The organism is Vibrio lentus, from assembly GCF_030409755.1.
In the GTDB taxonomy this organism is placed as follows: Bacteria; Pseudomonadota; Gammaproteobacteria; order Enterobacterales; family Vibrionaceae; genus Vibrio; species Vibrio lentus.
On the sequence record NZ_JAUFQE010000002.1, the window covers coordinates 1,153,432 to 1,211,102 of the forward strand.

Annotated in this window: 55 protein-coding genes (1 of these 55 running past the window's edge); 20 read left to right on the forward strand and 35 right to left on the reverse strand. The window is 43.7% G+C overall.

Features of this window, described 5'->3' with window-relative positions:
- Together QWZ07_RS13695 and QWZ07_RS13700 are read right to left on the reverse strand one after the other, a co-directional pair.
- Positions 1-739 carry the 5' portion of a patatin-like phospholipase family protein gene (locus QWZ07_RS13695; RefSeq protein ID WP_192853603.1) on the reverse strand. The gene continues 635 nt to the left of window position 1, outside the view, so only the first 739 of its 1,374 coding nucleotides appear in the window; it begins with the start codon at positions 737-739; its stop codon lies off the left edge, out of view.
- A gap of 195 nt (positions 740-934) precedes the next feature.
- Positions 935-1,525 (reverse strand): glutathione S-transferase, encoded by a 591-nt coding sequence (locus tag QWZ07_RS13700; RefSeq protein ID WP_241907094.1) that lies wholly within the window; start codon positions 1,523-1,525, stop codon positions 935-937.
- Positions 1,526-1,698: 173 nt separating this feature from the next.
- Here QWZ07_RS13700 and QWZ07_RS13705 point away from each other — a divergent pair, with 173 nt between their 5' ends.
- Complete coding sequence (locus QWZ07_RS13705; protein ID WP_102314406.1) at positions 1,699-3,954, forward strand: peptidase U32 family protein; 2,256 nt, start codon at positions 1,699-1,701, stop codon at positions 3,952-3,954.
- Between the two features lie 127 nt (positions 3,955-4,081).
- On the opposite strand, the gene QWZ07_RS13710 is transcribed toward QWZ07_RS13705, so the two are convergent.
- Positions 4,082-4,546 carry an acyl-CoA thioesterase gene (locus tag QWZ07_RS13710; protein ID WP_017091416.1) on the reverse strand — a complete coding sequence of 155 codons (465 nt, stop codon included), beginning with the start codon at positions 4,544-4,546 and terminating at the stop codon, positions 4,082-4,084.
- Between the two features lie 149 nt (positions 4,547-4,695).
- Entirely contained in the window at positions 4,696-6,519 is a 1,824-nt protein-coding gene (locus QWZ07_RS13715) for an ABC transporter ATP-binding protein/permease (protein ID WP_192853604.1), read from the reverse strand.
- A 527-nt stretch (positions 6,520-7,046) separates the two neighbouring features.
- Between QWZ07_RS13715 and artP the strand changes: the two genes are divergently transcribed.
- The 5 genes from artP to QWZ07_RS13740 all read left to right on the forward strand — a co-directional run bounded on the left by artP (position 7,047) and on the right by QWZ07_RS13740 (position 11,057).
- Complete coding sequence (gene artP, locus QWZ07_RS13720) at positions 7,047-7,775, forward strand: arginine ABC transporter ATP-binding protein ArtP (RefSeq protein WP_065103468.1); 729 nt, start codon at positions 7,047-7,049, stop codon at positions 7,773-7,775.
- Between the two features lie 104 nt (positions 7,776-7,879).
- On the forward strand, positions 7,880-8,611 hold the full coding sequence (locus QWZ07_RS13725) for an arginine ABC transporter substrate-binding protein (protein WP_192853605.1): 732 nt from the start codon (positions 7,880-7,882) through the stop codon (positions 8,609-8,611).
- A gap of 1 nt (position 8,612) precedes the next feature.
- Positions 8,613-9,299, forward strand: coding sequence for an arginine ABC transporter permease ArtQ (gene artQ, locus QWZ07_RS13730; RefSeq protein WP_192853606.1), 687 nt, complete (start codon positions 8,613-8,615; stop codon positions 9,297-9,299).
- A complete protein-coding gene (artM, locus tag QWZ07_RS13735) occupies positions 9,296-9,964 on the forward strand; it encodes an arginine ABC transporter permease ArtM (protein ID WP_102280798.1) in 669 nt (222 codons plus the stop codon). Before artQ ends, artM begins: the two co-directional genes overlap by 4 nt.
- Positions 9,965-10,277: 313 nt before the next feature.
- The gene (locus QWZ07_RS13740; RefSeq protein ID WP_192853607.1) at positions 10,278-11,057 is read left to right on the forward strand and encodes a tRNA(His) guanylyltransferase Thg1 family protein; all 780 of its coding nucleotides are present in this window, start codon (positions 10,278-10,280) and stop codon (positions 11,055-11,057) included.
- 99 nt (positions 11,058-11,156) lie between these two features.
- On the opposite strand, the gene QWZ07_RS13745 is transcribed toward QWZ07_RS13740, so the two are convergent.
- A complete protein-coding gene (locus QWZ07_RS13745) occupies positions 11,157-12,356 on the reverse strand; it encodes an IS4 family transposase (protein WP_132982278.1) in 1,200 nt (399 codons plus the stop codon).
- A 138-nt stretch (positions 12,357-12,494) separates the two neighbouring features.
- Between QWZ07_RS13745 and QWZ07_RS13750 the strand changes: the two genes are divergently transcribed.
- The 6 genes from QWZ07_RS13750 (at position 12,495) to QWZ07_RS13775 (ending at position 15,619) form a co-directional block, all read left to right on the forward strand.
- Positions 12,495-13,256, forward strand: coding sequence for a hypothetical protein (locus QWZ07_RS13750; RefSeq protein ID WP_192853742.1), 762 nt, complete (start codon positions 12,495-12,497; stop codon positions 13,254-13,256).
- A 156-nt stretch (positions 13,257-13,412) separates the two neighbouring features.
- On the forward strand, positions 13,413-13,766 hold the full coding sequence (locus QWZ07_RS13755; RefSeq protein WP_192853741.1) for a DUF6404 family protein: 354 nt from the start codon (positions 13,413-13,415) through the stop codon (positions 13,764-13,766).
- Between the two features lie 151 nt (positions 13,767-13,917).
- A complete protein-coding gene (locus QWZ07_RS13760; protein ID WP_192853740.1) occupies positions 13,918-14,535 on the forward strand; it encodes an RraA family protein in 618 nt (205 codons plus the stop codon).
- A gap of 99 nt (positions 14,536-14,634) precedes the next feature.
- A complete protein-coding gene (locus QWZ07_RS13765; protein WP_192853739.1) occupies positions 14,635-15,192 on the forward strand; it encodes a nucleotidyltransferase family protein in 558 nt (185 codons plus the stop codon).
- Between the two features lie 32 nt (positions 15,193-15,224).
- Positions 15,225-15,359: a hypothetical protein gene (locus QWZ07_RS13770; RefSeq protein ID WP_261890900.1), complete on the forward strand. Its 135-nt coding sequence runs from the start codon at positions 15,225-15,227 to the stop codon at positions 15,357-15,359.
- Positions 15,360-15,403: 44 nt separating this feature from the next.
- The gene (locus tag QWZ07_RS13775) at positions 15,404-15,619 is read left to right on the forward strand and encodes a DUF6434 domain-containing protein (RefSeq protein ID WP_065103458.1); all 216 of its coding nucleotides are present in this window, start codon (positions 15,404-15,406) and stop codon (positions 15,617-15,619) included.
- 88 nt (positions 15,620-15,707) lie between these two features.
- Here the strand turns inward: QWZ07_RS13775 and QWZ07_RS13780 are convergent, their stop codons facing one another.
- From QWZ07_RS13780 to QWZ07_RS13890, 23 genes are all read right to left on the reverse strand, one after another.
- Positions 15,708-17,210 (reverse strand): efflux transporter outer membrane subunit, encoded by a 1,503-nt coding sequence (locus QWZ07_RS13780; RefSeq protein WP_192853738.1) that lies wholly within the window; start codon positions 17,208-17,210, stop codon positions 15,708-15,710.
- A gap of 12 nt (positions 17,211-17,222) precedes the next feature.
- Positions 17,223-20,339, reverse strand: a complete 3,117-nt coding sequence (locus QWZ07_RS13785) for an efflux RND transporter permease subunit (protein ID WP_192853737.1) — start codon at positions 20,337-20,339, stop codon at positions 17,223-17,225.
- A gap of 9 nt (positions 20,340-20,348) precedes the next feature.
- Positions 20,349-21,476: an efflux RND transporter periplasmic adaptor subunit gene (locus QWZ07_RS13790; protein WP_192853736.1), complete on the reverse strand. Its 1,128-nt coding sequence runs from the start codon at positions 21,474-21,476 to the stop codon at positions 20,349-20,351.
- Between the two features lie 99 nt (positions 21,477-21,575).
- On the reverse strand, positions 21,576-22,454 hold the full coding sequence (locus tag QWZ07_RS13795) for a LysR family transcriptional regulator (protein ID WP_017110861.1): 879 nt from the start codon (positions 22,452-22,454) through the stop codon (positions 21,576-21,578).
- Between the two features lie 189 nt (positions 22,455-22,643).
- Positions 22,644-23,303, reverse strand: a complete 660-nt coding sequence (locus tag QWZ07_RS13800; protein WP_017110860.1) for a sugar transferase — start codon at positions 23,301-23,303, stop codon at positions 22,644-22,646.
- Positions 23,304-23,312: 9 nt separating this feature from the next.
- Positions 23,313-24,500, reverse strand: a complete 1,188-nt coding sequence (locus QWZ07_RS13805; protein ID WP_102518834.1) for a glycosyltransferase family 2 protein — start codon at positions 24,498-24,500, stop codon at positions 23,313-23,315.
- On the reverse strand, positions 24,497-25,597 hold the full coding sequence (locus tag QWZ07_RS13810) for a glycosyltransferase (protein WP_192853735.1): 1,101 nt from the start codon (positions 25,595-25,597) through the stop codon (positions 24,497-24,499). Before QWZ07_RS13810 ends, QWZ07_RS13805 begins: the two co-directional genes overlap by 4 nt.
- A 318-nt stretch (positions 25,598-25,915) precedes the next feature.
- On the reverse strand, positions 25,916-27,340 hold the full coding sequence (locus tag QWZ07_RS13815) for a GumC family protein (RefSeq protein WP_192853734.1): 1,425 nt from the start codon (positions 27,338-27,340) through the stop codon (positions 25,916-25,918).
- The gene (locus QWZ07_RS13820) at positions 27,337-28,455 is read right to left on the reverse strand and encodes a glycosyltransferase (protein WP_192853733.1); all 1,119 of its coding nucleotides are present in this window, start codon (positions 28,453-28,455) and stop codon (positions 27,337-27,339) included. Before QWZ07_RS13820 ends, QWZ07_RS13815 begins: the two co-directional genes overlap by 4 nt.
- On the reverse strand, positions 28,448-29,239 hold the full coding sequence (locus QWZ07_RS13825; protein ID WP_192853732.1) for an acyltransferase: 792 nt from the start codon (positions 29,237-29,239) through the stop codon (positions 28,448-28,450). Before QWZ07_RS13825 ends, QWZ07_RS13820 begins: the two co-directional genes overlap by 8 nt.
- 80 nt (positions 29,240-29,319) lie before the next feature.
- The gene (locus QWZ07_RS13830; RefSeq protein WP_192853731.1) at positions 29,320-30,708 is read right to left on the reverse strand and encodes an O-antigen ligase family protein; all 1,389 of its coding nucleotides are present in this window, start codon (positions 30,706-30,708) and stop codon (positions 29,320-29,322) included.
- A gap of 93 nt (positions 30,709-30,801) precedes the next feature.
- Positions 30,802-31,416, reverse strand: a complete 615-nt coding sequence (locus tag QWZ07_RS13835) for a glycosyltransferase (RefSeq protein ID WP_192853745.1) — start codon at positions 31,414-31,416, stop codon at positions 30,802-30,804.
- Positions 31,413-31,943 (reverse strand): glycosyltransferase, encoded by a 531-nt coding sequence (locus QWZ07_RS13840; protein ID WP_192853730.1) that lies wholly within the window; start codon positions 31,941-31,943, stop codon positions 31,413-31,415. Before QWZ07_RS13840 ends, QWZ07_RS13835 begins: the two co-directional genes overlap by 4 nt.
- Positions 31,944-32,211: 268 nt before the next feature.
- On the reverse strand, positions 32,212-33,351 hold the full coding sequence (locus QWZ07_RS13845; RefSeq protein WP_225998514.1) for a glycosyltransferase family 4 protein: 1,140 nt from the start codon (positions 33,349-33,351) through the stop codon (positions 32,212-32,214).
- Positions 33,332-34,846 carry a sigma-54-dependent transcriptional regulator gene (locus QWZ07_RS13850; protein ID WP_065112576.1) on the reverse strand — a complete coding sequence of 505 codons (1,515 nt, stop codon included), beginning with the start codon at positions 34,844-34,846 and terminating at the stop codon, positions 33,332-33,334. The genes QWZ07_RS13845 and QWZ07_RS13850 overlap by 20 nt, the downstream gene beginning before the upstream one ends.
- A 209-nt stretch (positions 34,847-35,055) precedes the next feature.
- Positions 35,056-35,478 (reverse strand): Hpt domain-containing protein, encoded by a 423-nt coding sequence (locus tag QWZ07_RS13855; RefSeq protein WP_099167290.1) that lies wholly within the window; start codon positions 35,476-35,478, stop codon positions 35,056-35,058.
- Positions 35,479-35,834: 356 nt separating this feature from the next.
- The gene (locus tag QWZ07_RS13860) at positions 35,835-37,067 is read right to left on the reverse strand and encodes a quaternary amine ABC transporter ATP-binding protein (RefSeq protein WP_065103444.1); all 1,233 of its coding nucleotides are present in this window, start codon (positions 37,065-37,067) and stop codon (positions 35,835-35,837) included.
- Positions 37,060-37,959, reverse strand: coding sequence for an ABC transporter permease (locus tag QWZ07_RS13865; protein ID WP_017110849.1), 900 nt, complete (start codon positions 37,957-37,959; stop codon positions 37,060-37,062). Before QWZ07_RS13865 ends, QWZ07_RS13860 begins: the two co-directional genes overlap by 8 nt.
- A 192-nt stretch (positions 37,960-38,151) precedes the next feature.
- On the reverse strand, positions 38,152-39,144 hold the full coding sequence (locus QWZ07_RS13870) for an ABC transporter substrate-binding protein (protein WP_192853729.1): 993 nt from the start codon (positions 39,142-39,144) through the stop codon (positions 38,152-38,154).
- A gap of 543 nt (positions 39,145-39,687) precedes the next feature.
- Positions 39,688-40,377 carry a P-loop NTPase family protein gene (locus QWZ07_RS13875; RefSeq protein WP_102352921.1) on the reverse strand — a complete coding sequence of 230 codons (690 nt, stop codon included), beginning with the start codon at positions 40,375-40,377 and terminating at the stop codon, positions 39,688-39,690.
- Positions 40,377-42,476, reverse strand: a complete 2,100-nt coding sequence (locus tag QWZ07_RS13880) for an SLBB domain-containing protein (protein WP_102300338.1) — start codon at positions 42,474-42,476, stop codon at positions 40,377-40,379. Before QWZ07_RS13880 ends, QWZ07_RS13875 begins: the two co-directional genes overlap by 1 nt.
- Complete coding sequence (locus QWZ07_RS13885) at positions 42,473-43,306, reverse strand: OmpA family protein (protein ID WP_192853728.1); 834 nt, start codon at positions 43,304-43,306, stop codon at positions 42,473-42,475. Before QWZ07_RS13885 ends, QWZ07_RS13880 begins: the two co-directional genes overlap by 4 nt.
- A 69-nt stretch (positions 43,307-43,375) precedes the next feature.
- Positions 43,376-43,702 (reverse strand): STAS domain-containing protein, encoded by a 327-nt coding sequence (locus QWZ07_RS13890; protein ID WP_017105482.1) that lies wholly within the window; start codon positions 43,700-43,702, stop codon positions 43,376-43,378.
- 294 nt (positions 43,703-43,996) lie between these two features.
- Between QWZ07_RS13890 and QWZ07_RS13895 the strand changes: the two genes are divergently transcribed.
- Complete coding sequence (locus tag QWZ07_RS13895; RefSeq protein WP_192853727.1) at positions 43,997-44,839, forward strand: DNA ligase; 843 nt, start codon at positions 43,997-43,999, stop codon at positions 44,837-44,839.
- A gap of 129 nt (positions 44,840-44,968) precedes the next feature.
- Here the strand turns inward: QWZ07_RS13895 and QWZ07_RS13900 are convergent, their stop codons facing one another.
- Positions 44,969-46,339, reverse strand: a complete 1,371-nt coding sequence (locus QWZ07_RS13900; protein WP_192853726.1) for an MATE family efflux transporter — start codon at positions 46,337-46,339, stop codon at positions 44,969-44,971.
- Between the two features lie 161 nt (positions 46,340-46,500).
- Here QWZ07_RS13900 and QWZ07_RS13905 point away from each other — a divergent pair, with 161 nt between their 5' ends.
- Positions 46,501-47,109, forward strand: a complete 609-nt coding sequence (locus QWZ07_RS13905) for a riboflavin synthase subunit alpha (protein ID WP_102280837.1) — start codon at positions 46,501-46,503, stop codon at positions 47,107-47,109.
- A gap of 108 nt (positions 47,110-47,217) precedes the next feature.
- On the opposite strand, the gene QWZ07_RS13910 is transcribed toward QWZ07_RS13905, so the two are convergent.
- Together QWZ07_RS13910 and QWZ07_RS13915 are read right to left on the reverse strand one after the other, a co-directional pair.
- On the reverse strand, positions 47,218-47,421 hold the full coding sequence (locus tag QWZ07_RS13910) for a CPXCG motif-containing cysteine-rich protein (RefSeq protein WP_004733789.1): 204 nt from the start codon (positions 47,419-47,421) through the stop codon (positions 47,218-47,220).
- A 168-nt stretch (positions 47,422-47,589) separates the two neighbouring features.
- Positions 47,590-48,456 carry a fructosamine kinase family protein gene (locus tag QWZ07_RS13915; protein ID WP_192853725.1) on the reverse strand — a complete coding sequence of 289 codons (867 nt, stop codon included), beginning with the start codon at positions 48,454-48,456 and terminating at the stop codon, positions 47,590-47,592.
- A 569-nt stretch (positions 48,457-49,025) separates the two neighbouring features.
- On the opposite strand from QWZ07_RS13915, the gene QWZ07_RS13920 reads away from it, so the two are divergent.
- Positions 49,026-49,370: a DUF3802 family protein gene (locus tag QWZ07_RS13920; protein ID WP_017112048.1), complete on the forward strand. Its 345-nt coding sequence runs from the start codon at positions 49,026-49,028 to the stop codon at positions 49,368-49,370.
- A gap of 54 nt (positions 49,371-49,424) precedes the next feature.
- Here QWZ07_RS13920 and QWZ07_RS13925 read toward each other — a convergent pair whose 3' ends face one another.
- Positions 49,425-49,910, reverse strand: coding sequence for a C40 family peptidase (locus tag QWZ07_RS13925; RefSeq protein WP_065103438.1), 486 nt, complete (start codon positions 49,908-49,910; stop codon positions 49,425-49,427).
- A 104-nt stretch (positions 49,911-50,014) separates the two neighbouring features.
- Here QWZ07_RS13925 and QWZ07_RS13930 point away from each other — a divergent pair, with 104 nt between their 5' ends.
- Positions 50,015-52,069, forward strand: a complete 2,055-nt coding sequence (locus QWZ07_RS13930) for a methyl-accepting chemotaxis protein (protein ID WP_192853724.1) — start codon at positions 50,015-50,017, stop codon at positions 52,067-52,069.
- A gap of 128 nt (positions 52,070-52,197) precedes the next feature.
- On the opposite strand, the gene QWZ07_RS13935 is transcribed toward QWZ07_RS13930, so the two are convergent.
- Both QWZ07_RS13935 and QWZ07_RS13940 read right to left on the reverse strand, forming a co-directional pair.
- Entirely contained in the window at positions 52,198-52,533 is a 336-nt protein-coding gene (locus QWZ07_RS13935; protein WP_017112051.1) for an AzlD domain-containing protein, read from the reverse strand.
- A gap of 2 nt (positions 52,534-52,535) precedes the next feature.
- Positions 52,536-53,273, reverse strand: a complete 738-nt coding sequence (locus QWZ07_RS13940) for an AzlC family ABC transporter permease (protein ID WP_029223694.1) — start codon at positions 53,271-53,273, stop codon at positions 52,536-52,538.
- Positions 53,274-53,575: 302 nt separating this feature from the next.
- On the opposite strand from QWZ07_RS13940, the gene QWZ07_RS13945 reads away from it, so the two are divergent.
- From QWZ07_RS13945 to QWZ07_RS13955, 3 genes are all read left to right on the forward strand, one after another.
- Positions 53,576-53,956 carry a RidA family protein gene (locus QWZ07_RS13945; protein ID WP_017112053.1) on the forward strand — a complete coding sequence of 127 codons (381 nt, stop codon included), beginning with the start codon at positions 53,576-53,578 and terminating at the stop codon, positions 53,954-53,956.
- Between the two features lie 26 nt (positions 53,957-53,982).
- A complete protein-coding gene (locus QWZ07_RS13950; protein WP_192853723.1) occupies positions 53,983-55,254 on the forward strand; it encodes an L-cysteine desulfidase family protein in 1,272 nt (423 codons plus the stop codon).
- A gap of 75 nt (positions 55,255-55,329) precedes the next feature.
- Entirely contained in the window at positions 55,330-55,977 is a 648-nt protein-coding gene (locus QWZ07_RS13955; RefSeq protein WP_017112055.1) for a helix-turn-helix transcriptional regulator, read from the forward strand.
- 21 nt (positions 55,978-55,998) lie between these two features.
- On the opposite strand, the gene QWZ07_RS13960 is transcribed toward QWZ07_RS13955, so the two are convergent.
- On the reverse strand, positions 55,999-56,802 hold the full coding sequence (locus QWZ07_RS13960) for a sterol desaturase family protein (RefSeq protein ID WP_192853722.1): 804 nt from the start codon (positions 56,800-56,802) through the stop codon (positions 55,999-56,001).
- A gap of 68 nt (positions 56,803-56,870) precedes the next feature.
- On the opposite strand from QWZ07_RS13960, the gene QWZ07_RS13965 reads away from it, so the two are divergent.
- The gene (locus QWZ07_RS13965; protein ID WP_076672039.1) at positions 56,871-57,617 is read left to right on the forward strand and encodes a tRNA-uridine aminocarboxypropyltransferase; all 747 of its coding nucleotides are present in this window, start codon (positions 56,871-56,873) and stop codon (positions 57,615-57,617) included.
- Positions 57,618-57,671 lie beyond the last annotated feature (54 nt).

A 57,671-nucleotide genomic window follows, 5' to 3' on the forward strand; every position in this document is an offset into this window, starting at 1 on the left:
TTTCTAGTACCACAGGTGTGAAAACGAAAGGCACAGCAGAAGAAGCCGTCACTGAACTAGATACAGAATAGCTATTCAAGTCTGAACAAATGAGGTCAAAATACTCTTGTGTGAATGAAAAACGCGAACCCGTTGAAATGTCGGTCGCGTTAATAACAATGTAGGGTGCATCTTCTCGGTGCATGTCGGCAAATGTACTTTCACCGAAGATGTTGGCTTTGTAATAGTCGGTGGCTTTGTCTGTTCTGGTGGCGTACGAGAACCAATAAGTTGGAGATAAAAGGATGGAGAACAGATCTTTCGAGACTTCGTGATAAAGGAACGTTTCTTCGTAATCTTCGAATATCTGGTCACCATACAAACCATAATACGCGGCGGTAAAGCTGCCACCGGATACCGAACTGATCATATCAACTTCTTCTAACAGATTGACCGTTTCACCATTAACTTCGATGTTGGTGTCGCGCAATGCTTGCAACACACCATATGAGAGCGCTGCCGCACGTGTGCCGCCACCAGAAAAAGAAAGGATCAACGTGACTTTGCTATTGGGTTTAATGAAGCTTTTCGCCGTGTAGGCTTGATTCTGCTGCGCAGCAGATGGACTTGTGTTGGTTGCTTTGTTTTTCGCGCTACAGCCTGAAAGGGCGAGCGAGAAGGCCACTAACAGTGAAGCTTTCGCGAACCCTTTAAAATCGGGACTAAGTGTGTTGAACGTGTTTACTTGGTTTTTTGGCATAGCGCATTTCAAACTAACGTTGTGATTGAGTGAAAGACGATTTTCGTTGATATCTAATATGCCATCAATGGCAGTACTTGTAATTCAGTGTCACGATTTTCATAACAATAGAGAGTTGGCTATGCTTATTTAGAACTGTTTACAGTCATCTTCGGTAATCTAGGGATTTCTCCAGCAATTCATAGCGACTTAATGCTACCCAAAAAGACAATCTTGTTTAGTTTCATTCCACAAAGGGTATTGCTTCATAACTTGGGTGTAGAGCTTACTCTCGAGGTGCGCTCTTAACCAACGTCCTACGTTCTGATATTCAGATTGCACAAACCACTTCTTCTCGACTCTTACGAACTGGCTAACAAAAGGCATCACGGCAAAATCGGCTAAGCTTGGGGTTTCTCCAAAAAAGTAGGGCTGATCGGTGAGTAACGCTTCTAACTTACTGATGAATCCTTCACAGGCTTGTCGACGTTGTTCCGTATCTATGTTTCGGTAACGAACAGACGCACGATACTTTTCTAAGTGACCAATAAACTCATCATCGTTAACTTTAATGAGCTGGTGGACTTGTTGGCTAAGTGTTGGGTTACTTGAACGCAGAAGATCTTGAGGATCGTTTTGTTGAAGCGCCCAGTTCATCACATCTAAGCTCTGCTCGATGATTTGACCATCTGGCAATACCAATACTGGAACAGTGCCTTTTGGTGAACTAGCCAATAGTTCGCTAGGCTTATCTTTGGTGACAATCTCACGGAGCAACACTTGCTGTTTTGATAAGGCAATGCCCATTCTTCCACGCATAGCGTAAGGACAGCGTCTTAAAGAATAAAGGATAGGTAAATCGGATTCGTTTGGCATTATTGAGGTCATTTAGTTTGAAAAGTGTTGTTAGGTGGTAAAGAGATCGTGATGTAGGTAGAATACGCGGCTTAAAAATTATAAGTAAGTGAGCGACTTCAAAAATGAGCAGAAAGATTGAGTTATTAGCCCCAGGTGGCGATGTAGAGGCGATTAAAGCAGCTATCGTAGCGGGTGCTAATGCGGTTTATTGCGGTTTAGACACCTTCAACGCTCGTAACAGAGCCTCTAACCTGTCGTTAGATGAGTTGAATGGTGTGATTCGCCTTGCTCATGAATATGGCTGTGAAGTGTTTCTAACTCTTAACGTTGTGCTGCTGGAGCATGAAATTAAGAGCATCACTAAACTGTTAAACCAACTAGTGAACACCAAACTAGACGGCATCATTGTCCAAGATCTTGGTTTGTTTGATTTGGTGAAAAAGCATTTCCCATCATTAGATGTTCACGCATCGACTCAGCTGACTACGCACAACGAAGGCCAGATTAAGTTCTTGTCTAAGATTGGCGCGACGCGCGTTAACTTGTCTCGTGAATTGAACCTGCCAGAAATCAAAATGCTGACGGAAGTGGCACACGATCACGATGTTCTAACCGAAGTGTTTGTACATGGCGCTTTGTGTATCGCATTCTCTGGCCAATGTTACTCAAGCTCTGTAAGTGTGGGCAACTCAGGTAACCGTGGTCGTTGTAGCCAAGCGTGTCGTGATGAATACGAAATCACCGATGCAGGAAACAAGTTCCCACTGAACTTGAAAGATAACTCTGCTTACTATGACCTACCTGAACTGGTTGACGCAAAAGTTGACTCGCTGAAAGTAGAAGGCCGTATCAAAGGCGCACACTACGTATACACAGTGGTAGACACGTGGCGCAAACAGATTGATAGCTTTGTAGAAAGTGGTTTGTTGATCGAAGACGATTCGAACCTACACAAAGTATTCAACCGTGATTTCACCAACTCTTTCCTTAAGGGTAACCTAACGAAAGACATGTTTATCGATAACCCTCGCGACAACAGCATGAATTACGCTGTAGATAAAGCGACGAAAGAGAACAATGAAATCTCTGTTGTGCAAATTCAAGAAGTGACCAGCGATCTTTACGAAGCTAAGAATGCGCTAGGCAGCGAAATGCGCGATAAGATCGAGTTCCTTGATATTCGTAAAACACCGGTGTCATTGTCGTTTGGCGCGAAATTGGGTCAACCATTCACAGTGACAGTGAACACAGCAAAAGAGAACTTTACGGTTCAATCTAAATCGCTACTGATAGCGGCAGGTGAGAAGGCGATCGATCAAGAGTTACTTGAGAAGCGTTTCAAAGCTGTTAAGAGTGCAGTTCATACATTAGAGAGCTACAACTACGATAACCTTGATGCTGGCCTGATTATTCCTTTGAAAGAAGTGTCTAATCTTAAAGATGAAATCGACTTCGTTCTTAATGGCTCTGTAGATGTGATTAAGCACGTTGACGTGCCAGCACTACCGCAACACCCTAAGGTGAATGAGAAGCCAACCATGTCGATGCTGATCGCGGATGTGGAAGACTTGCACCTGTGTGATGTGACTGAAGCGGATGTTTACTTCAAACTGCCTGAAAGCTTCAAGAAGCGTTGCAACAAGTACATCGATATCTTAGCTGCAAACCCACGCTTGATTCCTTGGTTCCCTGCAGTATTGATCGGCAAAGACTACGACGAAGCGGTTCGTATTCTGGAAGAGGTCAAGCCAGCTCGCATCGTAACCAACAACACGGGTATTGCTTACAAAGCTTACGAAATGGGTATCGAGTGGGTTGCGGGTCCGTTCATGAACACGACCAACTCTCATGCGTTAGTGACTCTGCAAGAAGAGCTTAACTGTGCCGGTGCTTTCATTTCGAACGAGATCAACAAAGGTCAGATTCGTCATATTCGTCGCCCAGAGAACTTCAAACTGTTCTACAGCATCTACCACCCAATCTTGATGATGACTAGCCGCCAGTGTTTCTTCCAAAGAACCGTCGGTTGTAACAAGCCAAGCATCGAAGCGGGCTGTATGTTGAAGTGTGAGAAAGCGACCACGATTACCAACGTGAAAGGCATCTCTTTCGCGGTTGATAAACAGAAGGGTGGCTACCCAAGCATTTACAACCACGAGCAGTTCTTAAACCATGACGCTGTAACGGATTTCTCGGGTCTGTTCGATGAGTTCTTCATCGACCTAACCAACATCGGTGCAGGTTCGAAAGAAGTACAAGACAAAGTAGAGCTTATCAAACACTTCCAAGGTTTGATTGACGGCGTTGATGGTTCACAACAGAACCTAGAGCAGCTAGTCGAAGTTCGTACTAACGCTCAATACGTGCAAGGTCTATAGGGTTCAAGGTCTATAAGTTGCAAGGTCTATAAGGCTTAACGGCTTGTAAGCACTGTGAAGTAATAAACAAAAGGCCACTCGATCGAGTGGCCTTTTTGTATCTGAGTATTCTGAATCAGCGTATACGTTATTCCGTCACAGCTTCCTGTTTGAAGCATGGGCTTTTCAACGTGTTCATCTTTTCGATTTCACTGGTTAAACGCAGTGAAAGCAGCGCTTTTTGGTTTGAAGCAAAATCGAACATAACGATGGTCGCAGTACCGATTGTGGTCAGCTTCTGTTGAGTCTTACTGACGATCGCGTATTCCATGGTGAAGCGGTCGTCTTGAATGTCGGTGACACGAGAACCAATCATCAGCGTGTCTGGATATGTGACTGGGCGGAAATACTTACAGTAAGTGTCACCAAGAACAGGGCCAACTTTGGTAATCGCCATCTCTTCCATCAGCTCAACGTGCTTGAAAAAATCTAAGCGAGCAGTTTCGAAATAACGAAAATATACGGCGTTGTTAACGTGATTAAGCGCGTCCATTTCTCCCCAAGCGACTGGGATTTCTGTTACTACCGGGTAGTCAGATAATAATGCTTCCATGCGAACTCTCTTATTGTTATCTGCGGATAAGTTGTTATTGGAATAAAAACCCTACCGTTAAATTAACAAAACTGCAACACGTGTGATTTAAGTTTTTGAAGCTTGAAACCACACAATGTCAGTGACTTAGTTGCACATCCACTCAATGTTTACACATTAAGGTGTTTGAATTGCAGTTCAACTAGGCGTTGGTACAGTTCACAGCTATTGATGAGCGACTGGTGGTCGCCGATGTCTACTAGCTGTCCTTTATCGAGCACCGCAATCTGGTCGGCGTGTTTAATTGTTGATAATCGATGGGCGATAATGATGGTCGTTCTGCCACGCATTAACTCTTCTAAAGCTTGTTGAACGTGATGCTCACTTTCGCTGTCTAGCGCACTGGTTGCTTCATCCAACAATAGAATATTCGGATCTTTTAAGATGGCACGAGCGATTGCGATACGCTGACGCTGACCGCCAGACAATCTCACGCCACGTTCACCAAGAAAGCTGTGATAACCTTCAGGTAAGTTCTGAATGAACTCGTGCGCGTGCGCTTTTTTCGCCGCCTCGATAACTTGCTCGTCCGTTGCTTCTGGGTTCCCGTATCGAATGTTATGGAACACATCGTTACTGAACAGAGCGGGTTGCTGAGGAACCAATGCCATCTGCTTTCTTAGTTCATTCGGATCAAACTGATTCAGTTCAACACCACCTAACGTCACTTTGCCCACTTGTGGGTCGTAGAAACGTTGCAGCAGTTCGAATAGGGTGGTTTTACCTGCGCCAGACGGGCCAACCAATGCCAACACTTTACCTTCATGGGCCGTTAGCGTGAGGTTGCTTGTTGCGGGCTGGTCTGGTCTTGATGGGTAACAGAAAGTCACATCATCAAAAGCGACTTCTGGTGTCACGTTATCCAGTGATGTTGGGTTTTCTACAGGCGCAACAATGTGGCTTTCAACTTGTAGAATTTCAATCAATCGCTCTGTCGCACCTGCCGCGCGTTGCAATTCACCCATCACTTCAGAAATCGTACCTAGCGATGAAGCGACCATGATCGCATAGAAGACAAATGCAGCCAGATCACCCGCCGACATAGTGCCGTTGATAACATCACTGCCGCCAACCCAAAGCATGCCTGCAATCGCACTGAACACGATAACAATCACACCAGAGATTAGAATCGCACGCTGTTTAACGCGTTGGCGACCAATCTCATAAGCCTTTTCTACTTCAATTGCGAATGACGCTTTCTCTTGTTCTTCTCGGCTGTAGCTTTGCACCGTCTTGATGTGCTCAATCGCTTCGCCGGCATAAGAGCCCACATCGGACATCGAATCTTGGCTTTGACGGGATAGGGCTCTTACTCGTCGACCGTATACCAAAATCGGAATCAGGATAAACGGCACCGAGGCCAACACAATCAGCGTTAGCTTAATGTTGGTCGCGAACAGCATGATGATTGCGCCAATACACATTAATGCACTGCGCATCGCCATAGAAAACGACGAACCAATAATGCTTTGAAGCAGAGTTGTGTCGGTTGTGATGCGCGACATGATGTCGCCACTGCCATTGCTTTCAAAGTAACTCGGATGAAGTGTCACCACGTGATTGAAAACCGACAGGCGTATATCCGCACTTACTCGCTCACCAACAGAAGAGACTAAATAGAAGCGGAAAAAGGTGCCAATCGAGATCAACACGACCACCACCATGATGAATTGAATCGCACTGCCTAGGTCTGACAACGATTGTTGGCTGAAGCCTTGGTCGATAAGAAGGCGAATACCGTGTCCGACCGAAAGAGTTAAGCTCGCCGTGAAGATCAACGCGATCAACGCTGCAATCACACGACCTTTATACGGCTGAATAAATTTGCTGAGCTCGAACAGAATACTGAGGCTTTTCTTCTCAGGTTTGGGTTCTGGCGCTTTTTGATTCGATCGCTGAGTAGAGTCGAGCGTAGAAGAGACATCGTTTTGCATATGACTGCCTTAATGTGTTGTCGCTTTGAGAATAGATGGCTTATTGCTTGTAATACGTGTTGTTCGCTGCTGAAAACTTGTTATTGAGAATCGATGCCATTAAAGCATTTATTGCCGCGCGACGCTTCCTAGGAAACTCAATTTCCAAAATTTTCTTAGCACTGAGTGAATCAACAGGAACTGTTTAAAGGGAAAATTAAGCATTTGGTGTGCGCCAAGATGGTTTCAAAACTGTCTTTATAACCCTCATTTTTATGCAAGTAATTCTAAATCAATAGGGAAGTGTGTTCATAGATTTACAACCCAACAACGATTTATAAATTAATAGCAAAACGTTTGCCTTTTATCTCTAAATCAACCTTATCAATAACTTGTGATTTATAGATGTAAGACCAGTCATTGAGACTGTTTTTTATGCAATATCTGTTACAAAAATTCAACAAATTAGTTTTTTATACATTTATCTTGCATAAAAATTTAGTTTGAATAGAATAACCAACAAATGACAATTAATGCAGTAATCCGGCATGAGTATTCAAGTAAAGAGCATCAACAAATCATATGGCGATATCCAAGTTCTTCACGACATCAGTTTTAACTGTGAGAGTGGCGAAACCTTGGTACTGCTTGGCCCAAGCGGCGCTGGTAAGAGTTCACTACTGCGTGTTTTGAACCTGCTAGAAATTGCGGACAACGGCGAATTAGACATTGCTAACGAGCAATTCGACTTTGCTAGTCAGATCCAAGAGAAGCAGGGGCTTAAACTTCGTCGTAAAGTCGGCATGGTTTTCCAACAATACAACTTGTGGCCGCACATGACGGTAATGGAAAACTTGATTGAAGCGCCAACCAAAGTTGCAGGCTTAGATAAGCAAGAAGCCATCAAACAAGCAAAGGCGGTATTAACCACCTTACAGCTTGCAGACAAAGCAGACGCTTGGCCATTACAACTGTCTGGCGGTCAGCAACAACGTGTTGCGATTGCACGTGCTCTTATGATGAAGCCAGATGTATTGCTGTTTGATGAGCCAACGGCAGCACTCGACCCAGAGATCACCAACCAAGTTGTTAGCATCATTAAAGAGCTAAGCGGCACAGGCATCACTCAGGTTGTTGTGACTCACGAAGTTGATTTCGCCAAGAAGATTGCAAGCCATGTTCTTTATCTTGAGAAAGGTTACATCGTTGAACACGGCACCAACGACGCATTTATTAATCCGCAGACTCCAGAGTTTGCCGAGTACTTAACTCACTAAACCTGAGTTGACTCACTAGATTTAGCTAAACACAACATCGATTAAAACAATCAAATTATAAGAATGGCCACAGGCCACTATCACAATGTATTCGGAGTAACAAAATGAAAAAGATTCTACTAGCTTCACTTATCGGCCTTGCTTCTTTCAATGCAGCGGCTCAAGAAGAAATCAAATTCGCAATGGAAGCAACTTACGCACCGTTCGAATACATGGACGAGAACAACCAAATCCAAGGTTTTGACGTAGACCTAGCAAACGCACTTTGTGAAGAGATGAAAGCGACATGTACTTTCCACAATCAAGCATTCGATAGCCTGATCCCAGCTCTTAAATTCAAACGTTACGATGCGGCTATCTCGGCAATGGACATCACTGAAGCACGTCTTCAACAAGTGAACTTCTCTGATGCTTACTACGACAACTCTGCAGCATTTATCTCTATTGAAGGTAAAGTAGCAGACCAAGCAGATCTTGAAGGCAAGCGTATCGGTGTTCAAAACGGTTCTACTCACCAAAGCTTCCTACTTGAGCAAATGACTGGCGTAACCGCTGTTCCTTACTCAAGCTACCAAGATGCATTCATCGACATGAAAAACGGTCGTATTGATTCTGTATTTGGTGACACAGCGGTAGTAGCGGAATGGTTTAAGAAGCAAGACAACCTAACTTACGTTGGCGAGCAAGTAACGAACCAAGAATACTTCGGTAACGGTTTCGGCATCGCAGTAAACAAGAGCAACCCAGAGCTAGTTGCACAGCTAAACACAGCACTTGCAGCGGTTAAAGCGAACGGCGAATACGACAAGATCTTCAACAAGTACTTCGGTAAGTAATATGCAGTTAACGGGTTACTCTTTAGGGCTCGTCGAAGCAAGCTGGATGACAGTTCAGCTTGCGTTCGTAAGTCTATTGGTTGGATTAGTTTTAGCTGTATTGTTTGCTGGCGGTGAAATGTCTCGTCGTATTGCAATCAAATGGCCGACAACCGCGTTCGTGACTATCGTTCGTGGGCTACCAGAAATCTTGGTGGTTTTGTTTATCTACTTTGGTTCAACACAAGTGCTCTTCATGATCACTGGTGACTTTATTGAAGTTAGCCCGTTCTTATCTGGTGTTGTTGCGTTGTCACTTATCTTCGCTTCTTATGCTTCACAAACCATTCGTGGTGCATTGAAAGCAGTAAGTAAAGGGCAGAGAGAAGCGGCGAGTGCATTGGGCATCCCTCAATCTCGCGCTTTCTTCAGAGTTGTATTGCCACAAGCAGTAAGACACGCACTACCAGGTTTAACGAACCAATGGTTGGTTCTCTTGAAAGACACTGCACTGGTTTCACTGATTGGCGTAACCGATCTATTGAAGCAAGCGCAATTAACATCAGCAGCAACGCACGAAGCATTCACTTGGTACGCAACAGCAGCGACTATCTACTTAATCATCACTTTAATCACGCAAAGATTGGTAAAAGTGATTGATGGTAAGTTCTCTATTCAAGGTTTGGGTAATAAAGGGGCAATGGCATGAATCAACAATACCTCTCTCAAATGCTTGAAGGTTTAGTGACCAGCCTTCAACTGACAGGCGCTTCACTGCTTGTTGGTTGTATCTTGTCACTGTTGATGACAGTAACGCTGATTCTAAGATTACCAGTAATACATTGGTTCACTCGTGGCCTTATTACGCTGTTCACGGGCACACCATTATTGGTACAGATCTTCTTGGTGTATTACGGCCCAGGTCAATTCGATTGGATTCGTGAAAGCTTCCTATGGACATGGTTAAGCCAACCTTGGTTCTGCGCGATGTTAGCATTAGCTTTGAACACCGCTGCATACAGCACGCTACTGTTCAGAGGCGCATTCAACGCCATTCCAGCAGGGCAGTGGGAAGCATGTCGCGCACTAGGCATGGACAAAATCGCAACGCTTAAAGTGTTGTTGCCATACGCACTACGCCGCGCTGTTCCAGCTTATTCGAACGAAGTGATTCTAGTATTCAAAGGCACGTCACTGGCAAGCACCATCACCATCATGGATTTAATGGGCTACGCTCAGCGTATTAACGGCCAAACCTACGACACACTTACTGTGTTCGGCATTGCTGGCGCATTCTACCTAGCAGTAAACGGCATTTTAACACTGATCTTCCGTCAGGTTGAGAAGAAGGCCCTCGCATTCGAAGCCGCGTAATCTAGCTACTCACAAGCTTAACTAACGTATAAAGCCTGCCATTTATGTTCGCATAGATGGCAGGCTTTTTTGTGTTTAGGGTCTGTGTAGGTGCGCTGTGCTTATATACAGTTCGACGAGGCTTTTGCGAAAATTATACTGTGTGGAAATATTCTGCACTTTATCATTCAATGAGTCTATCTATGTTTTAAGTCACTGAATTGCTGTGATTAATCGTGGTACATTTTCGTGAATATGAAACTAGATAGATTGATTCTGTATTTAAATGCAAAATTATTCTATTTAATAGCTGTTATACGAATAGGGATAGTTCATGAAACTAGTTGAAAAATATACGGGTATGGATGAACGCTTTAAGGAAGTGGAGAAGCAGACTGAAACGCTTTCAACCTACCCAGATGATGGATACCTGATAATACGTTTAGATGGTATTGGTCTAAGTAAAAAATACCTTAAAAACAGCATCAGGAATAAACGTTTTGAGGGGCTAATGTGGGAGGCTATGGACGAAACATTTGAAGCTCTACATCGTAAGTGCCCCCATGATGCTCAAAACATTATTTTGGGTGCCATTATTTGTTCTGATGAAGTATCAATAGTTTTGAACAAAGTTCCAAACTATTATGAAAATCGAATCATGAAAGTGCTGACCACCTTCGTGTCGACATTTACTCATTTCTTTACACTTCGCGGCGTGGCACGAGCATCGAAAAAAGGAAAGCAATATATTGCAGGTTCATTCGATGGACGAGCACTTTTCTTAACTGACCTAAGTGAAGTGTCGGACTACATTACACATAGGTACGCAGTCGGGATACGAAACACATTAACGAAGCTGGTTCGTTTAAGTGGAACAGCAGAAGATGCTGAGATCTATAGTGAGAGAAACTTAAATAATCTTAACTATATTTCTGATAAATTGGCTAGCTTTGATTCTTCAAATGATGTCAATGAGGCTTTCCTTGCACCAATAGTTTTTGTTTCAAATGAGAGAGAATTACTCAATAAGAAATTTGAGTCCATTGAGCAACTGGAGCAATGGGTTGATTCAGGCTTTAAATCTCAACAGGTTTGGTTGGAACAATTCGTATAACAAATTGCTTAAGTCTGATTCGTAAACGCGCGCCGAACTCGCTTCGCTCAGACATGGCACACGTTCACTCACAGCTTAGCAAGGCGCTGACGGATCCCCTCATAATTTCCCTAGTCCTGCGTTGTGTGTGAGCCTTTGATATTCGAACATTCCCCATTGATATTGGGATTCATTAATTTGATATCGCCGATGATTTCGTACCTCTCTCCCTAGACGAGGTATGGATAGAACTCGGCGGTGTTTAATGCTGTTGGCTTGGAAGTCAAAATGCCATTTGGCTTGTACTGCAATTAGGCCATTCCACCACATCAAGATTTCAGCGAGCAACGCAATAAGAAGCAGGATATCTAATCGCTTAGTACAGCGAGTTCTGTTGTGACGAAGTGCGATCCCATAGGCGGTACTCTTTAGATCGCGGAAGGCTTCTTCTATCTGCATACGCTTGGCGTACAGATTGGTAATTTGTACTTCATTTAAGATATGTCGAGGGACATTAGTCGCGAGTAGCCACGGCTCCTTTGCACTGCGTTGATAGAGATGTGTAGCGGAGTGTTTTTGGCTGGTTCTACTATGGCGCTGGGCTTTTCGGCCTTTTTCTAATCCCTTATAAACATAGGCTTCACAAGATATCGGTGATCTCTTTGCTAATAAGCAGTTGCCAAGATATTTGGGTTTATGGACAGCGTTTGGATAAAAGGTTTTATTTGAGACCCAAGGTTTTTGAGGTTGTTTGATTGATACTTCACCTCGGACACGACCTAACCAAAACCAACCTTTCTCCTGAACTTGGCGGAACCAAGTATTTCTAAAACCCGCATCAGAAACGATGATCGGACTGATTTTATTCGGCAAAATACTCTGCAATTTATCGAGGAATGTTTGGTGACTTTTCGGTGAATTGTATTGGCCATACTCAAAAACTTGTTCAAAGATTGTGACGGCTCGACCATCAAGTGCAACGGATGCTCTTAACGTCATATAACGAAGTTGTTCACGAACATCAGACCAATCCACAAGGATCACAGGGCATGGGTTAGCGCCCGTTATTAAGTAGGCATGCCATTTATAAATAAGGTCTTTTTCACGATGTAGTTGGCGATTTCCAAGCAGTCTATCAACGCGTTTGATCGCATGTTTTACCGTGGTATTAGTTTCTAGTTTGCGACCTAGTTTAGTCAGCGTTAAGTCTGAGCCGTCAAGTACACTTTTTGTAGCAAGTATCAGAGAACTAACGCGTTTTTTGTGAATGGAGGGGCATTGGTTTTGTATGGTTTGTTGTAGAATCTGAATGTCGCGCATTATTAACCCACTTGTTCGAAATGTGTGTTCAGCGATATTCATTAGATCAAAGACGGCGATGCACGTCTACCTCATTGTTTTTAAGCCTGATTATGAGGGGATTCGCAAGAGCAAGGCGTTATATTCAAATGAGGTAGTATGAACATTTACGTTAACGAAAGTGTGTTCGATTGGGACGTAAAAAAGTGCACAATTGAACCTCAAGGGAGTGAGTGGGAAAAGAGCTACATATACGTAAATCACGCTCAGTCTTTGTTAGCTATTGCCGATAATGGTAACTTTTATATTGATATTATATCCAATTTAAAACGCTCAATAGATCATCGTCTAAAGTTGCTATCTAAGTATTACGACATTAAACACATATCGAAGCTATTTGGTGTCAAAGGTTCATTTGATACATTGTCAAAGTTGTCACTTGTCCGCAGGTTGATGGTGAACAAACTTATTGAATTAAGGAACAATATAGAGCATCAGTTCAGTGAGGCACCGTCACATGACCGATGTGAAGAATATATCGAGTTCACTTGGTATTTCTTACGTTCTACGGATAGTTGGGCTAAAGAGGTACACAGTGATATCTATTTTGAACACCCTAATATTTCTCACTACTTCATTGAACTTGATTTGAATATCGAGAATGGATGGAATATTGAGTTTTCGGCTTGGCTTCCGAAAGAAATGTATTCAGAGGGTGAAAGAAATAAGTTCTATGAACTCGAAGTTAAAAAATTAGAGTTCGGGCATCAATTTAGCAGTAAATTGGAAAGTGACCCGGATCTAAATTCTGACGGGCACTGGATTGCCTTAAAACAGGATGACTTGCACATTAATAGTGTACTAGTCCAATCTCATGAACTTAAAAGACGCATAATCAAAGAGTATTTTGCGAAAATATGAATATAACAAAAAATTTATCAGATTCGTAACGCTCGGCGTTTTCGGTTTGAATCAGATTTAGTGTTTACGACACAATAGTTAGGTTTAGTGGTAGCGTTGCTCACTACTTAATTGGGTGTTAGGTTTTTCCGCAGTCAAATGGAATTGAGGGGTATTATGGATTATCAAACGAAGCTCCAATTTGCACATAAAGAGCTCAATGATAAAGGTGTTTGGAAGTCGAATTACAATCCACCAATCGCAAAGTTACTATGTAAAATGGGACTTAACTTCCCGCCGCCTTATTATCAGATCTTCATGAACAACTGGATTATTTCAGCCATCATGTTCGCTCCTGTTTGGGGTGTTTTAAATTGGTTTATGGTTTGGAGTAAAGCAGATAAGCCAGTTCTCGAAGCTGTCTATATGTCTTTGAACGGGGGTGTTTTGTTTGGGTTAATCATGGCGACATTTTATTTTGTTAGACGAAAGCAGTTAAACCTGTCGGAGTGGAGTTCTTTGGGAGAATAGCCCCAAAACCTATCAAAGTATTTAAAAATGATTCGCAACACATGGTATTTTTACTATACGGTTTTTTGTGATTAGGCTTATGCCGAAGCATCGTCTTGAGTGCCTCACACCTTAGTCCGCGTCAAGCTTAGTGTAAACATGGAGTATAAATATGAAGCAAGATTTTTCTGAATTAGCGACCACCGATTACGGAAACATATTAAGTAACGACCACTTTATTGATTTCAACATTGGTCCTCTTTGGCAGGGTATGCCGAGAATTTTTGGTGAAGCATTTACGGTTCAGTTAACTTCGGGCGATAACCTAATGCTTCACGCTGCAATATACGAAGCACCCGAGGGGTCTATCATTGTTGTCGATGGCGTTGATAGTAAATATGCGGTAGCTGGCGGTAATGTGTGCGCAGTCGCTAAGAGTCGAGGAATAAAAGGCTTTATCATTGACGGCGCAATTCGGGACTTGAGTGAAATTTCAGACATGAAATTTCCAGTATTTGCGAAAGGCGTCCACCCTATACCGGGAAAAAAGAAAGTCTATTCTGAATTGGGTGTTTCAATCACTTGTGGGGGAGCAAGCGTCTCTACGGGGGATGTCATTGTTGCTGATGTAGAGGGTATTGTCGTTATTCCTAAATCAAGAAAAGATGAAGTGTTTGTCATGGCTTCAAAGAAAGCACGTGAAGAAGCTTCATTAACACTAGCTGAGTGGGAAATGAATCATAGGGCTAAAATAGCTCAAGCCATAATCTCTGCGAAACAAAAAGCTTAACTAATGTTTCGAGTTGATTCGCTGTCGGCGTCATTTCTAATTAGAGCTTGCTGTGCAGGGTTCGTTGCTCACGACTTAACGCAGCATCATTAGGTTAAGATGAACAAACAAAAACTTGAATCCCTAATTCAGCAAGTTCCTGAGTTAATCGAAACCGCTAAAGTGTGTCGTGAAGTAGGCTTGCCAAACTCCTACATCGCAGGCGGTGCTATTACTCAAGTTATCTGGAATAGCATCGAACGAAAACCGCTTCTCGATAAGGTTAAAGATTTTGATATCGTTTATTTCGACAACTTTAATCTTGCCACCGAAGACGAATTCAAAAGTCGTATTAGTTCACGATTGAGCCATTGCGTAGACGTGGATGTGAAAAACCAAGCAACCATACATGAGCGCTATGCTAAGAAGTTCGGTTGTTCGATTCAGCCATACGAGAGTGTTGAGCAAGGTATTGAATCTTGGCTTTCTGCGTTTGCCATTGGGTTTACTCTCGATAATTCAGAAAACATCAAACTGTTCGCGCCTTATGGGTTAGATGACGCATTCAACATGTTGATCAAGCCAAATAAACAAGCAATGACCGAAGCGAACTACAACAAAATGACGGCTGGTTATAAGGCTAGGTGGCAGCAAGTACAAGTGCTATCTTGGAGTTGACCTACTAATAAACTGTTCATGGAGGAATTATAATGGGAACTATAATTGGTTTAGTCGTTCTTGCTGCAATAGATTGGTATCTGGTTCGTAAAACAGGGTTCCATATTCATCAATGGATTTCTAGGAAGTACGCAGAGCATCTACAAGGCAAGGAAAACAGTAAATAGTGTTGACGTGGTTCGATTGTGCGTTTTAAGGAAGATGAGAGATCATGGAAAAGGTTGATTGGCACAAAAATCACATTGATGAGAATACGTTGATCACGGATAGCTACAAAACGACTCAGAATGTTCGTCGATATTTCAAATCCCAATTTGGTGAGCAGTTCAAGTTCGACCGCGATTTCATGCTTTGGATGAAGAGAGCAACAGGATTGACGATGGGTGATGCCGCGCAAGAGTGGGCGAAGCGTCATCAAGTTAAGTAATAGCGTTTTATATGATTACAAAAATACCGCTGAACGATTCAGCGGTATTTTTTTGAGCTTATCACTTGATAAGTAACGTGTAGGTTTTCTAGTTCAAAGAGGCTACTTCAACGCTTTGTGTCTCGTTTGCGACTTTCCAATCACCGCCTAGCGCTTTGTATACCGCAATGGTGGTATTGGCGGTTTGTAGTTTGGCGGCGACTTGGCGGTCTTGCATCATCTTCTGTTGTCGTTGTGCATCGAGCACCGATAAGTAATCCACTAGGCCAGCTTTGTACAAGGATTTGGCTTTGCTGACTGCGTTATCGACCGCGTCTGTTGCTTCATCAATGCGCTTTTGGTTCTCTTGGCTACGACCGTAAGCAAACAAGCTTGAATCGACTTCTGCGAATGCGCTGTCTACCGAATGTTGGTAGTTGAGTGCTGCCGAGCGAAATCTTGCTTCGTTCATCTCAACCATGGCTTCACCTCGGCCACCATCAAACACGTTCCAACTGATACCCGCAGACGCTGCCCAACCAAATGAGTCACTGCTGAACAAGTCATCAAAGCTTCCTGCCGTAACACCTGGTGTGCCCGTTAGGAAGAACTTTGGATAACGATTGGCGATGCTTGCGCCAAGTTCTTCGTTAATGGCCGCCATTTCACGTTCTGCGATTCGGATGTCTGGGCGTTGCTCCAACAAGTCAGAAGGTAAGCCCGTTGGGATAACATCGTTCATGCGTGGCAAGGTAAATTCACCCGCTAAACGTTGGTTGATGTTCGCTAGCGATTCTCCCAACAACACGGCCATACGCTGCTTGTGAACTTGTTCTGCAATTTCTAGCTGTGGAACAATTGACTCTGTGGCTGCGAGCATTGCTTTGGCTTGAGCGAGATCTAACTCTGAACCATAACCGCTGCGAACGACTTTGGTCACCAATTCAAGTGTGCGTTGTTGGTCTTGAATGTTTTCCATTGCTATCGCTTTGCGTTCTTGCGCGCCTCGATATTGCAGGTAGTTGTGAATCACGTCTGCGGTGATTAGCGTGTTCAAGCCTGATTGGAATATCTCGGCTTGTTCAACTCGAATCGTTGCCGCATTAGATTGCCTGTTGATACGCCCAAACAAATCCATTTCCCATGCAATGCTTGCGCCTAAGAAACCGCCATCGTGTTGAGCATCAAGCAATGACATACCAGTTGCTGATTGAACGGCATCAGACGCGCCAAATACAGGGCCGAGTAGGGAGTCGTTTTCACTCAATTGATAGTTGTAGTAACCACCGCCGACATTGACGGTCGGTACTTTGAAAGATTCAACGACACTCTTGTATGAGTTGGCCATGTTGATTCGTTCGGCTGCGAGTTTGAGTGGGATGTTCTGGCTTTGAACATCGGCCACCAACTGGTTAAGCGTTGGATCATTGAACTGCGTCCACCAATGATTGTGTTGTTGGTTTGCCTTGCTTTGGCTTTGACTTTCTTCGCTGTACAAGAAGGTTTCTGCCATAGTGGTTTGCGGCTCTTCGTAATCAGGGCCAACCGCACAGCCTGTCAGTAACAAGGCTAGGGCAATAGGAGCCACTTTAAATCTAGGTAATAGATACATGTTTATTGCTCCTTATTGAGTGATGTTTGATTGTTGAGTCTGTGCGCTGCCATTCGGCGTTGCATCAAGGACGACAATCGCGTCTTGGATTGCTTCGTTTACCGTGATGCCATTCTCTTCTGAACGATAGAAGAGTTTGTACAACGCAGGCATCACGAAGAGAGACAACACGGTAGCTGCTGCCAAGCCACCTATGATAGTTGCGGCCATTTGGTCGAACAGAAGATCAGTAAGTAGTGGGATCATGCCGAGTGCGGTGGTTAGTGCACCCATTGAGATCGCCATAGTGCGGTTTACCGTCGCTTCCTTGATTGCGTCCGACAGTGAGCGACCACCTTTACGTTCAAGCTCAATTTGGTCCATTAATACAATGCCGTTTTTGATGATCATACCCGTGAGAGTTACCGCACCAATCAACGCCATAAAGCCGAAAGGTTTATCCAGTAACAACAAGCTGAATGTGGCACCTGTTGCTGCCAGCGGCAAGGTAGTAAATATGATGACGGGTTGTTTGAAACCGTTAAACATCGCCACCAAGATGATCACCATTAACAAGATCGCTTTTGGCAGTTGCTTAAGAATATCGCTGACGGCTTTGTGTTCATCATAGTATTCGCCACCCCATTCAAGGCTGTAACCTGGCGGAAGTGCGATAGCTTCAATATCATCAATCACTGAGTTTCTTACCGCAGCTGGCGTGGTGTAACGACCAACACCGGCTTGTGCTGTGATGGTTTTCACGCGGTCACGACGCCAAATCATGGTCTCTTCACTGGTCAGTTCAAACCCATCGACAACTTGACCCAGTGGCACGCTGTGTAAGCCAAGTAACGATCGAACGGGTAACGTTTCTAGCGATTCGATTGAGTTTTCAGTACCACGTAATTGAATGGTGACCAATTCATCGTTTAGGTTCATACGACCTAAAGGCATGCCTTCAGACGCACGTTTCATCGCAAAGGCAATGTCGGCACGGTTAATACCTGCAAGGCGAACCTTATCTTGATTGATGACCGGCTCTAGCACTTTGCTCTTTTGACGCCAGTCATCACGCACGTACTTGGTATCTGGATGTGCTTGGAAAATGGCTTTCGCTTGGTTCGATAAGTCATGTAAAACGTCTACATCCGGGCCTGAGAAACGCACTTCGACGCTGAACTTGTCTGAGGTCGCCAGTTTCAAACTTCTAAAGCGCGGGTCGGCGTTTGGAAATTCTTGAGTTAACCATTTGTCACCACGAGCAATTAGTGGGCTCAATGATGGGAAATCAGTCGCGTTTATTAGGATCTGCCCATAAGCTGGGTCGAACGGTTCTGGCTCAATCGTTACAGAGAAGCGGGGCGCACCTGCACCGACATAAGTCGAGATACTTTCCACTTCAGGCTGTTCAAGTAACCATGCTTCGATGCGTTTCATGTCTTCCGACGTTTGTTCAACCTTGGCACCATTTGGTAGCCAGTAATCAAGGAACAAGATCGGTCTGTCTGCTTGAGGAATGAAATTAATTGCGACATTTGGGATAGCAAAAGCCGTCACTAAGATAAGTGGAATTAAGCCACTCAGCGCTTTTAATGGGTTATCGACTGTCCAGTTAACGCTCTTGCGGTATAAGCTGACTTTGGTGTCTGTTTTCTGTTTGGTTGGTTTAATGAACATCCAACACATCAGGGCAGTGAACGTCATTGCCACGAACCAAGACAACAGCAGTGAAGAAGCGATGATTAAGAATACCGAACTCGCAAATTCAGCGGCATCTGTCTGAGAGAAGATAACCGGGCTCGCCCCCATGATTGCGATAACGGTAGCGCCAAACAGTGGAGTTACTGTCTCTTTCACTGAATCGATAGCCGCAATAGTACGGTCGATACCTTTGTTGATCTTTACGATCATCATGTCGGTAATCACAATTGCATTATCAACCAACATGCCAAGTGCGAGTATAAATGTACCGAGAGACACACGGTGCAAATCAATTGCAGTAATGTTCATGTAGATCAGCGTTAGTAGAATTGTCAGCAATAAGCTTGAACCAACGATCGTTGCACTCTTTAAGCCCATGAAAATAGACAGCACGACAAACACAATCGCGACACTTTCAAGTAGGTTACTAACAAAGTTATCTATGGATTTTTGAACCTCTTCAGGTTGGTTCGCAACGGTTGCGACTTCAACACCCAGTGGCAGCGATGCTTGGAACTCGTTAACGATACGGTTGATGTCATCGCCCAGAGATACCACATTCACGCCAGAGACAGGACTCATTGCGAGTGTTACTGCTGGGACACCGTTGTAGCGGTTTTCCGTCATCATCGGTTCTTGATAACCCATGGTCACTTCAGCAATATCACCAAGTCGTAACAGGCCCGTTCCTAACTCGCTCACGCCACCTTTGATCATCAGATTTTTAATATCAGCGAGCGAAGTGAATTGGCTCGACTGTTGAACACGAATACGCTCGCCACCGGCAGAGAATTTACCCGCATCAAATGTGGTGTTCTGTGTGTTCAGTTGGCTCCAAACTTGAGCCATGGACAAACCATATTGAGCCAAGCGTTCGTCTGGAATATCGATATGAACCACGCGTGGCTGAACGCCGTGCAATTCGACTTTTTTAATGCCGTCTACGGTTTTAATGCGACGTTGTAACTCTTCTGCGTAGCTACGAAGTTCTGATGGAGAAGCTTCTTCGCCGTACACAGAGAAAAGCATACCGTACACTTCTGAAAACTCATCTTGTACGATGCTGATCTGCGCCGTGCTCGGTAGCAACATTTTCATGTCTGACACTTTACGACGAAGTAAGTCCCACTCTTGTGGTAGTTCTTTTGAGTTCAGCGATTCTTTTAAGTCAACAAACACCATCGACATGCCCGGACGAGAAAGCGAGCGTAGTCGGTTTAGGTTAGCCATTTCTTGGAGCTTGGTTTCAACTGTGTCTGTGACTTGTTGTTCTACTTCTTCGGCCGATGCGCCTGGGTAGAGTGTTACCACGACGGCCGTTTTAATGGTGAAGCTTGGGTCTTCAAGTTTACCGAGGTCGAAGTAAGAGTAGAGTCCGGCAATCACGCTCAATGCGGTGAAGAACAAGACGAAGGTTCGTTGTTTTATGGCAAAGTCAGCTAAGTTCATGGTACTCACCTACAAATCTTTAACTTGGATTGATGAAAAATGTTGGCCCTCTTGAACGTATTGCGCGCCGTTCACAACGACATAATCACCATCGTTGAGTTCTGATTCGACACACGCTGTGTTTTCAGCGAGTGACGCAACATGTACGGAAACCGATATTGCTTGCGAGTCCTTGATGGTGAACACTTGTTCGTTGCCTGATTGGTTAACGATGGAAGAGTAAGGTAGGCAAAAATTGTTGCTTTTTTCACCCAGTTGAGTGGTGAGGGTGACGGCTTTACCAGGCAGTAAACGGAGCGTGTCGCTCTTTGCTAAGTCATCTAAGCGATAAGTGACTGAATAAGTTTGTTTGATTGGGTGAGGGAGTGTTGAGATCTCAGTTGCTTGGCCTGTGATAGAGTTTTTTGCGTTATACCAACTGATGGTTGCTTGTTGATCGGCTTTGAATTGATGAATTAAGTTTTCAGGTACATCAATGGTGACTTCAAGCTTTTCTGGTTTGTGAATGGTGAAAACCGAGATTCCCGGAAGTACTTGTTCGTATTGATCGAAATTTGAAGATGCAACCACGCCATCGAATGGCGCAAGCAGGCGAGTGTAGCGAACCGAGTCTTTGGCTCGACGAATGTTTTGCTCAACCACTTTAACGGCGGCTTCGCTGCGTTCGTAACCGCTGATCGCACGGTCTAAATTGACATTGGCAATCGCGTTGTCAGCAATCGCTTGTCTTACTCGAGCTAATTCTGCTTTTGCTAATTTGTGAGCCGATTTTGCTTCTAACGCACGAGCTTGTAGCTCCTCTAGCGCAACTTGGTAATCGTGCGGGTCTAGCTGAGCTATCGCTTGGCCTTTCTTAACGCTGTCGCCAGTTTTTACTAACAATTCTTGAATGGTACCGGGAACGCGAAAAGCCACGCCTGCTGTTTCAACCGATTGGAGCTTACCCGTAAAGGTTTTGCTGGTTTGTTGAGATTTCGATTCAAGTTGGATGACTTGAATTGGGCGCGCTTCCGTTGTTTTGATCGAAGCTGCTGACGCTTCCAGAGAAACAGATGGCTCCGTGACAACAGACTGATTGCAACCGATAAGAGGCAAAAGAGTGGCGGCGAGTAGAGAGTAGCGATAGATAGACATCATGAATTGCTCCGAAATATTGATGGGGCAATTCTATCGAGATGACGCGCAGAGATAATCAGTGCTAACGGTATAACACTGTCACATTATTTGTGACAATTATTAGAGTTTTGGTAATTCTTGTAATAAGAAATCAATCAATAACTGGCTGGCATGACTCAATGCTTTTCGCTGTGGATACAGCAACCACGCTTCTTCTTTTTCCAAAGTCTCCGTCGGGAACAGGTTGACCAACGAGCCTTCTTTCAGCTCTTGTCGAACCATCAATTGGGGTAATAAGGCAATGCCTCGGTGACGGGTAGAGGCACCTTTCACAAAGCCAATACTGTCACTGACGATAGACGGTTCAACTTTCACAACTTGATTCGAGATTTCCCACTCTTTATCTATATCACCACTTGGCCAGCGGAAACACACAAACGGAAATTTAGACAATTCTTCAAGCTTTGTGGGTTTGCCTGACTTAGCGAGGTATTCAGGGCTAGCAACAAAAATACGCTGTAAATCCATTACCTTACGAGCGACGACATTCGAATCGCTTAGTCGTCCTCCATGCATAGCAAGGTCTAACCCTTGACGATACATGTCGATAAAGCCATTGCTGATGCTGCGAATATCAAGCTCAACCTCTGGGTAGAGATCTTGGAACTTAAATAGGGTGGCTTGAACAATATCGCCAGTTTCTGGAAGCAAACCTATCTTCACGCGACCATGCGGTACTTCCAATAAGTTAGACGCCATGTGATTGGCCTTTTCAAGCGCGCTCAGTGCTTTCAACAATTCGTTGTAATAGAGTTCCCCCGACTTAGTCACCGATAAACTGCGTGTTGTACGAAAGAAAAGCTGCATGTTGAGTGCTTTCTCTAGATCGTTAATACGTCTACTCACGTTCGCTCGAGGCACGTCCAGTGCGTTGGCGGCAGCGGTAAAGCTTCCGAGTTCAACAACAGTAGTGAATAGTTTGAGATCTTCGATTTTCATAGGAAATACGCTTTGAATACAGGCTGAATGTCTGTTCGGTATCGTATACCAAATAGTATATAAAATCGAAAAAACCAATGAGTAATCAGCTACTCATTGGTTTTAATAGGACTTGAATCAAAAAGAGAGGGACTAGTACAAACTGATACTGACAGCTGTTAACAGTTAGTTGTTAGTAAAGTCTACTTTTTAACGCCCTCGGCCATCGACCATCACAACAATCGTTTTCGTGATAATGCTCAAGTCAGCAGCAATCCAAGATTTTACAGAACATAGACTCAGTGCGTAACTATGGTCAAAACCGACTTTGCGGCGAACATCATCAATGCAAGTGTCATAGCCTTGATTGACCTGAGCAAGCCCCGTAATACCAGGCATCACGCCATAAGTGCGGTCTGCAAAGTATGGGATTTCATTCTCTAACTTGTTGTAGAAGGTTGGGCGTTCAGGGCGCGGACCAATCAACGACATTTCACCTTTAAGCACATTGAATAACTGGGGGAGTTCATCAAGTCGTGTCTTTCTCAAAAAGCGACCCACAGGTGTTATACGTGGGTCATTCTGTGTTGCCCAAACCGCACCAGAACGAGTTTCTGCATCTTGATACATGCTACGAAACTTCATGATTTCAAAAATCTCCATTTTTTCTGGTGTCGATTTTCCCACGCGAAGTTGGCGATAGAAGATAGGACCGCGAGAAGTCAGTGCAATGGCCAGTGCGATAAAAGGGAATACCGGAGATAAGATGACTAACGCGAGTAAAGAGCTAACAAAATCAAAAGTTCGTTTCGCGCGAGAAATCTTGCTTTGGTATAGGTTTTGGTTTGATAGTTGGTCAATATTCATCATAGTCAGTCCTTAACGATTAGCTCTAGTCCAAGGGGAGTTTTCAAGTCCTAATAGGTAACGTACGCCACCAATGAAGTTGGCATAATGACCAACGATTAAATAGGAAATTAAAGAAACAGGTTTGTTGATGAGTCTGCTAGGCAAGATGCAACCAAGTACACCAATGCTGTAAACAAACACTTGTGCCCAAAGAAGTACTTCAAACAATAGATATTCGTTGAGTAATATTGAGCATATTAAGCACACAATCATTAGATATGGGGTTAACAGTCGTAGCCCTTTTCCTGAAAAGAACGCAAAAGCGATGCCCTTAAATTTAGGGCTGAACAGGCCAAATAATCGTATGGCTTGTTGCATGTTGCCTGCAGAGATTCGCAGCCGTCTATTGAAGTCAGTCTTAAGATTTGACTCTTCCAGCTCCAGTGCAACCATCTGTGTTTCGTATTCTGCAATGTAGCCTTGTTTGACTATCTGCATTGGTAAAATGAAATCGTCGTTAATGGTATTAAGTGGTAGTGGAGTGAACAATGCCGTTCTGAACAGATAAAAAGCACCGTGCGAACCTAAACTTGAACCAAATGACGCTTCGCACTCTTTCACTGATGTTTGATACTGCCAATATGCATCTTCGCCTACATTACCTGTTGGACATAATTGATAGGTTGCGTTTACCACACCAACCGCGTCACTTTCAAAGTGAGCAGCAGCAATCAACAGTGCATCTAATGAAATCAGGGCAGACACGTCACTGAGCGCTGTAATATTGCTGGTAATATTAGTCACTTCTTCATTGAGTACCGCCACTTTACCTCTGTTTTGAACATGGTCGTGTATCTCAAAGTGAATGTCGCTACACATTGCTTCTTGGATGGTCATTTGGGCGATGTTTACTGTGTCGTCGGTACAGCCATCGCAAGCAATCACGACACGCAGTTTCGTTCTTGGGTAATCTAACGCCGCTAAGTTACGAATCTTATCGGCAATCCATTGTTCTTCGTTAAACGCAGGAACAAGGACGGTGACGGTTGGAAGTGTGCAATCCTGTTGTTCATCTTTGTAACAACGAGAGCTTTCGCTCACAGTACGCGCTGGATGATGTCTTGCATACCAACGCAGCAGTATTGGATACGCCGCGTGATGATAAACAATCAAGGCTCCAGAAAATAAACATAGGCTCGCAAGCAAAAGGTCAATCATGCGCATACTCCCTTTGAAATATCGTCGTAAGATTCAACCATCTTCACTATGTCAAAATTATCTAACACATAAGTACGAGGCGATAAGAATCGTTCGTGTTGGTTGTCTAGTAGCGCGCTAGCTAATCCCGTAATACTCCCTTTATTCACAAGCGTTCCACTGACTGGACATAAGGTTTCATCAACGGCACCTACATTCATCGCAACGGTAGGGACGTTACATGCCTGTGCCTCAAGAGTTGAAAGCGGTAACCCTTCATGACGTGAAGGTAAGCAGAAAGTATCCAGAGCGCCGTAAAAAGTAGTCATGTCTTCAACTAGACCAAGAAAGATAACGCGATCATTAAGGTTTAGTCTGTTGGTCAGTTGCGCTAATTTTTTTTGTTTGGAACCGCCACCTGCAAATACGACAACCATATTTTGGGGCAGTAGTGCGAGGGCTTTGATGAGTTGGTCTTGGCCTTTAACGTGTTCCAATCGGCCTGCACAACCAATCATGTGCTTGTCTTGTGGTAGATTTAACGCTGTTCTCGCATCTATCTTAGACATCGGCTTGAATTTGTTGCAATCAACGCCGTTCTTGATGGTAATGATGTTCTCGTATGAGAAAGCAGAACGGAGTTGTTTGTAAACACGAGTTGCGTCAGCGACCAATGTTGGTTGAGCGGCTTTAAGCGCTAATGCCTGTAAGCGTCGGCGCTTGTCATCTTGAAGGTGCCAAGCGTCATGCTCAGTATGAATTCGCGTTGGAACACCTGATACACGAGCAGCGTAACCCGCATAGAGTAGAGGGCCTATGTGATGAGTGTGAACAACATCAGGGCGAATGCCTCTAAACGCTTTGATGAGTTTTATGATGATGTTGAATTGAACACCGGGCTCTTTGTCTAAAAACACAATTTGATTGTGGTAAGGCTGAAGCTTCGGCCAGTTCTTGATGGATTCGTCTTTGGTACCTTCAATACTGACGATCAACACTTGATCAACTGGCTTAGCAAGGCGCAGAAGATCCAGAGTTAACGTCTCCAAACCGCCAGGAGCAAGGTGCTGAACAACATGTATTATCTTTTTGCCATTCTTTGTGTTTTGCTTTCCCATAATATTGCTCCCTTCAGTAACGCTCTAATGTTGCAACCTAGCTTTCTGTTTCGTTCTGTTGTTACCATTGCACGTGCCGTGCCAGTTAATTATTTGATGATTTTCAAGCGGTTATGGATGATTGAAGTTGAGGGTAAGGCAATTCTCAAAATAGGAATCAAAACAGAATCTGTGGTTGAAAGAATGATAAGAAAATCGGAGAGTTAATGGTCAAAGTGAAACTGGCTATTAGAACCAACACAATTAAAAACACCAGCGCGAGGCTGGCGTTTTCATTTGTGTTTAGTTATTTCTGGTGATGGCGAGAGTGCTTTGTGGCTAACTCATTCGAGGAATAACAGTAATAACGGGCACCCCCATGATGTCTTCAATTTCATCTTTTCGTTTGATTGATGAATCAAAGAGTTCGAACAATATCGCCAAACCTGTTCCTAAGCCGATCCCAGCAACTAGACCTGCAAGAATGAAGATGAATGCCGGCATGTTAGACTTGATGCTGGGTGTAAAGGGTAAATCGATAATCTTCACACGTTTGTTTTGTTCAAAAACACCTAATGATCCGGTTAATTGCGCCATCTCGTAACGTTCGGTGAGTTCATCGTAAAGCTGACGTTTAATATTCACATCACGTTGCAAGCGATACATCTCTTTTGCGTTCTCACCAAAGTTATTCGCTTTGTTTTCCAATTCAAAAATCATTGTACGAAGGCTTTTGGTTTCTTCGGTTAAAGACTCATAACGAGCTCGAACCAATTGCAAGCTGTGGAGCTGTGTCACTAACAAAGGTTGAATGTCGGAAAGCTTGTTTAATGTCGTGCTACTCGCGATGTCCCACAATTGATCGCTGTTCATGCCAGGTTGTTTTTGTTCCAACAGCGCTTTTCGTTCATTCTCAAGTCTTTCTAGTTCACGAACTTTGGCTTGCACTGCACTGTGCTGGTTCGTGTATTTGGCTTGTAGCAGGGTAAGCGCACTTCGAATATCGATGATCTGATCTTCTAAACGTCCGATAACTGGGTTTGTTTTTGAGAGTTGTTGGTCAATTGACCCCAAGCTTTTTTGTACACCTGATAGCTCTGCTTCTTTCTCTGCAAGTGTTTGTTTTAACGACGCTAATCGGTTTAAACTTTGGCTCTGAACTTCAGGTGTCGAATGTACGTTCTCGTTCACGTACAGCGCCAGCGCTTCTTCCGCTTGTCTAAGCTCGGCGCTTCGTTCATCGATGTGGATTTTAAGGAAACTACTGGAGTCTTGAATCGAAGAACGTTCTGGTGCCAATAACTGCTCGATAAAATGTTCACTGACAGAGCGAAGTGTGTCCTCCATACCTATAGGCGTATCCGAGCTTAGGCTTATCTTTAGAAAATCTTTCCCTAATTGTGTGACTGATAAACGTTGTGATAGGTCGGTAATGATTTCTTGTTTCTCTACATTCGACATTTCTGGGCTCGTCAGTTCAAGCTCTTGTGCTACTGAGTAAAGGACATGTCGACTGTGAAGCAAGGTGCGAAGTGCACTCATACGGTCTTTGAGCATGGTGGATACCGCAATATCTTCAAGAAAGGGGTTCATCTTAGCCGTTTCCTGAATCAACATGCTGGTATGAGCATCGTATTTTGTTGGCGCCAGCTTACTTACTCCGAAACCAACGAAAGGCAGAATGAGAATAGGCACCAAAATCACGTAGCGTTGACGCCACGCTGCATTCAATAAAACCAATAGGCGCAATTTTAGATTATTCATAATAGCTCCAACATCCAGTGCACGAAGTTACCGCGGTTTTGCCAACTGTCTTTTGAGACAACAGAGACAGGGGTATCTTGTAGGTTACGAGCTCGGTTTAGAGCCTCCACCATTTGATCCGCGCTCTCTACGGTTGATACATGCTCTTTGTAAGGAAGAAGAGCCGGAAACGGTGTTGCGATGATTGGCGTTCCGGCTGCAAGGTATTCCATGAGTTTTAAAGGGCTGCATGCGCGGATTTGTTCATTATCAACAAAAGGAAGTAAGCTCACATCCCAATGTTGAGAGTAGCTTGGCAGGGTATGATGAGGACGAGGCCCAAGGTAATGCACGTTATCAAGTTCAGGCAACGACAGGGTATCTAACTCGTTTGGCCCAATGAAGACGAAATCCCATTCAGGCATAGCTTGAGCAACATGTTCGAGTAACGAATAATCTAGCCACTTTGATAGGCTTCCATAAAAACCAGCGATAGGGCGGTGTTCACTTGGTAGGTCATGTGCTCTTGGTGCTGGGGTCGAAAATAAACTGACATCGACTCCGTGAGGCAGCAGTTGAGCTTTGTCTTTAGGAAACTTCGTCATCAAGTTTTCGCTGGCGGCAAAAATGAGGTCAGATTTTTCAATTAATTCGGATTCATGTGCAGCAACAGTTTGATGGTCAACACCAGCCAAAGCGCTAAAGTCATCGCCACAATAATACACAACAGCGGATTCATTGAGGTGTCCGCACAGGTCAACAGCCGTAGGCAGTGATGTCCATAGAATTGGAGCTTGCAAATCCAGCTCTGCAATAATCGGCTTTAGTTGTTTTAACATCATCCATTGAGCCAACTGACGTGCAATAGCAGACGAGGGCGCAGGAATTGTTCTGAGGTTAACGATGGTTATGTTGCCCACCTCATTTGAATCAAGCATGTTCTGAGTCACGGCTTTGGTTTTGCCAAACAGTTTGTTGGATGCTCTTTGGATATCTTTGACACACAATTTTGGCTGTCTTAAACCAATGGAGTTTACCCATAACACTTTATGTTTTTCAGCAAGGTGACGAACCAAATGCTGAGTAGACGAAGGTAGACCACCGAAGTCTTCACCAAATACGATTAAATCACGCATGACGACCTCCATGAGTTTCTAGAGAATCGAATACATCAGATTCAGCCTCAACATGTTGGTCGTTTGGAATCTCCCCAACCACACGCGCTGGGTTGCCCGCAGCTATAGAGAAAGGGGGGATAGACTTAGTAACAACACTGCCTGCCGCAACCACTGTGCCTTCACCAATGGTGACCCCGCCTTTCACCGTAACATTCGTGCCTAGCCATACATCTTTCTCTAAAATGATAATTCCAATCTGTTCTTGATCATCGCCTTCGCCTGCCGCTCTGCGCTTAGCGTCAAGTGGATGCCCAGAGTAACCAAACAGAAATGCACCGCCTGCAATGCGTACATTGTCGGAAAGAACGACTTTGTGGCCGACCGCGATAGTGGATTGCCAACCGACGTCAACGTTGTTACCAATGCTTAGCAAGGGTTGAGAACCGTCAGGCGTTGGTTGAGTACAACCCGAGAACGTAGTTTGCCCGGAGATTCGGCAATCATTACCAAGTTTAATCATGAGTGGGCCACTAACGAATGGCAGGCCACCATAAAGGTAAAGACGTTTACCACATTGATTAACTCGGCCTTTGAAGGCTGGAGTCCAATAAACAAAGCGTGCTAATCCAGAGATGAAGTTGCTTACCAGTTTATGAGCATGGTAAAGGCATTTGTTGAAAATCTGAGGGCTTGGGAATTCCATTGTTCTGATATTTTTCAAAATGAAAAATACATTTCTAATGTGAGAATTAGGATGAAACTTAAGCCAATGTTTGAATTGATGCGCTGATACTGACGTCATAATGAGAATCTCCATTTTTATCTTTAATGGATATCTTTCATTTTACATGCCACATCTTGATTTGTAATAATTTCAATGAGTTATCGTTTTTCTGTTTCTGGGTTCTCATTCTGACATTCAGTTTGGGATACGTGAGATACGCAGACAGTGAGTGCTGCCAAGATATAAATTGGCCAGTTAAAACCTTGAGTCAGAAAGGTGCCCGATACGATAGTGCCAATTAAACCCGCATAGACGGCGTAGGCCGCAGAGTGGAGCGCTGGCGTGACCTTGTCAGAGCATTGGTTGATACGAGCTAACGTTTGGCGAGTGGTGATGAGCAATGAAGCAATCACGATGATGAAAACAATGAATCCGAGAAAACCAGTTTCGGCCAAAACACCAAACCAAGTACTGTGTACGGCATGATTTAACCCATCCCAGTGAGAGCTGTAGAAAAAGTAGTTGGAAAAGAAGTTATTTAACCCAACTCCAGTCAATGGGTTGTCAAGCGCCATTTTAAAGGCCGCTTCCCAAGCGTATAAACGTCCCATTGCCGATTCATCGATACCGGCTTCTGCTGCACCACCAGAGGCTCTATCTGAAATACCAGCGGCAAAGTACAGGACGACGGCGCCTATTGCACCAAGTGATAGCAGAAGCATTTTGGAACGAATTACTTTTAAAGCGAATATACCCACGACGGCAACACAACCTAATAACCCGCCACGGCTTTGTGTGGCTATAACGGCGTAAACCAAAATACAGCTAGCGATAACACAAAGTAGTCGTTTGAAAGTCGCTATGCCTTTGGTGCTTGCTTGGCTTATCGCAAACGCGAGAGGAAACATCAGTACAAGCGCTAAGTCGTTAGGGTCTCCAAGCATCGAACCAAAATCCCGACCGATGGTTACTCGGGTTCCTTCGACTAATCCAATACCGTTAATTGAGTTATAAATCGCGATAACGCCGACCAATGTCCCTGCGCCGACGATGATCATCGATGTCTTCGCAAGTTTGTCAGCGCTATTTACTAGCCAAACAATGGCTAATGTCATGACCATGATTTTCCAATAGATGCCTTTAAACTCAGCAAGCGCGACGCCTCTGTTGGACGCAAACACCAATCCGATAGTCACTAACACCCAGAACACCATTAACCATGACAATGAACGATGCCAATATGGCTTCAGCTCTTTGCTTATAAGGCCGTGCCAAAGTAATGCAGTTAAAGCGCCTAGCGACAGAAGCAACGGGATTTTGAACGCAAAAAGCTGAGGGATAGCCTCGTGAATACGAAAGAAAGAGAACACAACGAACATAATCACCAACCAAAACGTTTTGTTGATGATAAATAGTGCTGCAAGTGGAGCAAATGCTAAACAAACGGCCACCAATGGGTGAGGCACAATAACCCATACCACTCCCACAATTAGGCAGAGCGCTAAAATACCAATAGTAGAGGGGGCTTTTCTGGCCGAATCAATCATCAATGTTCCTTATTGGACGGTTTAGGGGCTGAAGTGTATTCATTCTGATTTCTGCCTTTAAACCTAAATGCACGTAAAATATGAGTGTCATGACTAACGAAAAGCCCAGCGCAAAACTGGTTTTAAGCTGCAAGCTAAAGACATAGAACTCGGTTCCGCATATATTTTCTCGTAGAGTCGTTGGAAGCGTTGTGTGTTAGCAATAACAGTCAGGGAAGAGGCAGTGAGTTCATATAAATCATTACCGAGCCTACTTCCAAGTTGAGGTTGAGTGATTAAGCTCAGCATATGCTCGGTCATCTCATTTATTGGGTTTTGTGTTGAGAACAATAGCCCATTGCCTTCGTGGTTGATGAACTCCGGAATGCCGCCAATGCGGGGCGCAATAATAGGTAACTTGGCGAGCCCAGCTTCGGCAATCACATGCCCAAACGCTTCATACCTAGCACCACCGTACAACCAATCCGCCGTATTATTTTGTTCTCCAACTAAGTGAACACGTTCATTTAAACCAGACGAATCAATCAAAAGTTCAAGATTTTCTCTATCTTCACCTTCTCCGATCACGACTAAATGACAGTCATGGTCTTGACTAGCAATGTTAAGTGCTTGAATGATCAAATCTATACCTTTGCTCACAATGAGAGGTCCTACAGTAATGAAGACATAACTTGATGCTGGGATATTTAGGTGAGTACGTAGGTCTATCTTTTGTGGAGCTCTTGAGCTACACCATTATAGATCACTGACAGTTGGTCTTGAGGGTAATCGTCATCAAGTAGCCCTTCGCATACATCGTAGCTCACCCCAACGATACAAGGAGACAAATGCAATCCGAATGTAAAGCGGTCTCTTAATCGATAATTATTGTGAAGTTGAGTTACAAGTGGGATTTTGCATAGTTTGGCAGCTAGGCACATCCATTGACATGGGGCGCCATTATTGATGTGTATTACGTCGATATCATGTTGTTTTATCAATGTGATCGCTTGGTTCACTTGTCTGCACCAACCAATGACATTGAATTTCGGTTGTTTTCGGCCAAGCATGAGATGGAAGGGAGAGTAATGGTTAGGAACCTCGGAATTGGTCAAACGTTCGATAAGAGGCTCACAATTGCTCCAAACCAACGGTTTGTAACGATTTCGATCGAGAGATTCAACCAAGTTGATTAAACGAGATTCGGCTCCACGAATATTATCGTCACCGTAATGAACATAAAGAATGTTTTTCATACCAATCCCCACACATAGGATGCCTGTTTTCTTGACTCGTTTTAGCGAAATAGAACAGGCTAAAACAGTGTTAGGGTAACTTTGCAAGTGTGATGCCATTGGTTTGATATAGCTAATATACTGTTATTTAACACTTTATGAGAAAGGTTAATTATCTATTTCAAATTGAGAATCAGAATGAACGATGAAAGGTGACCTAACGACATACAGAATTGTCAGTGTTTCTGTGAGTGCTCAAGTCATTAAGTGATCTGAGGCGCTGGGTGGTTTAAAGCTGGTAGCAATTCAACAATTGCGGGATAACGGCTTGCGGCGAATAATCATCGATGACGCTTTGTCTAGCTTTGGCACTCATGATTTCTTTGTCGGTGGAAGACAGATTTAACCATGCGTTGAGGTTCGCGGTCAGTTCTGACTCTGAATGCGAAATGTAACCATTACTTCCATGGTCAATCAACTGAGGTAGATTACCCACAGCCGTTGCAATTACCGGTATACCGCGAACCATGGCTTCAAGAGCGGCCATTGGCAGACCTTCGTATCGGGAAGGAATGATCAACACATCAATTCGCGGCCATACTGAAGCCATATCATTTTGATGACCATGAAATTGGCAGTTTGCAGGGCTATTTTGTGCGAGTTTTGAACGTTCCGGTCCATCACCAAATAGATTGAACTGATGTTGTTCAAAGTTTTTCGCTAACGTTATAAAGCGATCGGCGGCTTTTTCGTGGCTTAAGCGCCCGACGAAACCAAATCGATAGTGATCTAGTTGGTTGTTTTGTTCTTTTTGAGTATCGATTAAAGCCGGTGCTTGAGAATCGACAGGAATACTCACAAAGTTATTGAGTAATGTAGAGCGAGTCGGGAGTTTACGACTTATTTTACTACTAACCACTAATGAATGATTTGATATCCAACTTGTGTAGCGATCGAGAAGATCATAAACCCAAACACGACCTGTTGGCGTTTCACCTGCATGATAGGTGGTGATTTGGCAGAGTGGTATTCGCCTGCTTAACAATTTAGTGGATTTGCTTACGATACTGGCTTTGTAACCATGAGCATGAATCAGTTGTGGTTGATATTGTTCAACCGCTGATCGTAACTGAGTTATCGGGTTACCTTGGACTTTTGATAGGTCTTGAAGATAAGAGTAAGGCAGGGCGCTTTCATTTAATCGCCCGATAATCGAGGGTTCTGGCATGTATTGCGTTAACAAAACAACACGTACCTTTTTTTCGTGGCCGAGCAGCCCCTTTGCTAGCTCCAAAACGTGTGTTTCTATTCCTCCGAAAGTCTGGCTATCGATGAGCAACCAAATTTCGCCCAGCAAAGGAATGAGAGCCTCTTTGATAAGAGGCTCGTTTACGTTATTCGGGGGGATATTAGGCTTGGTTGTACTCATCTTCAGATTCCCAAGCCTGCTTCTTACGATAAACGGTAGAAGGGCTTAACTCTAAAAGCACAGCAGCGTTTAATACATTACCATCGCAATGATTGATCGCATGTTGAATCGCTTCACGTTCAATCTGCCACATTGGGCGTATAGCGCCTTCGACCGTTGTGAAAGCAGGAGTCATTGACTCGATTTGTGCTTGCGGTGTTGGCGCTTGCTCAAGCTCTTCTGGTGTGATCGGCGGTAACTTAGTTTCAGTAACAGGAGTCGGAGCTGCCACAGCAACGGGCGCTACATTTCGTATTGGCGTAATAGACCTTGGTTTCGTGGTATCCGCTTTATTAATTGGCGGAGGAAGCATGTCTTTAGTCACGCTGCTTTCATTATTTAACACCACGATGTTTCGAATGACATTTTGCAACTGACGTACATTACCTGGCCACGCGTAACGTTTAAGTAGGGTTTGTGTCTCTTTGTCGATAGATTTGAATTTCTTCTTATCTTGCTTCGCGTACAGCTTCAAAAAGTGACTCGCAAGAGTGACAATGTCACTTCCTCTTTCTCGTAGTGGCGGCATCTCGATAGGTACGACATGGACGCGATAATAAAGGTCTTCACGGAATCGACCTTCTTCAACTTCAACCAGTGGATCTCGGTTGGTTGCGCAGATGATTCGAACGTCGACTTTGATTTCTCGGTTACCGCCGAGTGGGGTAAAGGTGCCTGTTTGTAAGAATCTGAGGAGCTTTTTCTGCATCTCCAGTTCCATCTCACAAAGCTCATCGAGAAATAAAGTCCCGCCATGCGCTTGCATCGCTGAACCTTTGCGGTCAGTCGTAGCGCCAGTAAAGGCACCTTTAACATGACCGAAGATTTCACTCTCCATTAGATCTCGAGGGATAGCACCACAGTTAATCGCGACAAACGGTTTATCGCAGCGTTGACTCTCTTGGTGTATCGCTTCTGCACAGACTTCTTTACCGGTACCACTTTCGCCATTGATGAAGACACTGGCAGTGGTTGGGGCAACTGAATCAATGATTTTGTAAACAGCTTGCATCGGTAAGCAAGAGCCGATGAAGTTATGGAAACGGTCGCGATCGAATTTGGTTTGAATGTCATCGACCAAGTTTTCGAGCTTGGCTCTGCGCAAGTGAAGATTAACCGATGTTTTCAGGCGGTCAGCTTGAATGGGTTTCTCTAAGAAATCTTCCGCACCACGTTGAATTAGATCAACGGCGATATTCACTGAGCCGTGTGCCGTAGCGATAATGACAGCAGTCGGAATCTCGCTATCACTGATCCAATCTAAGACTTCTTCGCCCGGCATATCAGGCAGTTTTAGATCGAGGATAACGAGCTGTGGGGCGTGTCTTTCTATAAATGTTTTGGCTTCAGCGCCAGTCTCGACATGAAATATGTCGTATGGCTCATCTTTGACGTACTGTTTGTAAAGTACGGCAAGGGAGGTGGAGTCTTCAACCAACAATACTTTAGGGCGCATTGTATAATTCCTTTTGAAACTTTATCCTAACCAATCAATAACATAGTGACATCTAAGCATCAATGCGAATAACGCGTATTTGTTAGCTACCGCATGCAATATTTTAATATGCACTTGGCTTTAATCATTACTGATACTGGCGATGTCGAAGCGAGTCTTTAAAAGCGATGTAACAAAGAAAATTTCCTAACATCGATTTGAAAACGAATTTAACTAAAGCCTTGGTCTTTTCTTTCTAAAAGGGCTTTAATCGAATACTCTGCGAGTTCTAACAATTCGTCGACCCTAAGAAACGCGTCTTCATGCTTTTGTTCTAAACATTGCTTTTCTAACGTTCGTGCTAGAACGGACAGTGGGCGGTTACCTAGTGCAAGAGCGGTACTGCCAACCGTATGCACTTCAAACTCAAGGGCTTGAGCATCATTATCTGTGGCCGCTTGTCTAATAGCAGTTAGGCGAGTTTGTGATTCTTCTACGTAATGGTCAATTAAAATAGGAATGATCTCTGCACTCGTATCGCGAATCATTTGTTCTAAGATGCTCTCGTCTACAAGCTCGGCATCGGCAAGTTGTGCGTTCGCTTGTTCGTTCAAACTAGCAGGTGTCTCTGAAGCTAAAGTCGAATTATTCACACTAAATCCTTTCATTGTGTGTTGAGGAAATACGTTAGCTTGAGGCTAATATCCATAAGTATTATTAAGTTTTAGTCATTTTTTAGAATAATTTCAACTGGTTGCCTAAAAAACTATGGCATTAATTGGTTCATCGGTAAGCGCGAAATTAAAAATGTCCTAATGGTAATGCTCTGATTTTTGGTGTTTTTACTTATGAAATATGAACTTAGATGTCTAACTTGGGACAGGACGTTTTAAAAACAAGGGTAAACTCTACGGCGGAAAGAGAAAGGCCACTGCATTATTCAATGCAGTGGCCTAGGTTATTTAAGATAGTTAAAAGATTACTAACGTTGGGCTAAGAAACTAAGAAACTAAGAAGCCTTATCAATCTTTGGCTTTGGGATAGTCTCTACTTCTTCCTCGCTATTTTCAGTGAAGATTTCAGCAACTGCACTTCGTTCTAACTCTCCTTTAAGGTTGCCATCTTCGTCGACAACAGGGAGAGAGTAATCACAAGACATGGTATCAGGCAGAACCTCTTCAATAACGGCATCAGGCAACACCGCTGGCACTTCTTCGTAGATCTCTTCACTGAAGTCATGCACTGAGGAATCTTCAACCGCATCTTGAAGACTTTCTTGGGTTACCAAGCCCTGATAGCCGTCATCGGTCACGTGATAAGCGTAATCGTTTTTCAGCATCTTCATTTGTGCTAGTGCACCTTCAATGGTTTCCGAAGTAATGCGGTATAGAGGAGGTTGCATTACCGTTTCAACGGTAAGTGCGCGTGCTCGGTTTACGTCTTTTACGAACGCTTCTACATAATCATCTGCAGGGTTCAACAGAATTTCATGAGGCGTACCTTGTTGGACTAATTCACCATCTTTCAAAATCGCGATTCTGTCTCCTAAACGAAGTGCTTCGTCGAGATCGTGGGTAATGAAGATAATGGTTTTATGAAGCTTTTCTTGTAGCTCAATCAGCTGATCTTGCATTTCGCTTCGAATTAAAGGGTCCAGCGCCGAGAACGCTTCATCCATAAGTAGAATTTCAGCGTTAGTACACAAAGCTCGAGACAAACCGACACGTTGTTGCTGACCACCAGAAAGTTGAGCAGGGTACTGGTTGCCATAACCTTTCAAGCCAACGGTTTCGAGCCACTCATTAGCTTTCGCTAAACGGTCTTCTTTCTTTATGCCTTGAACTTCGAGTCCGTATGCAACGTTTTCAACCACAGTACGGTGAGGCATTAAACCAAAGCGTTGAAAAACCATCGACATTTTGTGACGACGAAACTCTTCAAGCTCTTTGGTATTGAGGCTCATTACATCAATACCCTCTACCGTGATCTTACCTTGAGTCGGGTCAATTAGACGGTTGAAGTGACGAATTAGAGTCGATTTACCAGAGCCTGAAAGGCCCATGATAACGAAGATCTCACCGCGGTTGATCTTGAGGTTAATCTCCTTCAAACCGACGGTATGCCCAGTATCTGCCAATATGTCGTCTTTGTGTTCACCATTTTTCACACGGTTCATTACAGACATCGGCTTTGGTCCAAACACTTTGTAAAGACCACTAATTTCAATCAATGGTTTAGTCATGCTTGAATCCTCCTAGGTGCGCATTGGTTCTTCGCGCATAAGCCTGTGAAGCTCGGTCAAATAAGATAGCTAGCGCCACAATGGCGAAACCGTTCATCAAACCTAATGTGAAGTATTGGTTGGTGATCGATTTCAATACCGGTTGCCCTAAGCCTTTTACGCCAATCATCGACGCGATAACGACCATAGAAAGTGCCATCATGATAGTTTGGTTGATGCCCGCCATAATTGTTGGCATCGCTAAAGGCAGTTGAACACCCCACAAGCGTTGTTTCTTGCTGGCACCAAACGCTGTTGCCGCTTCCAATACTTCCTTATCGACCAAGCGAATACCTAAGTTGGTTAAACGAATAACCGGTGGAATTGCATAGATAACTACGGCGATCAGGCCAGGGATTTTACCGATACCAAGCAGCATAACTACTGGGATAAGGTATACGAACGCAGGCATGGTTTGCATGATATCGAGTAGCGGCGTCACAATGGATTGCACTCGATTAGATCGTGCCATTGCAATACCAATAGGGATGCCAAGGAAAATTGAAACTAGGGTACACACAGTAATGATACTGAGCGTCCGCATCGTATCTTCCCACATTCCAAAGTAACCAATGAGAAGCAATGAAACCACACACCCTAATGCCAGTTTCCATGAGCGACTCGCGGCATACACCAAGCTGGTACATACACCAAGAACGATAAGCCACGGAGTGGAGATAAGGAGTTTTTCAAACCAAACAAGGAAAGAAAGAAGAGGATCAAATAATGATTCAATCATTTCGCCGTATTCACGGGAAAATTCGCGGTAAGCGCCATCTAGCGCCTTTTTAATTGCTCGCAAATCAGAGCGTTCCATTTCAGGAAAGCTTGATAACCAATTGCTGTCAGCCATTTTATATCCTTATAGTTCGGCGCCTTTCAGTTCGTCGTAAGTCGCTGTTGAATAACGAACGAGATAGACGGTTTCAGTCGCGATAACGCTTAAACATCATCGTGACTGAAACTTAGGACTCCGAATATTGAATAACATCAAGTATAGCGACGTTATTTATTCCTATTATTTTCATCTACTTAGCAAGAGCGATTACAGCTCCGCTTCTACTTTTTTAGCAACTTGTGGAGAAACCCATGGGTGCCAGATTTCTGGGAATTCACTCAAGAAATGGATACTCGCTTCTTCACCATCCGCTTGGTTGTCTTCCATCCAAGCAAGAAGTGAGTTCATTTTGTCGTTCGTGAAACCACGTTTAGTGAAGTAGTCGTAAGCCTCAGGTGCTCTTGATGCGAAGTCTTCTGTAGTGACAGTGTGAACAGGTGAAGGCGGGTACATGGTTGCTTTAGGGGAATCACAGTCTTCTTTAGTGGTACAGTTCAAAAACTCCTGTTCATTGACGCCACTACCAAAGTCAACTTTGACCATATCGTATTTACCTAACACCGCGGTTGGTGCCCAGTAATAACCAAACCAAGCTTCTTCACGTTCATAAGCTTTAGCGATAGATCCAGATAAGCCGGCACTCGAGCCTGGGTCCACAATAGTGAAACCACTCTCTTCTAGGTCAAGAGCTTCAAACAAGTTACCGGCGCTGATTTGACAGTTCCAACCTGCTGGGCAGCTATAAAATGCAGATGTATCTGGGTCTTCTGGGTGTTTAAACAAGCTAGCGTTTTTGCGGACGCCTTCAATGGTTGCCATTTCTGGGTATTGCTTAACCAAGTAAGCGGGAACCCAAAAACCTTCTTCACCACCGTTTACAAGGGCTTTACCTGCGTAGCGGAGACGTTTCTCTTGGACACCTTTATCAAGTGCGTCTTTGAGGCTGTTACTCCATAGTTCTGGTGCAACATCTGGTTGGCCTTTTTCAATCATCGACGTGCCAGTTGGCATTGTGTCACCAGGGATGAGTTCGGCATCACAACCATAACCGTGTTCTAGGATGAATTGGTCAATGTTGGCGATTAAAGTTGCAGAGTTCCAGTTCATATCTGCGATTGTTACGCTGCCACATTCACCAGCGTTAGCATGACCACTGGCTGCTGCAACTAACAAAAATACGGAGCTTAACTTGTATTTCATATTGAGTTTCCTTTCTCTTTAATAATACAACCAAGCTAATCAAGGTCTGTTGACTAACTAAATTGCTCGATGGTGATCCTTTCCGTGTATTTGAACCATTTGAGCAGAAGGAGGGATGGAGGGAATATGAATAGATAAATCAACAAAGCATAAAGTGTGATTTGCTTGATTTATCCACTGTGTTTCACAGCCATCGGATAACTTTGTCAAACTATTACAAATTCGTCAAAAACCACCTCTATTTATAATCTTAGGGAATATTCGTACGAATTCCATCTTTGATGCGATTTGCATTGTGCTTTAACCGTCTGTGTCACATTACCATTAAAGTTAGGCACAGGGCTGTTGATCTTTGAGTTGTTTTGAAGGTGGTAAGACCATATTTGTGATGTGTGAAATGCGTTGAATGGTTTTAAAAATCGTATTTTTAACGATAATTTCGCCAAAAACACCAAGTTTGGTGTGAAGTGAATTAGCTCTAGGACTAGTAGGATAGGTGGCTGTCGGGTTTTGAATGACAGCCGGAAATCGAAACAGGAAAAATCACATTGGTAGATTTAAAAACTCATTTTGATAAAGTTTGTTTGCCAAGCGGTCACGGAGCTTGGAAGGAAGGAATTTCATTCGGTTGACCTGTCGAACCAGTTCTTGAGCGAAGCTTGGGTTGTTCTTCATGTTCATCACGCAACCCATCAGCGAAATGCTTTGAGCATCAAGAAGTTTCTTCGCTTGCTCTAGATGATGAGTTGATGTTTCACCATAGGCGACAACAAGCAGTGCACAATCACAAGCACTCGCAACCGATTGAGCAGGAATATTCCCCTTGTTGATATTAAGCAGAGGCGACGTATCAATGATCACACGATCGTACTTTCCTAACCACTGATTCACCGCTTTGTTGAGTGTCGCTGGGTCTTTATAAGCGAGCTGAGTTGATGCGACTTGTGGAGCTGGGACACCAATGAACATACGATGAGATTCAACGTGTTCAATAAGCTGACCGGATTGACCCTCTTCAAGCATGTGCAAATTCTTAAATGCAGAGTTGAACAAGTTGAGGTCAACATACAGCGTAGAGTGACCCGCCAACAGGAAACGTTCCGCTAATGCCGTTGCAATTGATGTTACGCCGTCACCTGAATGGCAGGCGGTGACACAGATAGAGCGTTGTCCATTCAGTTCAGAAGCTAAGTACAGTTGTTCAACTTCTGCATGCGTTGCTGAGATAGTCATTATAACGCTCCTATTAAGACGATCATTGTTGTTAGACGTAGTATGTCTTCTAGACCTACACGAGCTTTTTCCATAAAGCTCTCTCGGCGATCTGGGATGTAGATAGTGTCACCAGCGCGCAGTACTGGGAGGTTGTAAATGTTGGCTGTTTTGCTGAACTCAACAAGGTCGAAGGTACGCGCTTGGCCTTGGCAACAAGACATGTTCACAATGGTAATTTTCTCTACGTAAGCGTTATCAGTAGGGCCTGCCGCTTCTGCCAAGATATCCAAGATAGTCATGTTGTCGTTAAACACATAACGACCCGGATTATTGATAGCCCCAAGCACACGAACGGTTTCTTCTTTCGGCGTGTCTAACCAGTTTTTACCTTTCTCTGGGATATAAATGGTGTCGCCAGTGGTTACGTTTGGCAGTAATGATTCGTCACCTGTTTCAAAGTACAGTGATAGGTTCAGTTTGCTGACTTGAGAGTAAGTTTTGTCACGGTGTGTGACTCGAACATTGTGTATGTCTGCATCTTTAGTTGGACCATCAGCCGCTGAGAGTATGTCTAAGAAATGCATGTCTTTAGTGAAGCGGTAACGACCAGGGGCATTCACTTGTCCGAAGATATAGATTGATGCGTCTGAGCTTTGACGAACCCATTGTGATTTATTGTCTGAAGGATCTTGTGGCAAATCGTGGACACGAACGATAGAGCCAGCGCGAATGTAGGGCATTTGATCACGTGGTGCGCCATTTCTGATGAAATCATCAAGGTTAAACACAACCAACTTTCTACCCGTAACTACTTCTATTTTTGATGTATCGGCACGTAATGTAGGACCACCGACATGAGCCAATAATCCCATGAAGTTCATTTCATCTGACCATTCAATACGCCCAGGGCGGTTCACTTCGCCAATAACGTTAACCGCTCTGTCTGGCGCAATCTTCAACCAAGACTTCTCGTTCATGTCCGTTTTCTCTGGAACGAAAATAGCGTCGCCGGCCTTAATGCTTGGTGGATTAGAGTTAGGTAGGCCTTCTGTGTACGCTGCTAAATCGAATTTAATCACTCTGCCATCTGCTTTAATTACACGTATTTGGCGAGATTCTGCAAATCGAGTCGGACCGCCAGCATTGGCAAGGATATCCATGAAAGTAGCGTCTCTTTTTCCTTCAAAAGCGCCGGGAGCGGCAACTTCCCCCATCACGTAAACCATATTGGCACCAGACTTAATCTCTTCTTCTTGCTTCGGTACAAAAATGGTTGAGCCGGGGCGAAGAACAGGTAACAAGCTTTCATCACCAGAGTCTAGGTAGCGTTTAAGATTGAATAGAGTAGGTGTGTTGTTAGAGATTACACGGATTTGCTCGACGCTGGCATAGCGAGTAACACCGCCCGAACGCATAAGCACATCAACTAAATCAGTATTCTCTTTGTACGTGAATGAACCCGGCGCGTTTACCTCACCAAATACCTTAATGGCATTGCGAGAATCGGCACTGTCGCCTGAGTTAGCAAGCTTAGCTGGGTCAAACTCTTGTTCAATATTACCAACAAGCGGAGAAGCGGGAACGAACAGAGAATCAAGCGATTGCAGTGTCGGTAGGTTAGCTTCATCACCTGAGTCTAGAAAGCGTTTGTAGTTGAACTCTTTTTTGTCAGATCCACGTTTTAGGATCAGTTTGTCTAACTGTGCACCTGAACGTAAACCGCCCGCCGCGTACAGTGCCATTTGAACGCTTGAACCTAGCGCTAACGTGTATTCGCCCGGTTCTTTCACATAACCTTGTACTGAGATGATGATTTGTTGCTCTTTTACATACACGGATGCGTTTGATAGGTCTTTGTATGCCGTAGCCAATGACTCCAGAACGACTTTGTTTAGCTGCTCGTTGTTGTAACCTGCCACGAACACTGCGCCGACTTCAGGAAGGGTAATTCGTCCACGTTTATCAACTTGGAAGCCTGTATTTAGAGTGCTTTCACCAGGAACATTAACTTGGATAAGGTCACCGACTTGTACAGCATCAGAAAACTCGTCATTAGCCTGAACGAAACTCGCGAAGCACAATGCGAAAGTGATGAATAAAGTGACTAGTGATTTCATAGTGCACCTCCCATCTTCGCTGCGTTCTCAGGCGAGATGACTTCAATGCTCACTCGACGGTTTGTCAGCATGGTTCCGTCAGATTCACCCTCGAAAAGTGGCACCGTTTCACCGACTGATACTGCTTTAATTCGTTGTGGACTTAGGCCAAAGATAGTGAGGTATCGTTCGACTTGTTTTGCGCGTCCTAGCGCTAGCTTATCGTTGTATTCTTCAGAACCTGCCGCATCTGCGTGTCCTGTAACAATAAGGTCTAAAGATTTGTTTTCTTTTAAAATGTAAGACGCTTCGGCCAATTTACCCATATATTTAGGATTGACTTCGGTCGAATTTTGCGCGAATTGGTTGTCAACGTTTAGTAGGTCGTACAGTTGTTCGATCACAGACAACTGCATACGAAATTGGTTTTCGTTTTTCGGTGGTTCACAACGCGCTTGAGAAGTCACGTAGTCGAGTTGAACTTCGAGTTCGTTAAGGCGCTTTCTTTGAATAACAAGGTCATTAGCGGCATCTAACAAAAGGCCACCTTGCAGTTCACGAGCAATTCGGTTTTGTTTTTCAATGGCTTGAACGACAGCTGCAGGGAAGCACCAACGCGCACCTTCTTGAACTAACGCATCTAAATGCAATTTTGCGAGTTGCCAATCAAAACGTAGTCCATGTTCAGGACCAAGAGGTTCGTCAGGCATGACAGGTGAGAAGTCAGAATTCTGGTAATTAAGTGAATCGTAGCTTTCAGCCAAACCGCCTGTGCCTTGCTCTGGATAGCTTGTGCAACCCAGAACTAGAGCAGACAGAGAAAGGGCTATGTAGTTTTTAAATAGTTTCATGCCAACGTCCTTTGTTTTTTCTTTTTATTATTATTTTTAGATACTTACTTCTAGCTTAGTGGATCTTTTTTAATTAGCAGGACTTTTTGAGTTAACAGGGATAGCGTGACCAATACGAAGTAAGTTCATGATTTCTAGAGGTTGTCCTGAAACGTTTTCTAAACGCATATTTCTTTCACGTTCTGTAAGACGTTTGAACATGTAGACGATTGCGCCCACGCCCGATGAATCAAGAAACTGTACTTGGCTGAAATCTACTTCGATTTCTTGATGACCGTCGTTTGAAATAACATCATCGATGTCAGTTTGAGCATCGCGACTACCTGCTGCGTCTAAATCACCAAAAATAGAAAGAGTCAGTGTCGTAGTGTTTAAGTCAATTTTACGTAGTTCCATAATGTTATCTCCTTGAATGCATGTGTTTACAATTGCACTGAATGTGCCAACTTTTATATCCTTTATTTTCAAATATTTAGAGTGCTTGGTTGTTCGGATGTCATATTGAGAAATAGGACTTCTCAATATGAGAACTAAAAATGAGTGAATTTTTGAGAGCTACTAGGTATTAATTTGGTGAATGAAATCAAGGGTTGAATAATGTTGACGTTTGGATCGCATCGTTTATTTAATTCCTGATATCAACTCTGTTGAACACATAGGATGAAAGGAGTGAATAATACGGAGTGAATAATGAGGTTAACCAAACTGGCTATAGCAACGTTTTGGGCGTGTACTTTACCTGCGCATTCATCGTATTTACCACCGGATCAATTGGTGCTCGCCAATACCTATCAACAAGGGATAGATGTCTCTCAATATTGGAAAAGCGAAAAACTGGACGGTATTAGAGCGTTGTGGGATGGCGAGCATCTATACACACGTAACGGCAATCGAATTTATGTCCCTAAGTGGTTTGTCGCAAAACTTCCTAAAGTTCACTTAGAAGGTGAGTTATGGGCTGGGCGAGGTAACTTCCATATTGTTCAATCAACGGTTTTAGATCATACGCCCAGTGATACTGCGTGGCGGAAAATCGACTTCATGCTTTTTGACATGCCTGGTGCTGCTGGGGATTATCAAAAACGTTATTACAACATTCTGCATTGGGCGAGTGTGATTGATGAAAAGCATATTGGTTACATCGAACATTTCCCAATACCCAATGAAGAGTTGTTATTCCAGCAGTTAGACAACATCGATGAAGAGAATGGTGAAGGCATTATGCTTCGTAAGATCACCAGTCGTTATCAAGCAGGAAGAAGCAACGACTTGTTGAAGCTCAAAAGACATCATGACGCCGAAGCAACCGTCATTGGTTATAAAGGTGGAACCGGCAAGTACAAAGGCATGATGGGCTCAATATTGGTGCACACTGAAGAGGGTATTGAATTTTATATTGGGAGTGGGTTTAGCGATAAAATGAGATTAGCACCACCAGAAATCGGCAGTCGAATTACCTTCCGCTATAACGGCTTTACGCAAAACGGAAAGCCCAAGTTTGCACGCTTTGTTCGAGAAAAGAGTGAGTATTGAAAACAAAAGCAGTGACAGCATTCAAACGAGAATATTTAGGTTAACAGGAAATAAAAAGAGCCCTGACAATTCAGAGCTCTTGAGGTTTATTTGTATACTGGATTTACGTTAGTAATTCGCGACTAATTATTAACGAGAACTAAACTCTAGCTGAACATCGTCGTCTTGTTTGTGCATCCAGTGCAGGCGCATACCCAACATAATGGCTGCTGACGTAAGACCAATGATGAAACCAATCCAGAAACCATGTGCGCCCATAGGCTCAACTATCCAGTCTTTCATTCCTAAAACGTAGCCAATCGGGAGGCCAAGCAGCCAGTAGGCAACGAAGGTAATGTTGAAGATCGAACGCATGTCTTTGTATCCGCGCAAAGCACCCGCCGCAATCACTTGAATTGCATCTGTACATTGATATACCGCAGCGAACAACAACAGCTGCATGGCAACGGTAATAACCGCCGTATTTTCAGTGTAAAGCAGCGAAACTTGTTCTCTGAACAACACGGTTAGGGCAGCCGTCATAAACGCCGTTACTAATCCAACAATAATGCCCACATGTGTCGCTATTCTTGCGCCTTCTGTGTTGCCTTGACCCAATTTATGGCCAACACGAATACTCACCGCAGCACCAATACTCATTGGAATCATGAACACAAGTGAAGAGAAGTTAATCGCGACTTGGTGCGCGGCAACAATCAATGAGCCTAATGGTGCCACCAATAAAGAAACGACTGCAAATAGCGTTACTTCAAAAAAGATTGCAGCGGCAACCGGGAAACCAAGTTTGAACAAACGGATTTGGGCTTTTAACTGTGGCTTATGGAACGTGCCAAAGATATTAATTTTCGCTAAACGCTTCGATGTTAAAACGTAAGCAAATAATAAAGCGAACATCACCCAATAGACGATTGCCGTCGCTACGCCACAACCAACACCACCAAGAGCAGGCGCGCCTAGCTTTCCGTATACAAACATCCAGTTAAGCGGAATGTTTAATAGTAAGCCGATAAAACCGATAACCATTGCGGGTTTGGTTAAAGACATACCATCAGTAAAACTTCTTAAAGTTTGGAACAGCAAAAATGCAGGAACAGCAAACATCACGGCATTCATATAGCCGATGGTCTTGTCTGCCATGAGCTGTTCAATATCCATCCATTCAAGTATCAGTTGCGTTTGAAAGAGCACACCAATGATAGGAAGGGAGATGATGAGCGCTAAAAATGCGCCTTGTTGAATCTCAAATGGAATCTTTACTTGGCGACCCGAGCCATTCAATTGTGCCACTACAGGAACAAGTGCCATTAATAGACCCACGCCAAATAGAATGGATGGTAACCAAATACTTGCTGCAATCGAAACCGCCGCCATATCAATAGCACTTACGCCACCGGCCATAACGGTATCAACAAAACCCATTCCGGTTTGTGCAACTGATGCGATCAAAACTGGGGTCGCAAGTTTGATTAAATTAGAGGCTTCTTCTTTGTAACGATGCACAAACAACTCCAAATAAGAGAGAAAATTAGAATAATAGCGTAGGAATAGACATTCTGAAGGAATCAGAGACACTGATCTTGAGCTTCCACTGGACGAATCATAAAGAAATGTCACAATACTTGCTATGAAAAACTGTTACTAAAATGCTAAATAGGAATCTTATGTTTACAGGTATCGTTCAAGGCATGGCTACACTGGTTGCTATCAACAAAAAAGAGTTGTTTCAGACTCATACCATTGAGTTAAACGACGAGATGGTTGAAGGATTAGCGATTGGTGCTTCAGTCGCTCATAACGGTTGTTGCTTAACCGTTACTGAAATCTCAGGTAACCAAATCTCATTTGATCTCATGCAAGCAACACTAAGACTCACCAACTTAGGCCAACTCGATGTTGGTGACCAAGTAAACGTCGAGCGCGCCGCTAAGTTTGGTGACGAGATCGGTGGTCACAGCATGTCTGGGCACATCGCACTTATGGCTAAGTTAGTCGAAGTGATTAAAACGGAAAACAACCGTACGCTTTGGTTCGAATTACCAGAAGCATCGATGAAATATGTTCTGAGCAAAGGCTACATTGGCGTCGATGGCTGTTCATTAACGATTGGTGAAGTGGAAGACAACCGTTTCTCCGTACATCTAATCCCAGAAACGCTGAATCGCACTCTATTTGGTGGCCGTGAAGTAGGGGACGATGTGAACATCGAATTCGACCCTCAAACACAAGCTATCGTTGATACCGTAGAACGCGTACTCGCAAATCAGAAGTAACCTGAACGACAAGGTTTATAGTTTGAGTAATTAAGATATCGTTATAAATAGTAAAAAGAGCACATCAGGTGCTCTTTTTTGATCGGGGCTGAACCGAAAAATGATTGGTCAGAAAACTTGTTCATCGTCTGCATCAATCGAGAGATTAATTCTGTCTCTCACTTCATCTACCTGCATGTCGAGGTGAATGGCATTGCAACACGCTGGACAATCGTCGTAGAAGTCTTGGCTACCATTGGAAGCATCGAGCGTTATGCTGATGGCGTGCCCACAATGAGGGCAAGAGACATGTTTCTCGGTGTATTTGTGCATGGCGAATTCTCCTCACTGTAACTTTTATCAATTGCAGCCGCTTTATCGAACGTGGCTCGCTTTCCCAATCGTAGGCGCTTATATCTAACGTTCTAGCTTATGTCGATCCTAGAAGCTTATATCGAACAGGCTGCTTGTATGGTTCTTGGTCAACCGTTGTGATTGATATTAAACGGCCTGAATCTTCTGAATACACGCTTCGGTTTGTGCTAAATACTCACCGCCAAATTGATTGCAGTGATTTAGAAGATGGTACAAGTTGTAAATGTCTTTTCGATCAGTATAGCCAACGTCTAGTGGCATGATGCTTTGATAGCCGTCATAAAACTCTTCAGGGAAGCCTTCGAACAATTCGGTTAGCGCTAAATCGCACTCATGGTCACCCCAGTAACAAGCGGGGTCGTAACAAATTGGGCCAAAAGCAGAATTGGCAACATTTCCGTTCCAAAGATCACCGTGAAGTAACGAAGGGCGAGGGTTGTGGCCTGCAAGTCGCATATTTACCACGTCGACGATATCGTCGATATCACCAAATTCGATGCCTTTTTCTTTCAGAAGTTGCAGCTGAAAACCTATACGCTGCTCTGAGAAAAAACGGCCCCATTTTTTGTGCCACGGATTGGGCTGAAGGGTACTGCCTATATAGTTATCTTGGTCGCAACCAAACTCTTTTTGTTCGCCCCAGCTGTGCAATTGTGCCAGTTGAACGCCAAAGTCATAACTATTATTGCCTGTTTCTAAAGGCTTGGTTGGTAGGTAATTAAGAATAATGAACGAGCACTCTTTGGTTTTACCAATCAGCACCAACTCTGGGACGTAGACTGTGGAAGTATTTCTTAGTAAGCGCAGGTTCTCAGCTTCAATTTCAAATTTTGGGAGAAATTCCCGCTGATTCACTTTTACAAAGTAACGTTCATTACCATCACTGATCATATAGCAATCGTTAATGTCACCACCAGGCACCTTAGTACGTTCAGTAATCTGAAAGTTGAATAAAAGGGTGTCTGAAAGCTGTTGAGAAATGGCCTGCCACATAGGAAATCCTCACAGAACTGTTGATTTGAAATACTAAATACAAATAGTTTAATAGCAATAGTTTAGGATAAATCTGAGCAATTTATAGACGTTCTGGTCAATGTTCTTAGCTCTTGTTCCGTTCGATATGCATCAATTATAGAATTTGTGAACTCGAACTGTCTCAATGCCGTTGATATACCAGAAGAAATCATACTTTGTTAGGTCGCCAACGGTTTGGAACAGGTATCACATCTGAGCTAGATAAGATCCCTGTTAAGTGGAAAAGAAGGGGCGGATTGGTATCGTCTACACGTTACCTTATTTGGTTCTATTAAGATGGTTAGCGCTCATAAGGCAATAGGTAGAATGTCAGTAAGGTATTAAATCCTTTTGTCGCTTGGCTTTTCACCTGTTTAGTTCGATGGCTTGTTTGATACTTGAGAGGTTGATTTAAATTTGAGCTCAAATGCTAACAAAGATCATTTAAATGCGACTTTTAATAATAAAATGATGACAAATGACCTAATTTACATAGTATTAGCCAAGTACGTATTAATCTACTCTTGAGCTTAAAACGGAGATTTATTGTGGTTGTAGAAACCGATGGCTACTTAGCTTTAATCGAGCACCTATCATTCAACCTGGATGTATTCACCAAAGGTACTGGTGATACTGGCACTGAAAGTGTCGAAGACATCGTAACTGACATGATTTCAAGCAACATCATGGCTATTTTCGAGCAAAACCCAGAATTGCATGCCAGCGTTCGTTTTCAATTGTTGAAAGAGGCCGATGCTGTTGTCGCTGATTTAGGTGAAGTATTAGCAGGTGTTTGGGCTAAGAAAGCGACGAACGAACAGATTGTTTTTCTTGATGAATACATCGCATTAGTGAAGAACTTGTTTGATACTGCTGTGGCTAAATACGACTAAGATAAGTTGCTGCTGCTATTAAATAAAGGCAATAAAAGTCAGATAGACTTCAATCTATATACGTCTAAAGTGCCAGAATTTTGAAGCCCAGTAGGGGTTATCAAGCCTTGAAATAATCACGCCTTTAGACGTAGACGCATGTAGGAACTGTTTGTTTCCCAGATAAACACCTACATGTCGAACCTTTGGTGAGGTTTTGAAAAAGACCAGATCACCGCTTATCGCTTGCTCATATGCGATTTCTTTCCCTTGTTGACTCTGATCTTTTGTCGTCCTTGGCAGTGCTTGCTGGGTCGCATTTTGTACTGCAATTTGAACAAATGCAGAGCAATCAACACCTCTAAATGACGTGCCACCAAAGTGATAAGGCACACCTTTCCACTGGTCATACACGCTCATATAGGCATTAACAGTCAATTGTTCTGATTTTGATAAGGGTTTCTGTGCGGTTTGACTGAAGTGAGAGGGAGGTGGTGTCGAGCTACATGCAGCTAATGTTGCGAAAGTTATTGTAACTGCAAGCATTTTCCTGAATTTCATACGTAACTCTTCTGAAAAAAAAATGAAATAAAAACGTCATCAAGGACTTCTAGTATACGAACTAACTTAAGGATATCTCTTTTCGTAGTCAAACTGGATTTCACATGCCCGACACAAATTTATCAATAAAACCCTCACGTTATACATTCTCGCTCATCCAAACCGTTAGTGCTGTCTTTATTTCCATTCTTTTACTTGTCAGCTTTTTATCAATGGTCAGCATAAGAGGTGTTGAGCGAGTAGGCGGATATTTCGATACGCTATCGGAGCAAGCATTACCGCTTGCGTTGCACAACGCAGAATTAACTCAGAGCGTATTAGAACAAGTCAAACTTCTCACTTATAGCACCCAATCAACCGACTTAGATACACTGAATGCAACGCGAGGATCGATTGATCAACTCGCTTCCGAGAGTAACGCAACGCTAGAGGAACTCCTTTTTATTTCCCAATCTTTTCCTGATGCGATCTCTTTAGAACAACAACAGAACCTTATCGATGATATGGCGCAACTGCAAACCATGACCAACACGGTTCTGCTCGCCCAGATTGAGATTCAAAATAAGCAAAACCTGATCGACAGCAAAATGGGTGAGTTCCGTTACGGTGTTGGCTCGATCGGACCCGAAATGAACCGTATCAGTTCGTTTTTGGTGGAAGATAATCCAGAAGCCAGTGATGCAGCGAATCGTTTCACTTCAAGTGCTTCAGCAATGGCAAATACCTTCTTGATGTTGATGATGCAATCTGACATCGAGAAAGCACAAGACGAATATCGCCAATTAAGAAACCGAATTGCGGGCCTGAATTTGGCTTACAGTGACTTTGCAGATTGGCATCCTGACATTGCTGAATTCGCAAGCCTAACCGCACCTTATGAAATGGTAAAAGAAGGCTTCACAGAACAAGGCGTTATCAAGCAACTGCTATCGAAATTAGAGTTAGTTCAACAACAAGAGCAAGATCTCGCTGAAGTGATCTCTTTAGCGAACACTGTCATCAACATACTGAACCAATTATCTTTTACCGCTTCTCAGTTGATTGATGAGAGCGAGCTCGTTGTTAATCAGACCATTACCAATATTGACCGAGTGTTGTTTATCAGCGGTCTAGTGATCGCCGTAATCATCGTGCTTTCATGGTTAGTGTTACGTCGCTGGGTCAACAAAGGCCTTAAAAATATTACGCAACAACTGAGCTTGCTTGCAGAGCATGATTTCTCAAAACAAAGCGCATTGGTTGGCCCTTTAGAGTTACAAGTGATTGCCTCTAAGCTGAATACCGTGGTCGATTCAACAGCGGATTCCGTGCGCTTGGTGACACGTAACTGCGAAACGCTTTACCAAACCGCAGAAGTAAGCCATGACGCAGCGGAACAAACTAATTCGAGCCTGAATGAGCAGAACGAATCGTTGCAGAACATGATTACTACGATTACTGAGCTTGAAGCCTCTATTGGTGAAATTGCACGTATTTCTAATGCATCAAATGACGACGCGCTACTTGCTGAAAACGAATCGGTAACCGGCAGCCAAGTTGTCGGGCTCAATCAACAACGCCTGCAAGCTTTAGAACACTCTTTGAGTTTGAACGAAGAGTCGATGACCGACCTCGACGGGCGCGTTAAACAGATCCGTGAAATGGTTGACGTGATCAGCGGTATTGCAGAAAACACCAACTTGCTGGCATTGAACGCCGCAATCGAAGCAGCGCGAGCTGGTGAACAAGGCCGAGGCTTTGCCGTAGTTGCCGATGAGGTCAGAAAACTAGCCAGCGGTACTTCTCAACAAACCACTAATATTCGCAATATGATGAATGAGTTGGTTGCAGCAGCTGGACGCTCTCGCTCGGCGGTAACTGAGTCGCGAAGCGAAATGGCCAATGCGATGCAAACCAGTGGTGATGTTAAGCAAGCTTTTGAAAAGATTGAAGTTGCAGTGAGTCAGATTAAAGGACGAGTCGAGCAAATCATGGTGGCGACAGAACAACAAGCACGAGCCACTGTTGATGTTACATATTCAATCACCCGTGTATCAGAGCAGGGTGAAGATACCAAATTGCAGTTAGAATCCATGATTGAAAGCTCAGAACAAGTCGCTGAGATAGCAGGGCACCAACAAGCCATGCTTCACAAGTACCAGTTGCAAGCTGAAAAGTAGACACGTTCGTTGCTGTTTGTTGATAAATATTGAATAACTACCAAGCGAGATAGGATTTATGCAAAAGGCAGAGTGCGAGACTCTGCCTTTTCTTTTTTAACGCTATTTACCTGTCTATTTGAGCTTCTCTACATCGGCAACATTGGCATGATTTGTTGGAAAAAGATAAGCGAGGCAACACCACTGATCACAACCCAAATCAGATCAAAACGAAGGCTAACAAGTGTACAAACAATCGCAGCCAAAACCTTTGGGTTGTGAAGATCGAATTCCATTTCAGGCCCCGCACCTAAAATCTCCACAGCAATGATCGCAGGTAAAACCGTAACGGGAACAAAGCGCAGCGTCTTTTTAAAACGCTCCGACATCTCAAACTTGCCCGCCATACCAATCACAGAAAAACGAATGATGAAGGTTGCCGCCGCCATCGCTAAGGTAATAAGAATAAAAGTCGTTGTATTCATGGTTATGCCACTCCGCTTTCTGCGATTAATAAACCAGTTTGTGTTGCTTCTTGTTCTGCTTTCTCTGTCGATAGATCCATGCGATACCCCGCGTAAACGCCTACAACCGCTGCGATAACAAGGCCAAGCGAGTAGGGGAGTTCAGCCAGCAGAACGCCTGTGAATGTCGCAACGATTGCCGCCACAATGCACTCGCGACTTTTCACTTGGGGAATCACAATAGCAATGAAGGCTGCAACCATTGCGAAATCTAAACCATAGTTAGCAATTTCAGGGAACGAAGAACCAATCAGAGCACCTAAAAAATCTGCCAAGACCCAGTTAACCCAAAATCCGCCCATCGCCGCCAAATAGAACCAATGACGACCTTGTTTTTCTTCCTTCATTTCATTGATCGTTACTGCGTATACCTCGTCTGTTAATCCGTAAGACATCAATATGCGCATATGAAGAGGGTATTCTTTCATGTGTTCAGACATTGATGCGCTGTAGAGCATGTGACGCAGGTTGATAATGAAAGTAGTAAACATGATGACTACGATACTCGCAGACGATTGAACCAAGCCTAATGCGACCATTTGCGATGAACCAGCAAACACAGTAAATGACCACAAAGTACTTTGAGTAACACTCATTCCGGCTGTGATACTTATTGCTCCGACGATAAATGAAAATGGAAATGCGCCTACGCATAACGGCAAGATGGCACGTAGCCCTGCCTGTATCTGTTGTTTATTCATGACTGCTCACCCTAAATTAAAAATTCAAATTTATTTGCAAATTATGGTGAGAATCGTATTGCTGATTCGTTTGTTTTTCAAATGCAGATTAAAATTTATTTGATTTAGATCGGTATTATGACTTCGATAGAAAAAGGGCTCAAACTTAAGTTGTTCAAATTCAACCGCTTAAATTAGCTTCCATTTTTGAGATCTTTGATTGACGGTATTTTAAGATAAATATTGCAACTATTTTTGCACTTTAGTTATTTCAGTGTTTAAAATGTAGTTGAAATATTTAGTAACCCAGAACAGGAATAATCATGAAAGAAGTCATCACAGCAGACAGAGCACCAGAAGCTATCGGCCCATACTCACACGGCAACGCATTTGGAAACCTCGTTTTCACATCAGGTCAATTACCAGTGTGCAGAGAAAAAGGCGGTGTAGTAGAAGGTGGTGTGAGTGAACAATCTCGTCAATCGTTACTAAACCTTCAATATGTATTACAAGCGGCGGGCAGTGACCTAGACGCGGTACTAAAAACAACGTGTTACTTATCAGACATTAATGATTTCGCGGCTTTCAATGAAGTCTATAAAGAGTTCTTTGAAACGGATTGTCCTGCTCGTAGCTGCTTTGCAGTGAAGGATCTTCCTTTAGGCGTGAAAATCGAAATTGAAGCGATTGCTGGTCGTAAATAATCGAAGAATAGTGTGAGGTCCTTACTATGAAACAACAATGGCAACAGTATAAAGAGATTTTAAATACCGTCGTTAAACCGGCTCTTGGTTGCACAGAACCCATCTCCGCAGCTTACGCTTGTTCAGTCGCGGCCAAGATGCTGGTGGGTACACCCGACAAAGTTCGCGTGTATGTGTCGGATAATTTATACAAAAACTCGATGGGCGTGTTTGTTCCGGGAACAGGAAAAATCGGTTTACCCATTGCTGCTGTTGGTGCAATTGGTGGGGACCCACACGCTGGTTTAGAGGTTCTAGCGAAGATCACCGAACAAGATGTCGATAAAGCTCAGGCACTTATTGATGCAGGGCAGGTAAGCGCACATCGAAAAGACGTAGATGAATTCATCTATTGCTGTGCTGAAGTTGAATCTGAAGGTCAAATTGCTATCGTTGAAATCAGCGGCGGTCATACTCAGATCATTAAAAAAACGTTAAATGGTACGGTTTTATTCAGTCAAGATTGTGACCAAACGGTGTCAACCGGATCGATTTGTGATGGTATCGATATTGATATCGGCGGTATCTACAATTACGCCACTGGCGCTGAATTTGAAGACATTCAGTTTATTCTAGAGGCGTCAGAACTCAACAGTAAGTTGTCACAAGAAGGGTTAGCACACGCATACGGGCTTGAAGTTGGCCGTACCATGGAACAAGGTATCCAATTAGGCCTGATGACCGAAGATCTAATGAATAAGATCATCATGCAAACTGCCGCAGCGTCCGACGCTCGTATGGGTGGGGCAACCTTGCCTGCAATGAGTAATTTCGGCAGTGGTAATCAAGGGATCGCTGCAACAATTCCCGTCGCAATTATCGCTGAGCATTTTAAGTCGTCTCAAGAACAATTGGCACGAGCGCTTATCATTAGTCACCTTGGTGCAATTTATATCAAATCATACTATCCACCGCTTTCTGCTTTTTGTGGTAATACGGTAACCAGTGCCGCGGCGGCGATGGCGATGGTGTATCTTGCGAAAGGTTCTTTTGAGCAGAGCTGTTACGCAATTCAGAATGTACTAAGTGATTGTTCTGGAATGGTTTGTGATGGTGCTAAGTCGACATGTGCGATGAAAGTGAAAACCTCAACCAGTGCAGCGGCTAACGGATTCTTAATGGCGATGCGCTGTAATGAAGCCCACAACCAAGGCATTGTAGCTGATGATGTCGAGACCAGTATTCGCAATATTGGAAAATTGGTTACCGCGGGTATGAGTGTTACAGACTCAACGATTATTGATATAATGTCTGCGTAATCAAACGTTTTAGAATAAAACAAACCGCTTGGTATTTTTACTTAGCGGTTTTTTCGCCAGAAGAGGAAGGTCTCAGTGTTTGAATTAGCTCAAAGTGATTATGATATTTTGCACTCAATCGAAAACATCGTTGACGGGATTGCTGCAATGTATGGTGAGCATACGGAAGTGTTATTGCACAGTTTAGATGTTCGCAACCCTTCGATTATCAAAATCGCGAACAGTCATGTCACTGGTCGAGACGTAGGTGCACCTATTACCAACTTAGCGCTGATGAAGCTTACTCAAGGTAAAGATGTGTCGGGCGCGTATATGACAAAATGTCCCGATGGCAAAACCTTACGTTCAATGACGACGATAATTCGCAATCCTCAACAGAAAGCCATTGGTTTGTTATGTATCAACACCAACCTCGATGCGCCATTCCAAGAGGTGATGCATTCACTCGTTCCTTGTTTGCTTCCGCACTTAGAAAGACCTCAAACCACGCCTGAAACCTTTGCTCGCAGTAATGAAGAGATGATGCACAGTTCGATTGAAACCGTTCGAGAGCAGGTGACGAGTGATCCTGAAATAGCGCCATCGAAGAAGAGTCGTGAGATTGTGACGCGATTGCATGAAATGGGCATTTTTGATTTGAAAGACAGTGCGCAAATAGCAGCAAAAGGGCTCGATATCTCTATCCACACCATTTACCGCTATCTACGTGAGTTAAAAGCGTAGCGTTTAGTTCGCGTTTGTTGTCTAGTTTTTAGTTTTCTGGTTGTATCTAAATGGCTGGGTGATCAGTTTATCCAGCCTCTGTTCCTTTCCATCTTGTATCTCTGGCACGCCGATATGAACGTTATCATGACCAAGCTTGGGCTGGTCACGATACGTCCTAAACCAGATATCCCACACCGATAAGAAGAAACCAAAGTTTGAGTGTGTTTCTTTAACAATGACTGAGTGGTGGACGCGATGCATGTCTGGCGTAACGATCGCTTTTCTTAATCGTTTATCAAACCACAACGGAAGGCGTGCATTACTGTGGTTAAACATGGCACTGGCATTCAACACAATTTCGAAGATGACAACAGCGATCACTGGAACACCCAGTGCTATGACCAAGCTCACTTTAATCAGCATTGAAAGAATCATTTCTATTGGGTGAAAGCGGGTGCCCGTTGTGACATCGATATCAAGATCAGCGTGATGTACTCGGTGCAGCTTCCAAAGCCAAGGAACGCGGTGAAACACCAAGTGCTGTAGGTAAATGGCACAATCCAAGAGCAATACACAAATCAGAATACTGAGTTCTTTGGGAAGTGACAGGGTATTGAACAAACCCCAATGGTTTTCTTGTGCGATAACCGCCGCTTGGAACGCAGCGATCGGGATTAACGTCGCTAACAGAAAGCTATTCAGAGCGACTAAAGCAAAGTTGTTTCCCCAACGAAACCATTTACTCTGAGTCAGCGTTTTACGTGGAAAGCGGTACTCCCAAAGCGCACATAATCCAAAAACGACAATAAAACAAACAAGGCGAAGCAGGGATGGGTCTTGCATGGGAATTCCTTCTATCATTCTAGGGTCACTGTAAGTACAATCGTGCCACTTTTCTAGATTTATCGTTATTGTCCATGAGAATCCACGCTTTTCACCGTTTATACCAACACCGTTTATCCATTGCTACTAAGCCGTTTAATGCGCGCGGGTGTAAAGTAGTGCGATGTGAGTTCTGTAAAATAAAACAAGACAGCTGTATCTGCGAGCATCAACCTAACATTGATACGAACGTCGCGACTATGTTGATCTTGTCAGACAACGAAATCTTAAAACCAAGTAACACCGGTCGTTTGATTGTTGATACGGTAAAAGACAGTTACGCCTACCTTTGGCATCGTACTGAACCAAATCAAGAGATGTTGGATGTTCTAAAAGACGACAAATACCAACCTGTGATCGTGTTTCCTGAAGACTATACCGACGACAAAACACGCGTGGTTCAAGACCTGCCACAAATGCGTGACCCAAACAAAACACTATTGCTGATTTTCATTGATGGCAGCTGGCGCGAAGCGCGACGTATCTTCCGTCGTTCAGAGTATCTGCAAGACTTACCTGTGCTGTCGATTGAGCCTGAATCGGTTTCTCAATACATGATGCGTAAGTCAGACAACGAACAACACCTTTCTACTGCCGAAGTCGCGAGCTTAGTATTAAAACAAGCGGGTGAAGAGCAGGGCGCGAAGACTTTACAACTATGGTTTGAAGCATTTCGTGAAAGCTACATGCTAAGTAAGACGCGTTATAAGTCCGATCCGACCAAACCAAGTCTGAACGCTTTCATAGAGCACACCAAAAGTGAGACGTCACTCTAACCTTTAACCGCTTTGTGCTGACTTGTTGTTCAAACAGACTCGATCACGAGATAA

Bases quoted from the DNA above. Each gene is read 5' to 3' on its own strand.
- QWZ07_RS13700 (WP_241907094.1), bottom strand. From the start codon at position 1,525: ATGGGCATTGCCTTATCAAAACAGCAAGTGTTGCTCCGTGAGATTGTC.
- QWZ07_RS13740 (WP_192853607.1), top strand. From the start codon at position 10,278: ATGAAACTAGTTGAAAAATATACGGGTATGGATGAACGCTTTAAGGAA.
- QWZ07_RS13820 (WP_192853733.1), bottom strand. From the start codon at position 28,455: ATGCGTGATTTAATCGTATTTGGTGAAGACTTCGGTGGTCTACCTTCG.
- QWZ07_RS13710 (WP_017091416.1), bottom strand. From the start codon at position 4,546: ATGGAAGCATTATTATCTGACTACCCGGTAGTAACAGAAATCCCAGTC.
- QWZ07_RS13805 (WP_102518834.1), bottom strand. From the start codon at position 24,500: ATGATTGACCTTTTGCTTGCGAGCCTATGTTTATTTTCTGGAGCCTTG.
- QWZ07_RS13840 (WP_192853730.1), bottom strand. From the start codon at position 31,943: ATGAAAAACATTCTTTATGTTCATTACGGTGACGATAATATTCGTGGA.
- QWZ07_RS13910 (WP_004733789.1), bottom strand. From the start codon at position 47,421: ATGCACAAATACACCGAGAAACATGTCTCTTGCCCTCATTGTGGGCAC.
- QWZ07_RS13705 (WP_102314406.1), top strand. From the start codon at position 1,699: ATGAGCAGAAAGATTGAGTTATTAGCCCCAGGTGGCGATGTAGAGGCG.
- QWZ07_RS13870 (WP_192853729.1), bottom strand. From the start codon at position 39,144: ATGAAATACAAGTTAAGCTCCGTATTTTTGTTAGTTGCAGCAGCCAGT.
- QWZ07_RS13780 (WP_192853738.1), bottom strand. From the start codon at position 17,210: ATGTATCTATTACCTAGATTTAAAGTGGCTCCTATTGCCCTAGCCTTG.
- QWZ07_RS13895 (WP_192853727.1), top strand. From the start codon at position 43,997: ATGAGGTTAACCAAACTGGCTATAGCAACGTTTTGGGCGTGTACTTTA.
- QWZ07_RS13715 (WP_192853604.1), bottom strand. From the start codon at position 6,519: ATGCAAAACGATGTCTCTTCTACGCTCGACTCTACTCAGCGATCGAAT.
- QWZ07_RS13850 (WP_065112576.1), bottom strand. From the start codon at position 34,846: ATGCGCCCTAAAGTATTGTTGGTTGAAGACTCCACCTCCCTTGCCGTA.
- QWZ07_RS13905 (WP_102280837.1), top strand. From the start codon at position 46,501: ATGTTTACAGGTATCGTTCAAGGCATGGCTACACTGGTTGCTATCAAC.
- QWZ07_RS13935 (WP_017112051.1), bottom strand. From the start codon at position 52,533: ATGAATACAACGACTTTTATTCTTATTACCTTAGCGATGGCGGCGGCA.
- artM (WP_102280798.1), top strand. From the start codon at position 9,296: ATGAATCAACAATACCTCTCTCAAATGCTTGAAGGTTTAGTGACCAGC.
- QWZ07_RS13830 (WP_192853731.1), bottom strand. From the start codon at position 30,708: ATGATTGATTCGGCCAGAAAAGCCCCCTCTACTATTGGTATTTTAGCG.
- QWZ07_RS13925 (WP_065103438.1), bottom strand. From the start codon at position 49,910: ATGAAATTCAGGAAAATGCTTGCAGTTACAATAACTTTCGCAACATTA.
- QWZ07_RS13880 (WP_102300338.1), bottom strand. From the start codon at position 42,476: ATGAAATCACTAGTCACTTTATTCATCACTTTCGCATTGTGCTTCGCG.
- QWZ07_RS13825 (WP_192853732.1), bottom strand. From the start codon at position 29,239: ATGACGTCAGTATCAGCGCATCAATTCAAACATTGGCTTAAGTTTCAT.
- QWZ07_RS13750 (WP_192853742.1), top strand. From the start codon at position 12,495: ATGAACATTTACGTTAACGAAAGTGTGTTCGATTGGGACGTAAAAAAG.
- QWZ07_RS13945 (WP_017112053.1), top strand. From the start codon at position 53,576: ATGAAAGAAGTCATCACAGCAGACAGAGCACCAGAAGCTATCGGCCCA.
- QWZ07_RS13815 (WP_192853734.1), bottom strand. From the start codon at position 27,340: ATGAATAATCTAAAATTGCGCCTATTGGTTTTATTGAATGCAGCGTGG.
- QWZ07_RS13865 (WP_017110849.1), bottom strand. From the start codon at position 37,959: ATGGCTGACAGCAATTGGTTATCAAGCTTTCCTGAAATGGAACGCTCT.
- QWZ07_RS13960 (WP_192853722.1), bottom strand. From the start codon at position 56,802: ATGCAAGACCCATCCCTGCTTCGCCTTGTTTGTTTTATTGTCGTTTTT.
- QWZ07_RS13940 (WP_029223694.1), bottom strand. From the start codon at position 53,273: ATGAATAAACAACAGATACAGGCAGGGCTACGTGCCATCTTGCCGTTA.
- QWZ07_RS13890 (WP_017105482.1), bottom strand. From the start codon at position 43,702: ATGGAACTACGTAAAATTGACTTAAACACTACGACACTGACTCTTTCT.
- QWZ07_RS13790 (WP_192853736.1), bottom strand. From the start codon at position 21,476: ATGATGTCTATCTATCGCTACTCTCTACTCGCCGCCACTCTTTTGCCT.
- QWZ07_RS13810 (WP_192853735.1), bottom strand. From the start codon at position 25,597: ATGGGAAAGCAAAACACAAAGAATGGCAAAAAGATAATACATGTTGTT.
- QWZ07_RS13875 (WP_102352921.1), bottom strand. From the start codon at position 40,377: ATGACTATCTCAGCAACGCATGCAGAAGTTGAACAACTGTACTTAGCT.
- QWZ07_RS13745 (WP_132982278.1), bottom strand. From the start codon at position 12,356: ATGCGCGACATTCAGATTCTACAACAAACCATACAAAACCAATGCCCC.
- QWZ07_RS13725 (WP_192853605.1), top strand. From the start codon at position 7,880: ATGAAAAAGATTCTACTAGCTTCACTTATCGGCCTTGCTTCTTTCAAT.
- QWZ07_RS13860 (WP_065103444.1), bottom strand. From the start codon at position 37,067: ATGACTAAACCATTGATTGAAATTAGTGGTCTTTACAAAGTGTTTGGA.
- QWZ07_RS13915 (WP_192853725.1), bottom strand. From the start codon at position 48,456: ATGTGGCAGGCCATTTCTCAACAGCTTTCAGACACCCTTTTATTCAAC.
- artP (WP_065103468.1), top strand. From the start codon at position 7,047: ATGAGTATTCAAGTAAAGAGCATCAACAAATCATATGGCGATATCCAA.
- QWZ07_RS13755 (WP_192853741.1), top strand. From the start codon at position 13,413: ATGGATTATCAAACGAAGCTCCAATTTGCACATAAAGAGCTCAATGAT.
- QWZ07_RS13785 (WP_192853737.1), bottom strand. From the start codon at position 20,339: ATGAACTTAGCTGACTTTGCCATAAAACAACGAACCTTCGTCTTGTTC.
- QWZ07_RS13775 (WP_065103458.1), top strand. From the start codon at position 15,404: ATGGAAAAGGTTGATTGGCACAAAAATCACATTGATGAGAATACGTTG.
- QWZ07_RS13885 (WP_192853728.1), bottom strand. From the start codon at position 43,306: ATGAAACTATTTAAAAACTACATAGCCCTTTCTCTGTCTGCTCTAGTT.
- QWZ07_RS13770 (WP_261890900.1), top strand. From the start codon at position 15,225: ATGGGAACTATAATTGGTTTAGTCGTTCTTGCTGCAATAGATTGGTAT.
- QWZ07_RS13765 (WP_192853739.1), top strand. From the start codon at position 14,635: ATGAACAAACAAAAACTTGAATCCCTAATTCAGCAAGTTCCTGAGTTA.
- QWZ07_RS13800 (WP_017110860.1), bottom strand. From the start codon at position 23,303: ATGATGAATATTGACCAACTATCAAACCAAAACCTATACCAAAGCAAG.
- QWZ07_RS13760 (WP_192853740.1), top strand. From the start codon at position 13,918: ATGAAGCAAGATTTTTCTGAATTAGCGACCACCGATTACGGAAACATA.
- QWZ07_RS13950 (WP_192853723.1), top strand. From the start codon at position 53,983: ATGAAACAACAATGGCAACAGTATAAAGAGATTTTAAATACCGTCGTT.
- artQ (WP_192853606.1), top strand. From the start codon at position 8,613: ATGCAGTTAACGGGTTACTCTTTAGGGCTCGTCGAAGCAAGCTGGATG.
- QWZ07_RS13795 (WP_017110861.1), bottom strand. From the start codon at position 22,454: ATGAAAATCGAAGATCTCAAACTATTCACTACTGTTGTTGAACTCGGA.
- QWZ07_RS13845 (WP_225998514.1), bottom strand. From the start codon at position 33,351: ATGAGTACAACCAAGCCTAATATCCCCCCGAATAACGTAAACGAGCCT.
- QWZ07_RS13930 (WP_192853724.1), top strand. From the start codon at position 50,015: ATGCCCGACACAAATTTATCAATAAAACCCTCACGTTATACATTCTCG.